53 protein-coding genes and 6 pseudogenes (1 of these 59 running past the window's edge) are annotated in these 57,671 nt (G+C 44.1%); 40 read left to right on the top strand and 19 right to left on the bottom strand.

Annotated elements, in window-relative coordinates; genetic code table 11:
• On the top strand, positions 1 to 805 hold the 3' portion of the coding sequence (locus AB4351_RS00735; protein WP_017059148.1) for an L-cystine transporter. It extends 569 nt beyond the left edge of the window; the window shows 805 of its 1,374 coding nt (coding positions 570–1,374); its start codon lies off the left edge, out of view; its stop codon occupies positions 803 to 805.
• Between the two features lie 112 nt (positions 806 to 917).
• On the opposite strand, the gene AB4351_RS00730 is transcribed toward AB4351_RS00735, so the two are convergent.
• Both AB4351_RS00730 and AB4351_RS00725 read right to left on the bottom strand, forming a co-directional pair.
• Positions 918 to 1,310 (bottom strand): heme-binding protein, encoded by a 393-nt coding sequence (locus tag AB4351_RS00730; protein ID WP_017066157.1) that lies wholly within the window; start codon positions 1,308 to 1,310, stop codon positions 918 to 920.
• A 9-nt stretch (positions 1,311 to 1,319) separates the two neighbouring features.
• On the bottom strand, positions 1,320 to 2,330 hold the full coding sequence (locus AB4351_RS00725) for an aldo/keto reductase family oxidoreductase (RefSeq protein ID WP_017059146.1): 1,011 nt from the start codon (positions 2,328 to 2,330) through the stop codon (positions 1,320 to 1,322).
• A 132-nt stretch (positions 2,331 to 2,462) separates the two neighbouring features.
• On the opposite strand from AB4351_RS00725, the gene AB4351_RS00720 reads away from it, so the two are divergent.
• The 4 genes from AB4351_RS00720 to AB4351_RS00705 all read left to right on the top strand — a co-directional run bounded on the left by AB4351_RS00720 (position 2,463) and on the right by AB4351_RS00705 (position 6,865).
• Positions 2,463 to 3,347 carry a LysR family transcriptional regulator gene (locus AB4351_RS00720; protein ID WP_136974859.1) on the top strand — a complete coding sequence of 295 codons (885 nt, stop codon included), beginning with the start codon at positions 2,463 to 2,465 and terminating at the stop codon, positions 3,345 to 3,347.
• Between the two features lie 366 nt (positions 3,348 to 3,713).
• Positions 3,714 to 4,475: a YdcF family protein gene (locus tag AB4351_RS00715; RefSeq protein WP_017065514.1), complete on the top strand. Its 762-nt coding sequence runs from the start codon at positions 3,714 to 3,716 to the stop codon at positions 4,473 to 4,475.
• Positions 4,476 to 4,952: 477 nt separating this feature from the next.
• Positions 4,953 to 6,425: an aerolysin family beta-barrel pore-forming toxin gene (locus tag AB4351_RS00710; RefSeq protein ID WP_017070919.1), complete on the top strand. Its 1,473-nt coding sequence runs from the start codon at positions 4,953 to 4,955 to the stop codon at positions 6,423 to 6,425.
• Positions 6,426 to 6,643: 218 nt separating this feature from the next.
• The gene (locus tag AB4351_RS00705; RefSeq protein WP_372124770.1) at positions 6,644 to 6,865 is read left to right on the top strand and encodes a hypothetical protein; all 222 of its coding nucleotides are present in this window, start codon (positions 6,644 to 6,646) and stop codon (positions 6,863 to 6,865) included.
• Positions 6,866 to 6,992: 127 nt separating this feature from the next.
• Here AB4351_RS00705 and AB4351_RS00700 read toward each other — a convergent pair whose 3' ends face one another.
• Positions 6,993 to 7,514 (bottom strand): DUF2058 domain-containing protein, encoded by a 522-nt coding sequence (locus AB4351_RS00700; RefSeq protein ID WP_010441213.1) that lies wholly within the window; start codon positions 7,512 to 7,514, stop codon positions 6,993 to 6,995.
• A gap of 415 nt (positions 7,515 to 7,929) precedes the next feature.
• Between AB4351_RS00700 and AB4351_RS00695 the strand changes: the two genes are divergently transcribed.
• Positions 7,930 to 9,264: a sphingomyelin phosphodiesterase gene (locus AB4351_RS00695; RefSeq protein ID WP_372124768.1), complete on the top strand. Its 1,335-nt coding sequence runs from the start codon at positions 7,930 to 7,932 to the stop codon at positions 9,262 to 9,264.
• A 39-nt stretch (positions 9,265 to 9,303) separates the two neighbouring features.
• Positions 9,304 to 10,254, top strand: coding sequence for a hypothetical protein (locus tag AB4351_RS00690; protein WP_017059140.1), 951 nt, complete (start codon positions 9,304 to 9,306; stop codon positions 10,252 to 10,254).
• A gap of 4 nt (positions 10,255 to 10,258) precedes the next feature.
• On the opposite strand, the gene AB4351_RS00685 is transcribed toward AB4351_RS00690, so the two are convergent.
• Entirely contained in the window at positions 10,259 to 11,293 is a 1,035-nt protein-coding gene (locus tag AB4351_RS00685; RefSeq protein WP_372124767.1) for an AraC family transcriptional regulator, read from the bottom strand.
• A gap of 170 nt (positions 11,294 to 11,463) precedes the next feature.
• On the opposite strand from AB4351_RS00685, the gene AB4351_RS00680 reads away from it, so the two are divergent.
• The 7 genes from AB4351_RS00680 to purT all read left to right on the top strand — a co-directional run bounded on the left by AB4351_RS00680 (position 11,464) and on the right by purT (position 18,638).
• The gene (locus AB4351_RS00680; RefSeq protein WP_372124765.1) at positions 11,464 to 12,477 is read left to right on the top strand and encodes a DUF2804 domain-containing protein; all 1,014 of its coding nucleotides are present in this window, start codon (positions 11,464 to 11,466) and stop codon (positions 12,475 to 12,477) included.
• Positions 12,478 to 12,564: 87 nt separating this feature from the next.
• Complete coding sequence (locus AB4351_RS00675; RefSeq protein WP_372124763.1) at positions 12,565 to 13,413, top strand: sterol desaturase family protein; 849 nt, start codon at positions 12,565 to 12,567, stop codon at positions 13,411 to 13,413.
• Between the two features lie 206 nt (positions 13,414 to 13,619).
• A complete protein-coding gene (gene sbcB / locus AB4351_RS00670) occupies positions 13,620 to 15,044 on the top strand; it encodes an exodeoxyribonuclease I (protein WP_017080644.1) in 1,425 nt (474 codons plus the stop codon).
• Positions 15,045 to 15,069: 25 nt separating this feature from the next.
• Positions 15,070 to 15,441, top strand: a complete 372-nt coding sequence (locus AB4351_RS00665) for a CidA/LrgA family protein (protein ID WP_004734867.1) — start codon at positions 15,070 to 15,072, stop codon at positions 15,439 to 15,441.
• Positions 15,442 to 15,443: 2 nt separating this feature from the next.
• Positions 15,444 to 16,121: an LrgB family protein gene (locus AB4351_RS00660; RefSeq protein ID WP_372124761.1), complete on the top strand. Its 678-nt coding sequence runs from the start codon at positions 15,444 to 15,446 to the stop codon at positions 16,119 to 16,121.
• Positions 16,122 to 16,407: 286 nt separating this feature from the next.
• Entirely contained in the window at positions 16,408 to 17,295 is an 888-nt protein-coding gene (gene cdd / locus AB4351_RS00655; protein ID WP_372124759.1) for a cytidine deaminase, read from the top strand.
• A 167-nt stretch (positions 17,296 to 17,462) separates the two neighbouring features.
• Positions 17,463 to 18,638 (top strand): formate-dependent phosphoribosylglycinamide formyltransferase, encoded by a 1,176-nt coding sequence (purT, locus tag AB4351_RS00650; protein ID WP_017069826.1) that lies wholly within the window; start codon positions 17,463 to 17,465, stop codon positions 18,636 to 18,638.
• Positions 18,639 to 18,746: 108 nt separating this feature from the next.
• On the opposite strand, the gene AB4351_RS00645 is transcribed toward purT, so the two are convergent.
• Positions 18,747 to 19,400, bottom strand: a complete 654-nt coding sequence (locus AB4351_RS00645) for a thiopurine S-methyltransferase (RefSeq protein ID WP_372124757.1) — start codon at positions 19,398 to 19,400, stop codon at positions 18,747 to 18,749.
• 324 nt (positions 19,401 to 19,724) lie between these two features.
• Between AB4351_RS00645 and AB4351_RS00640 the strand changes: the two genes are divergently transcribed.
• Both AB4351_RS00640 and AB4351_RS00635 read left to right on the top strand, forming a co-directional pair.
• Complete coding sequence (locus AB4351_RS00640) at positions 19,725 to 20,501, top strand: RelA/SpoT domain-containing protein (RefSeq protein ID WP_017059130.1); 777 nt, start codon at positions 19,725 to 19,727, stop codon at positions 20,499 to 20,501.
• A 193-nt stretch (positions 20,502 to 20,694) separates the two neighbouring features.
• A pseudogene (locus AB4351_RS00635) lies at positions 20,695 to 21,690 on the top strand (ABC transporter substrate-binding protein).
• 172 nt (positions 21,691 to 21,862) lie between these two features.
• Here AB4351_RS00635 and ihfA read toward each other — a convergent pair.
• Positions 21,863 to 22,159: an integration host factor subunit alpha gene (gene ihfA / locus AB4351_RS00630; protein ID WP_004734853.1), complete on the bottom strand. Its 297-nt coding sequence runs from the start codon at positions 22,157 to 22,159 to the stop codon at positions 21,863 to 21,865.
• A gap of 449 nt (positions 22,160 to 22,608) precedes the next feature.
• Between ihfA and AB4351_RS00625 the strand changes: the two are divergent.
• Positions 22,609 to 22,746: pseudogene (locus tag AB4351_RS00625) on the top strand (GTP-binding protein); the annotation flags it as partial.
• 117 nt (positions 22,747 to 22,863) lie between these two features.
• On the opposite strand, the pseudogene AB4351_RS00620 reads toward AB4351_RS00625, so the two are convergent.
• Positions 22,864 to 23,595: pseudogene (locus tag AB4351_RS00620) on the bottom strand (DMT family transporter); the annotation flags it as partial.
• Here AB4351_RS00620 and AB4351_RS00615 point away from each other — a divergent pair.
• A pseudogene (locus tag AB4351_RS00615) lies at positions 23,586 to 24,872 on the top strand (PLP-dependent aminotransferase family protein); the annotation flags it as partial. The pseudogenes AB4351_RS00620 and AB4351_RS00615 sit on opposite strands and share 10 nt — an antisense overlap.
• A gap of 289 nt (positions 24,873 to 25,161) precedes the next feature.
• Positions 25,162 to 26,343: an alpha-hydroxyketone-type quorum-sensing autoinducer synthase gene (gene cqsA / locus AB4351_RS00610; RefSeq protein WP_372124755.1), complete on the top strand. Its 1,182-nt coding sequence runs from the start codon at positions 25,162 to 25,164 to the stop codon at positions 26,341 to 26,343.
• A gap of 203 nt (positions 26,344 to 26,546) precedes the next feature.
• On the opposite strand, the gene AB4351_RS00605 is transcribed toward cqsA, so the two are convergent.
• The 3 genes from AB4351_RS00605 to AB4351_RS00595 form a co-directional block, all read right to left on the bottom strand.
• The gene (locus AB4351_RS00605; protein WP_372124753.1) at positions 26,547 to 28,595 is read right to left on the bottom strand and encodes a response regulator; all 2,049 of its coding nucleotides are present in this window, start codon (positions 28,593 to 28,595) and stop codon (positions 26,547 to 26,549) included.
• 256 nt (positions 28,596 to 28,851) lie between these two features.
• On the bottom strand, positions 28,852 to 29,667 hold the full coding sequence (locus tag AB4351_RS00600) for a TauD/TfdA dioxygenase family protein (RefSeq protein ID WP_372124751.1): 816 nt from the start codon (positions 29,665 to 29,667) through the stop codon (positions 28,852 to 28,854).
• A gap of 310 nt (positions 29,668 to 29,977) precedes the next feature.
• Positions 29,978 to 30,877 (bottom strand): Vmh family MBL fold metallo-hydrolase, encoded by a 900-nt coding sequence (locus AB4351_RS00595; RefSeq protein WP_017059122.1) that lies wholly within the window; start codon positions 30,875 to 30,877, stop codon positions 29,978 to 29,980.
• 160 nt (positions 30,878 to 31,037) lie between these two features.
• Between AB4351_RS00595 and AB4351_RS00590 the strand changes: the two genes are divergently transcribed.
• Both AB4351_RS00590 and AB4351_RS00585 read left to right on the top strand, forming a co-directional pair.
• Positions 31,038 to 31,931, top strand: a complete 894-nt coding sequence (locus tag AB4351_RS00590; RefSeq protein ID WP_017059121.1) for a LysR family transcriptional regulator — start codon at positions 31,038 to 31,040, stop codon at positions 31,929 to 31,931.
• Between the two features lie 145 nt (positions 31,932 to 32,076).
• On the top strand, positions 32,077 to 32,478 hold the full coding sequence (locus AB4351_RS00585; RefSeq protein ID WP_136978817.1) for an ACT domain-containing protein: 402 nt from the start codon (positions 32,077 to 32,079) through the stop codon (positions 32,476 to 32,478).
• A 106-nt stretch (positions 32,479 to 32,584) separates the two neighbouring features.
• Here AB4351_RS00585 and AB4351_RS00580 read toward each other — a convergent pair whose 3' ends face one another.
• Together AB4351_RS00580 and AB4351_RS00575 are read right to left on the bottom strand one after the other, a co-directional pair.
• A complete protein-coding gene (locus tag AB4351_RS00580) occupies positions 32,585 to 34,471 on the bottom strand; it encodes a methyl-accepting chemotaxis protein (RefSeq protein ID WP_081228642.1) in 1,887 nt (628 codons plus the stop codon).
• A 343-nt stretch (positions 34,472 to 34,814) separates the two neighbouring features.
• Complete coding sequence (locus AB4351_RS00575; protein ID WP_136982815.1) at positions 34,815 to 35,531, bottom strand: DUF1826 domain-containing protein; 717 nt, start codon at positions 35,529 to 35,531, stop codon at positions 34,815 to 34,817.
• A gap of 276 nt (positions 35,532 to 35,807) precedes the next feature.
• Here AB4351_RS00575 and AB4351_RS00570 point away from each other — a divergent pair, with 276 nt between their 5' ends.
• From AB4351_RS00570 to AB4351_RS00545, 6 genes are all read left to right on the top strand, one after another.
• A complete protein-coding gene (locus tag AB4351_RS00570; RefSeq protein WP_372074007.1) occupies positions 35,808 to 36,380 on the top strand; it encodes a YceI family protein in 573 nt (190 codons plus the stop codon).
• 321 nt (positions 36,381 to 36,701) lie between these two features.
• Positions 36,702 to 37,397, top strand: a complete 696-nt coding sequence (locus AB4351_RS00565) for a VC0807 family protein (RefSeq protein ID WP_017059114.1) — start codon at positions 36,702 to 36,704, stop codon at positions 37,395 to 37,397.
• Between the two features lie 356 nt (positions 37,398 to 37,753).
• Positions 37,754 to 38,029, top strand: coding sequence for an HU family DNA-binding protein (locus AB4351_RS00560; protein WP_017059113.1), 276 nt, complete (start codon positions 37,754 to 37,756; stop codon positions 38,027 to 38,029).
• A 34-nt stretch (positions 38,030 to 38,063) separates the two neighbouring features.
• Positions 38,064 to 38,207, top strand: coding sequence for a hypothetical protein (locus AB4351_RS00555; RefSeq protein ID WP_017059112.1), 144 nt, complete (start codon positions 38,064 to 38,066; stop codon positions 38,205 to 38,207).
• 320 nt (positions 38,208 to 38,527) lie between these two features.
• On the top strand, positions 38,528 to 39,430 hold the full coding sequence (locus AB4351_RS00550) for a VirK/YbjX family protein (protein WP_372074110.1): 903 nt from the start codon (positions 38,528 to 38,530) through the stop codon (positions 39,428 to 39,430).
• A 268-nt stretch (positions 39,431 to 39,698) separates the two neighbouring features.
• The gene (locus AB4351_RS00545; protein ID WP_017067877.1) at positions 39,699 to 41,402 is read left to right on the top strand and encodes an FAD-dependent oxidoreductase; all 1,704 of its coding nucleotides are present in this window, start codon (positions 39,699 to 39,701) and stop codon (positions 41,400 to 41,402) included.
• Between the two features lie 145 nt (positions 41,403 to 41,547).
• Here AB4351_RS00545 and AB4351_RS00540 read toward each other — a convergent pair whose 3' ends face one another.
• The 3 genes from AB4351_RS00540 to pnuC form a co-directional block, all read right to left on the bottom strand.
• The gene (locus AB4351_RS00540) at positions 41,548 to 42,228 is read right to left on the bottom strand and encodes a Crp/Fnr family transcriptional regulator (RefSeq protein ID WP_017072032.1); all 681 of its coding nucleotides are present in this window, start codon (positions 42,226 to 42,228) and stop codon (positions 41,548 to 41,550) included.
• Between the two features lie 125 nt (positions 42,229 to 42,353).
• Positions 42,354 to 43,082, bottom strand: coding sequence for a nucleoside phosphorylase (locus AB4351_RS00535; RefSeq protein WP_102320060.1), 729 nt, complete (start codon positions 43,080 to 43,082; stop codon positions 42,354 to 42,356).
• Between the two features lie 8 nt (positions 43,083 to 43,090).
• Entirely contained in the window at positions 43,091 to 43,825 is a 735-nt protein-coding gene (gene pnuC / locus AB4351_RS00530) for a nicotinamide riboside transporter PnuC (RefSeq protein ID WP_017069647.1), read from the bottom strand.
• 364 nt (positions 43,826 to 44,189) lie between these two features.
• Between pnuC and AB4351_RS00525 the strand changes: the two genes are divergently transcribed.
• Positions 44,190 to 44,393: a hypothetical protein gene (locus tag AB4351_RS00525; protein ID WP_017059106.1), complete on the top strand. Its 204-nt coding sequence runs from the start codon at positions 44,190 to 44,192 to the stop codon at positions 44,391 to 44,393.
• A 42-nt stretch (positions 44,394 to 44,435) separates the two neighbouring features.
• On the opposite strand, the pseudogene AB4351_RS00520 reads toward AB4351_RS00525, so the two are convergent.
• Both AB4351_RS00520 and AB4351_RS00515 read right to left on the bottom strand, forming a co-directional pair.
• Positions 44,436 to 44,564 (bottom strand): annotated as a pseudogene (locus tag AB4351_RS00520) (ABC transporter substrate-binding protein); the annotation flags it as partial.
• Between the two features lie 34 nt (positions 44,565 to 44,598).
• Positions 44,599 to 45,048: a PaaI family thioesterase gene (locus AB4351_RS00515; protein ID WP_017065470.1), complete on the bottom strand. Its 450-nt coding sequence runs from the start codon at positions 45,046 to 45,048 to the stop codon at positions 44,599 to 44,601.
• Between the two features lie 34 nt (positions 45,049 to 45,082).
• Here AB4351_RS00515 and AB4351_RS00510 point away from each other — a divergent pair, with 34 nt between their 5' ends.
• Positions 45,083 to 45,361 (top strand): DUF134 domain-containing protein, encoded by a 279-nt coding sequence (locus AB4351_RS00510; protein WP_029235478.1) that lies wholly within the window; start codon positions 45,083 to 45,085, stop codon positions 45,359 to 45,361.
• 63 nt (positions 45,362 to 45,424) lie between these two features.
• Here the strand turns inward: AB4351_RS00510 and nqrM are convergent, their stop codons facing one another.
• Both nqrM and AB4351_RS00500 read right to left on the bottom strand, forming a co-directional pair.
• On the bottom strand, positions 45,425 to 45,622 hold the full coding sequence (gene nqrM / locus AB4351_RS00505; protein ID WP_017059103.1) for a (Na+)-NQR maturation NqrM: 198 nt from the start codon (positions 45,620 to 45,622) through the stop codon (positions 45,425 to 45,427).
• Complete coding sequence (locus AB4351_RS00500; protein ID WP_017059102.1) at positions 45,619 to 46,065, bottom strand: NifB/NifX family molybdenum-iron cluster-binding protein; 447 nt, start codon at positions 46,063 to 46,065, stop codon at positions 45,619 to 45,621. The genes nqrM and AB4351_RS00500 overlap by 4 nt, the downstream gene beginning before the upstream one ends.
• A 475-nt stretch (positions 46,066 to 46,540) precedes the next feature.
• Here AB4351_RS00500 and AB4351_RS00495 point away from each other — a divergent pair, with 475 nt between their 5' ends.
• From AB4351_RS00495 to AB4351_RS00445, 11 genes and pseudogenes are all read left to right on the top strand, one after another.
• A complete protein-coding gene (locus AB4351_RS00495) occupies positions 46,541 to 47,263 on the top strand; it encodes a DUF1007 family protein (protein WP_372124749.1) in 723 nt (240 codons plus the stop codon).
• Positions 47,264 to 47,357: 94 nt separating this feature from the next.
• Positions 47,358 to 48,455, top strand: a complete 1,098-nt coding sequence (locus tag AB4351_RS00490) for a nickel/cobalt transporter (protein WP_372124747.1) — start codon at positions 47,358 to 47,360, stop codon at positions 48,453 to 48,455.
• Between the two features lie 594 nt (positions 48,456 to 49,049).
• Positions 49,050 to 49,523: a hypothetical protein gene (locus AB4351_RS00485; protein ID WP_372124745.1), complete on the top strand. Its 474-nt coding sequence runs from the start codon at positions 49,050 to 49,052 to the stop codon at positions 49,521 to 49,523.
• 30 nt (positions 49,524 to 49,553) lie between these two features.
• Positions 49,554 to 50,462 carry an esterase/lipase family protein gene (locus AB4351_RS00480; protein WP_372124743.1) on the top strand — a complete coding sequence of 303 codons (909 nt, stop codon included), beginning with the start codon at positions 49,554 to 49,556 and terminating at the stop codon, positions 50,460 to 50,462.
• 12 nt (positions 50,463 to 50,474) lie between these two features.
• Positions 50,475 to 52,469 (top strand): choice-of-anchor X domain-containing protein, encoded by a 1,995-nt coding sequence (locus tag AB4351_RS00475; protein WP_017059098.1) that lies wholly within the window; start codon positions 50,475 to 50,477, stop codon positions 52,467 to 52,469.
• Between the two features lie 467 nt (positions 52,470 to 52,936).
• Positions 52,937 to 53,431, top strand: coding sequence for a YcxB family protein (locus AB4351_RS00470; protein ID WP_017059097.1), 495 nt, complete (start codon positions 52,937 to 52,939; stop codon positions 53,429 to 53,431).
• A gap of 79 nt (positions 53,432 to 53,510) precedes the next feature.
• On the top strand, positions 53,511 to 54,236 hold the full coding sequence (locus AB4351_RS00465; RefSeq protein ID WP_029235480.1) for a metallophosphoesterase: 726 nt from the start codon (positions 53,511 to 53,513) through the stop codon (positions 54,234 to 54,236).
• Positions 54,237 to 54,299: 63 nt separating this feature from the next.
• Positions 54,300 to 54,479: a hypothetical protein gene (locus AB4351_RS00460; RefSeq protein WP_017059095.1), complete on the top strand. Its 180-nt coding sequence runs from the start codon at positions 54,300 to 54,302 to the stop codon at positions 54,477 to 54,479.
• A 200-nt stretch (positions 54,480 to 54,679) separates the two neighbouring features.
• On the top strand, positions 54,680 to 55,588 hold the full coding sequence (locus AB4351_RS00455; protein WP_102333226.1) for a LysR family transcriptional regulator: 909 nt from the start codon (positions 54,680 to 54,682) through the stop codon (positions 55,586 to 55,588).
• Positions 55,589 to 55,716: 128 nt separating this feature from the next.
• Positions 55,717 to 56,887, top strand: a pseudogene (locus AB4351_RS00450) (MFS transporter).
• 249 nt (positions 56,888 to 57,136) lie between these two features.
• Positions 57,137 to 57,514 carry a hypothetical protein gene (locus AB4351_RS00445; RefSeq protein WP_240798951.1) on the top strand — a complete coding sequence of 126 codons (378 nt, stop codon included), beginning with the start codon at positions 57,137 to 57,139 and terminating at the stop codon, positions 57,512 to 57,514.
• Positions 57,515 to 57,671: the final 157 nt, after the last annotated feature.

Below are 57,671 nucleotides of genomic sequence, written 5' to 3'. Positions count from 1 at the left end.
TATCTTTGGTGTGCTAACGGGCATCGCTGCTCGTAAAGTGATGGCAGAGAAAGAAGAACTAGAATCTCCAATCCGTACTTTCGTTGAAGCGTCACAATCTATCGTTATGCGCTTAGTTAAGATGATCATGGCACTAACGCCATACGGCATCGCAGCGTTAATGGCGAAGGTAGTTGCAACATCAAGTGCTTCTGACATCCTCAGCCTACTGGGTTTCATCGTTGCATCTTACGTTGCGATTCTACTGATGTTCGTCGTACACGGTGTGTTGGTTTCTTTTGTTGGTGTAAACCCGAAAGAGTACTTCCAAAAGATCTGGCCTGTACTGACGTTCGCTTTCACGTCTCGTAGTTCTGCAGCAACAATTCCACTGAACGTTGAAGCTCAAATCACTAAGCTAAACGTGCCACCAGCGATTGCTAACCTGTCTGCCTCTTTCGGTGCGACGATTGGTCAAAACGGTTGTGCGGGTATCTACCCTGCAATGCTAGCAGTCATGGTTGCGCCTACAGTTGGCATCGACCCAATGGACATCAACTTCATTCTGTCTCTGATTGCTATTATCACAGTGAGCTCATTCGGTATTGCTGGCGTAGGTGGCGGTGCAACGTTCGCGGCGCTTATCGTACTTCCTGCTATGGGCCTTCCGGTAACGATTGCAGCACTGCTTATCTCTATCGAGCCACTTATCGATATGGCACGTACGGCGCTTAACGTATCTGGTGCTATGACAGCCGGTACGATCACAAGCCGCCTATTAGGCAAGAAAGACAAGCAACAAGATCTGGAACAAGCGAACGCTTAATGGGTTCGATTGATTCAAGCACTTGAGTCTCGTTAAACAAAAAAACCGATGCACATGCATCGGTTTCTTATTATCTGTTACTTCTAACTTCCATTACTTCACGAGCAACAGCTTAGAACACAAGTTGAATGACTTTTTCGGCAAGTGCTTCATCGTCGTCTTCACTTAATCCGCTGACACCAATAGCGCCAATCACCTGCCCATTTAATTCAATGGGAACACCGCCTTTAAAGCCAGTGATCTTTGGGTCAGTCCAGTAACTTAAGTCTTTACCAGTTTCTCTCGCCCAAGCACCTAAGTTACCGCTTGGCTGTCTATCTCTTGCAGATGTATAAGCTTTGTTCTGTGCTAACAATCCGGCTTGAACACTCACATTATCCATGCGAATAAACGCCAGTAACTCACCGTGCGTATCACACACGCTCACCGCGATTGCTTGTTGATTACGCTCAGCAATGTCTAGAGCGTTAGACACCAGTTGTTGCGCGATCTTTTGATTCAACATATTCATTCCTTATGGCAGTGCTTGACCACGTGAGTACACGTATAGGTTGTACCACTCTTCACGAGACAGGTTTATCTGAGTCGCGACTGCCGAAGCTTTGATTCGCTCTAGATTTGTAGTGCCAATTACAGGTTGGATACGAGCAGGGTGACGAAGCAAAAATGCCAACACAATCGCTTCACTTTCTACGCCATATTGGTTCGCTAACTGAGCCACGTAGTGCGCTGTCTTTTTCACGTTTTCATGTTCTGAATACAAACCTTGCTCAGCAAATCGGCCTTGTGCCAAACAGCCCCAAGCTTGCAGTTGGATGTTATTCAATTGGCAATGTTCAAGAGTGCCTGCGGCGAAGTCTGATTGATGGTGCCCTTGCGAGTTAATCATCACCCCATCATTCAACCAATCCAATTTGGCTAAGCTCATCTCAACTTGATTCGCGACGATGGGTTGCCCAAGCGCAGATTGCAGGTACTGAATTTGATGGCTGTTCATGTTCGACACACCAAAATAATCGACCTTACCTTGCGCTTTTAAGTTCTCTAACGTTCTTGCTAGCTCATCGAGTTCCATCAAAGGATCAGGGCGGTGCAATAACAGCACATCAAGCTTTTCAGTATTCAATCGATTGAGAATACCGTCTACCGATTGGCCTACCCAATCAGCCGAGAAATCATAACGACCAACATTGCCCTCGCCTTCAAAACGAATCCCACACTTAGATTGAATGAACATCTGTTCACGCAGATCAGGCGCTTGTTGTAATGCTTGACCAAAGGCTTGCTCAGCTTTGCTGAAGGTATAGATATCCGCATGGTCGAATAAGTTAATGCCCGATTCTAGTGCGGTGCCGATTACGCTTCGTGTTTGAGCAACATCCGCACTCGTCACTGGATTATCATTCCAGCCACCACCTAACCCCATGCAGCCATAGGCAATTTGCCCAACATTCGGTAGATAATTTGATAATGGGATACGTTTTTTGTCATTCGTTTTGTTTGTAGATTCAGTGCTGTTCGTCATATCGATTCTCGCTTAGAAGATTTGCTGACCAGAAATATGCCTCTATCATATTGTTCTTTTTAAAAAACAGAATATGCTATTTACGAAATGATTGTTTGATATGACGAACAATAGATTGGTAGGAACGCGCGAATGAACGAACACAAAAGAATAGAACGACTGATCCTGTTTGTAGAACTTGCTCAGCAACTCAACTTTACCAAGGCAGCCGAAAAGCTCGGTATCTCTAAGAGCTACCTTTCTGAACAGATCAAACGTTTAGAGAACGATTTACAGTGCCCGCTTTTGGTCAGAACCACGCGCAGTGTTCGTTTAACCCAAGAAGGCGAACGCGCGTTACAACAAGGCTTAACGATTCGCTCGCAAGTCTTACAACTTGAACGCAGCGTTTCAGAGCAACACGACATCGTCAAAGGCCTATTACGCCTCACTGCGCCAAAGATGTTTACTGAGGTATATCTATTCGATATCTGCCAACAGTTTAGGCAGCAATACCCTGAGATTCGTTTCGAGATAAACAGTAGCTACACCAACTTTAATCTCAATCAAGATGATATCGATATCGCGTTTCGTGCCACCAATACGCCACCTGACAACATGGTGGCGAAACACTTGATTAGCTATCAACATGATTTAGTCGCGACTCCCGGTTATCTTAACCAATTTGGTCGCCCTACCAATGTGAGTGACTTAAGTGATCATCAATGCTTAGCAACTCTGCACCAAACCGAGTGGCCTTTAAAATCGGTAAATATTGATGTGTCCGGCTGGCTTTCAAGTAATGACAACCACCTGCTTAAGCAACAAGCCATGGCAGGCAGTGGCATCATCCGTATTGCAAGTTACTACGTTGCGAAAGAGATCGAGCTTGGAGAGTTAGAGCGAGTGCTGCCTGATGAATGTCTGCAACAAGGCAACAGTATTTATCTGTTCTATCCGCAAGTTATTTATCCGGCAAAGAAACACCAAGTGTTCGTTAAATTTGTTCAGCATTACTTTGAAAACTTGAGAGCTTGATAGTTTAAGATCTTGAAAACTGGAGAGCTCGATCATTTAAGAGCTTGAAGATTTGGTAGTTTAAGAATATGAAAGCTGAGTTAACGAGTTGAAGAAACGGAAACCGATGAACAGATAAATCAAATAACACGAAATAAGCTTTAAATAACCCTCTTGATTTATATACCTATATTTAAAATGGGATTATCGAACAATAATAAAGCGATTTTTCGAATGCTCTCATCGATGATTGTTCTTGATAGAAAGAAATCGTGCATTTGTTTAATAATACAATGAGTTACCTATGAATGATTAACATAACTGATATATGATGCACCGCTTCAGTATGTCACATCATCTTGGCACCAGTTCGATAACAGGATCCTCATGAGCTTTATTATATTATTACTTCTTCTGCTATTCGTAGGCTTTACACGTTTACTTCAGTGGCGAAAAACCTCTCTGTTTTTATCTCTTGTTCTTATATCGTCATTTGTGCTGATTGGTTCAGGTTTAATTCCTCGTTATTTACTGAACGATCTGCAAGCCGATTACGAAAATAAGCCTGATATCCAATGGTCTGACAATAACGCCATTGTTCTTCTGGGTGCGGGAACGCAGTTAATTAAAAGCACGCAAGAGTTCGAGCCAGCCTTTTTCTCTTTTGGCCGAATCAGTGAAACCGCCAGCCAATATAAAGATTGCGCCAAAACCCAAACCACATGCAAAGTGATCATCAGTGGTGGCGATGCACAAAATAACGGTGTTGCCGAAGCAGAAGTTTATCAGCAACAATTGCTGAGACTTGGCGTTCCGATGGGTGACATCATTCAAGAGCCAAATAGCGTCAACACTTGGAAGAACGCTCAGCTCACTAGTGACCTAATGAAGCATCATAAATTCGACAACATTGTGTTGGTTTCATCTGGCCTACATATTCGTCGTAGCGAGCTCTACTTCAACCACTTCGGCTTGAATGTTATTCCAGTGAGAGCCGACTATATGGCTGCTCAAATTTCATGGTTGCCATTGTGGTACAACTTTGCGGTCACAGATTTTGCTTTGCATGAACAGATTGGCTTTGCTCGTTACAACATTTACAACTTTATGGGTTGGAACAGCAAACGCGAAAAACCAGGTGATGCTTAATCTCTTCCAATTAAGTTAACTCGAACAATAAAAAATGCAGCAGCAATCGAACGGTTGTTGGCTGCATTTTTCGATCTTGCTTATCACAACATCCCTCCTTATTTGGCTTACTCAGTACTTCCCCCTCCTTTAAACAATAAACCTATCTAATCCATCTTGCTGGCCTAAATTTTCCAAGCCAACATACCAAATAACGAGGCTTCAAAAACAGAAACGTTCAACAATTAATCACCCATAGATTGGATTGTTGAAACTAATTGAAGTCATCAAGATAAGTCTTTATCAAACAACAAGTTGATCAGTACAACCTCCTGATATCTATAAGTATTTATTTTCAATTCATTTCAGTATTTTTGGCATTGTTTTATATGACAAAGTACACCCCGCTAGAGCCCCTCGGCTTTAAATAATATCAATAAAATCTAATAACTCGATTCTAATAAAAATAGCCAAATAATGGCATTTAGGAACTTATTCATGCTTAACGTCAGTAAAACCGTTCTATTTAGCTCTGCCCTCTGTTTCATCTCTTTTGCCACTCATGCCAAGATATATTCAGACCAAATCGTATTGGATAACCTCGGTGAAGATATCTGCCGTTCCGATTATCGTCCGCTCAGTAATACAGAAGCTCAAGAACACAAAACCGCCCTACTATCTCGCATGAATGTGTGGGACATTGCTGGCCTTAAAAATGACTGGGTGATCATGGGGTCTGGCTACCACGGGCTCATCAAACAAGGACAACCAAGTGACAATACTTGGTGCTACCCCAATACCCCAGACGCAGGCCTGCCTTACTACGAAGCGCAAGCTATCGAAACGAACAATAACCTTGATATTCAACGCGCCTTAGTCAGCGACAACACGAACTTTATCAGGCCACTGAGTTACTTGGCCCATAACCTCGGTTACGCTTGGGTTGGAGGCGATAGCGCGCGTTACGTCGGCCAAGACATGGCAATAAAACCGCTTAACAATGGTTGGGAGATTAAAGGCAATAACGATGGAAGCTGTGCCGGTGATCGCTGTGATGAGAAGACAAGCATCACTGTTGATAACTTCGCTTACACGCTCGATAACACATCGTTTTTACACGGTTCTATGACAGAGACCGACCAAGAACTGATTGAAACCGTCTCGGCTTATGCAATCAATGACGACGATCAGTCTAAACAAATCGTCGTTGACCTTCATTTTGAGCAATCCACACAATGGAGTAAAACCCAACGCTTCGACCTTGCTGATTCAGTCGTCATTGATGAAACCTTTCATTGGCCACAAGTTGGAAAGACAGAAGTAAGAGTAGCGCTAGAAGATGGCCAACGTTTCTCCGATACCAACAATGGTGCTCGTTTTGAACCAACAGAACTGGAAGCCATCATCACCGTGCCTGCTCACTCAGTACTTCCTTTTCAAGTAGAGTTCTTACGCTCTACCATCACTTACCCATACCGTATCAAAACCAGCATGAGTTACGACGTGAACTTCACAGGTTTCCTTCGTTATAGCGGCAATGCGCTAAGCTCACACCCAACAAACCGCCCGACGGTCTCTCACACCTTTACCATGGGAACCACCAGCGAAGATCAAGCCAATATCCGCTACCAATGGGATCACCGTTATATTCCTGGAGAGATGAAATGGTGGGATTGGAGCTGGGCAATCAACACCAATGGTTTAAGTAGCATGCAGTACGCCGCAGGTGCCAGTGTCCGTCCTTTCTACACCTATGTTTCAGGCCAGTTTAGTGCGGAGTCACAATATTCTGGAATGATCGATATTGGTACCGAGCACTCTATTGATTCATTTAACGCCATGACACCTTCAGGCGATTACACACCCTACTACGCTGGTGACATCAAGGTTCTGACTGACTTCGACCCTGCAGCCCTAGCGCAACTGGGTTATAACAGCGCTCAGCTAACGCTTACCCCAATGCAGCCATAAGCCCATAGAAAGTTTCAGCTGTTATTCCAAGCCCATTGCGTCTGCTCTGGGCTTGATTCGTCTTACATTCTCTCAGTCATACATCTGTATTAGCCGCTAAGTATTCACTTTCTGAATCGTTTTTCATTGACTTAAAAATGAAATCATAACGACACACTAATTTGCGTAACTTAGGGTGCAAATAGGCAATCAGATTACAGTGCCTATCAGGAGGATGTATGAAACCAAATCGATCTACGGTACTCACTGGACATGTAAAACACTGCCCATGCTGCTCTACCGAACTGGTCATCAAAGACCACATTCACGTTTGCCCGCGCAATGAAATTGGCGACTGTTACTTCGATAGTTATGACCAACACGAACAGCGCGCTAATACCGATTTTATCGATCATGCAAGTGCCAATGATAGCCTTGTTTACGGCATGTCAGAACACTAAGCGTTATTCAAGATTTGTTGAAGTCATTTCGCGCCAAAAAAATGCAGCGCCAATCGAGTGATTGTTCGCTGCATTCTTAGATCCTGTAAACTTAGCTAACCATTAAAATGGAGCTAGGCAAAACGGATTACCACATTAGATCATCTGGGATCACGAAGTCTTTGTACGGGTCATCTTCGTCTACTTCGTCTGTGCTACCTGCCTGCGTATCAACGATAGATTCTTCGTCGCGCATAGCAATCTTGTTCGCTACTGCTGTTGGAATAACAACGTAGCTCTCGCCTTGACGAGCAATACTTAGAATGCCTTTACTTAGTTGCTTTTGAGTCAGCTCTTCTACGTAAAGGTATTTAACTAGCGTACCGTCGGTGAAGTTGTATTTGATCTCACCGTTCTTCTGTTCGATCTTGTTCATCTCAATCAGTTGCTTCACTTGAGCTTTAATTTCTTTGCTCAACTGTTGTTCTTTCAACTGTTGGTTTAACTCTTTGTCTTTCGCTTGCTGCGCCAGTTTAGTTTCTTCTGCTGCCGCTTTTGCTTCACGAGACTGAACGCGAGACTTTTTAGAGCCTTTCTTCGCCTTCTTTAATTTTTTCTCATTTACCAAGCCAGCTTTAAGCATCTGCTCTTGGAGTGTTAACTTTGCCATGACTTTCCCAGTTCAGGATTAAAAACGGCACTATCATACCTGTTTTTAAGGTTTCTGTTTACTGAACAAGAGTAAATTACAGAACAATCGCAAAATTTGTGCTGATAGATCTAAGCTGTCGCCACAATCCCTTCTAGTTGCTCACAATCTCTACTCTCCCCGAACATACAGTTTTGATTTAAGCATGCCAACATTGGCTGCCCCACCGACTCAAAACCATTATCTGACTCTATTATTCGCGCGCGTACCATTTATCATTCCAACAAGACAATATGTTAATTTTCAATGGTTAATCAATTTTATAAAACCTTGGCATATATCTCATATTTGAATAAATGCCATAGAGTTATAACTCCAATGTCATAACTCTTGACTACGTTATTCTAGACATCAATCAATAAGGATAACGTAAACGATGAAAACTCAATGGACTTGGTTAGCTGCACTTGTGGCATCCACATCAATCGCTTCGACCTCTGCGATCGCAGACACCGACGTGTATCTCACCAATAACACCAATCAAGTGATGACCATTCAAGCCAACCACACTGGTACCGACCCGCTTCAACTCGGTGATGAGTGGCAACAGCATGTTGAACAGATTGGTCCTTGGGAGACGAAGAAGCTGATAAGTTTCAACCGCTGGACTGGTGTGAAATCTGGGAAGACCTATGAGTTTGACACTGTGTTATCAAACGCTGTGGGCGAAAGTGTCACGCTCAACCAAACCATGAAGGGACATTGGTATAACTCGACACTGCAACATGGTTTGAGTGCCGCAGACGTCAACCTAACATTGCATGACGATCGTAATATTCATCGCAGCACAACCGATGCGTTCGGGGTCAATGCAGAGCTAGCCCTCAAAGCCGATTCTACGGCGCGCTATGATGATATTTATTACACCATCACCCCACCAAAAGTGGATGAGCAACCAGAGCCGGATGCCAATACACTCAAGGTCATGACTTACAACATCTGGGCGCTGCCTGCCATCGCTTCACATATTGGTGACCGCTATGACCTACTCCCTCAATATGTAAAGGGCTATGACGTGTTGGCGCTTCAAGAGGTGTTTGCTAACGGCAGAGATGAGTTCTTGCGTGAGCTTGCGAAAGAGTATCCTTATCAAACTAAAATGCTCGATAAAGATGGGATTAACATATACGACGGTGGTGTGATCATTGTCAGCCGCTATCCTATCGTTAATGAAGCGCAGTATGTTTTCCCTGATTGCACGGGCACAGATTGCTTTGCTGATAAAGGTGTTAACTACGCGGAAGTGATCAAGAATGGTCAGGCTTACCATGTTTTCGGTACCCACACGGCATCATTCGATACGGACACCGCTCGTGATTACCGACAACGTCAATTCAAGCAGATGCGTGCACTGGCGCAGTCTCTGAATATCCCGGCATCAGAAACTGTGGTTTACAGCGGTGACTTCAACGTGAACAAGCTCAAGTTCCCAGACGACTACCAACAGATGTTCGCTAACCTGCAGGCTGATGAACCAACATACTCAGGTTACACCGCTTCTACCTTTGACCCACGCATCAACAACTTTGCGGGTGAACCTATGTCGGGTGGTGAAAACGTTGAGTATCTCGATTATGTGGTAGTGAGCTCGGAATATGCCGCCAAAGCTCATAACGACAATCGTGTGGATGTCCCAAGATCAACAAGCAGTGAGTTATGGAAGCACTACAACCTTTCAGACCACTTCCCTGTTAGCGCCGTGATCAAGTAACTCGGTGAACCAATAATGCATCGAGTTATATTAATCCTAATGCTCGTCTTAACGGCTAGCATTATTGGCTATTCGTGGTCATCAAAAACGAACGAAACAGCGCTATCTTCTGCTCAACACACAGAACCTAAGCCGCGTGTTTCTACGACAACTAATGACGATAATTCCACGCCTACTGCAACCGCTAGTTCGGAAAACTCCGCATCGCACAGCAATCAAGCCCAAGCCGGAGCACTGGACGGTAAAATTCTTGCTGAAAACTTGAGTGAGCTTGAAGGCAAGGCTTTGTTCGATGAACTCGATGGGTTCTGGAAGCTTTGCCAACAACGCGATGACTGCGCAGAGCAACTCGCACGATTGAAATCAGAATTGCCGGGCATATGGTTTGAGTTACTGAGCGACTATCCGCAGCTATCGGCTGACTGGCAATTAACACAAAGCACTATCCCACTTGAATCCATAGAGACTCTTGAAGATCGTGTTGCCTTATTCAAGCAATCTGCACAACAAGTATGGGGAGAGTTGGCCCACCAGCTATTCGCTGACCAGTTTGCTCATCTGGATTTTACGCTTGACGCTAACACCCTTGAAAAGAACGAAGCGAGCCAGTTTTTGGCCAACTATCAAGATTTGCTTAGTGAATGGCAAAACAATACGGGCACGTTAAACGCCGAAACACAGCTTCAAAAATATGAACTGGCAGTATCTTTGATACCCAGCAGGTATAGCCCTGCTGAAGTAGCATCAGTCAAAGCCGACCTTCAAGATGCCTACTTAGATGAAGCGCAGGCCAGCAACATTGCCGCGCGAGAACAACAAGTCGCACAACAGCAACAAACCGTGATGAGTTATCACGAGCAACTGGATCAGCTCAAAGCAACCTTAGACTCTCAGCGCTCATCAAGTTATGCCACTTGGACTCAACAAGATTGGGACAGTTATTATCAACAGCAAGTCACCGATTTCAGGGAGCAGTTCTTTAGCAAGTAACGCCTTAACTTAAACCATCACGAAACTGAGCGGGCGTTTTATTGAGCCAACCTTTAAACGCCCTTCTGAAATTTGCAGGGTCGCTATAACCGAGCCTTTCACCGATGTCATCAATGCTCATGGTTGTGCCGAGTAATAGCTCTTTGGCCAGCTCCACTCGAACTTCGGTAAGCAATATTTGGTAACTGGATTCATGGGTCACTAGCTCTCGCCTGAGTGTACGAGAGCTACAACCAAACTCATCCGCGAGTTGTTCAATATTCGGGAAACTACCTGCGGTTTGATAAAAGATCGTTTTGATCTGATTAGTCAGCAGATGCTCAGAGTCCAACGTTTCGACTATCGACTGGCAAGACGCAAGATAGCGCTTCAGTGTCGCGGCATCATGAGTCAATAAGGTCTGTGATAAAACCGAGGCATCAAAACGCAATTCACAATGGCTCTGCTCAAAAACTACAGGGCACTGGAAACGGTCGTCATAGAGCTTAGCGTAATTGGGACGAGCATAAGGCAAAGCCAAAGTGTGAATATCCAGCTCATGACCAGTCAGTTCTTTGAATAAAGAGACGATTGAACTCAAGAAATATTCACTGCAGAAAGGAAGCAGATCGCCCACTTCCAATGTGTTCTCAATCTGAATCACTGCTTGCTCGGAATCTAGAAACAATTTAACCGAGAAGATAGGACCGTTCAGGCGCAAATACTTGAAGCCCGACTTGATGGCCTCCCCGACATTTTGACTGGTTGATAGCGCATAACCCAACACACCAAAGTGGCTCAAGCTAGCGTGCTCTCCCAACCAAAGCCCCAAACCATCGTGAGGAAAACTCTGATTAGCCGCGCTAAACAACGAAAGCTTGTCAGCGTAAGTCAGTTTTCCATTCGGACCTCGCCAATCCATGTTCGGCAAACCCACATCATTGAGTAGCCTTTCAATATCGATACCTCGTTGCTCTAGCGTATTCAACAGCAGCGCGATATCTAATGTACCCAACTGGTGCCTATGTCCGGTTGGCTTATACTCCGCGATAATCTCCAATCGTCTCTCCTTATATCGAGCCCATTCCCATCAACATGACTACTCAGCCTTAACAACACATGCTGACAAAATCGTGATTGGTAACGCGCTCTTGTCCGAATATGACCTCCCAATTCTACGCTACTCATCGCACAATGGCTTTAGTTGTTAAAATAATGTGAACCATCGCAATGATAAAAACCAACCCAGCCCCACACAGTTTGATTAATTCTAATGGTCAGCCGATCATTGGGCATTTCGATGGCATCCTTAAACACCTAAACATCGAGAACTTTGACTACCGAAACTCGATGGATTCAAAAGCAAACCCTTGGCAGAAGCACTTCCACTATAAGCAATTCCAGTTTGTCAGCATCGTCACCGACACACACATTATCGGCGTCGCTATCGCGGATATTCGCTACTTAGGCTCGGCATTTTGTTATCTGTACGACATAGAAAACAACCATCTGCAAGAGTCATCTTGGTTGAGGCCATTAGGGTTTGATAAGCATGTAGCGCCTTCACCATTTGAAGGAAAGACAAGCATTGCAGATCAAAGCATTGCTTTCTATATCGAGGGCGGACAATGGCGAGTTCGCTTGAATACGAAATTCATCAAGGCCGATATTTCTTTAGAGCCTGAAACCGACAGCTTGCCCATGGCGATGTGCAGCCCAACGGGTTATTCAGGTTGGACTTACACCCAAAAGCACAATGCTTTGCGCATCAGCGGTGAAATCCAAATCAAGGGAGAATCACTCGTTCTCGAACAAGCTCGTGCCGGTTATGACTTTTCAGCAGGTTACATGAGACGTGAAACCAGTTGGCGCTGGGCAAGCATCAACACGCAATCCAATGGGACAGATATTGGCTTGAACCTCGCAGCAGGCGTCAATGAAACCGGAGGCTGCGAGAACGTTTTATGGATCAATGGAACTCGGCAATTACTTAACCCGGTACAGTTTGCGTTTAGTCGCCAAGACACCAATTTACCTTGGCAGATAACATCACAAGATGGACGTATAAACCTGACCTTTACGCCCTTAAATAATCGCAGCGAAAAGCTCAATTTATGGCTGTTAAAAAGTAACTTTCGTCAGTTCATTGGTCACTTTTCTGGCTCGATTGAAGACAACAATGGAGTGACACATCAACTCGATGGTGTTCTTGGCCTAACAGAAGATCACTTTGCTCGCTGGTAGCGAAATTTTGCTAACTGAATTTCAGGCGAGCAAGTCTAAGTAAACTTGATACTAAGAACGCGTATGGCGTCTCAACAAGGATAAAACATGAATATCGACGCATTAATCAATTACCCAGAATGGCTACTGCTGGTATTAGCGCCCTTGTTCGTGGTGTGCATGTTGGCTGAGTATTTTATCGGTCAGAAGCAAGGTCGACTGCCTGATAACTCCAGCTATAAGCTTTCAGAAGTGATGTGTAATTTCACGCTGGCGGGAATGCATCAACTCTCCGATTTGCTCACCGGGTTATTGGTCGTGCAGCTGTATCTCTGGATGTTTGGTTGGCGCTTAATGGACATTGAAATGGGCGTGCTGAATTTTGTTGTATTGATGGTGTTGCAAGACTTTTGCTATTACTGGTTCCACAGAGCAAGCCATCGTGTTCGCTGGATGTGGGCAGCACACGTGGCACACCACAGTTCAGAAAGCATGAACTTCAGTACGGCTTTCCGTCAAAGCTTAATGTATCCACTTGCTGGGATGTGGCTTTTCTGGATACCGTTGGTCATCATAGGTTTTGCCCCTAAGTGGGTCATCTTTGTGGTGCTTCTCAATCTAGGTTTGCAGTTCTTCGTCCATACACAATGGATACGAAGCTTGGGGCCACTTGAATACATCTTTAATACCCCTTCGCATCATCGAGTACATCACGGCAAAAACCCGCAATACATTGATAAGAACTACGCCGGCGTTCTTATTATCTGGGATAAGTTATTTGGTACATTCGAACCTGAAGTTGAAACTGTACGTTATGGCGTCACCAAACCCGTGAACAGTTTTAATCCGATAGTGGTCACCTTTCAAGAATGGAAGGCCATATTCAAAGATTTGAAGAACCGAGAGTTAACCATGAAGCAGAAAGTCCAGTTGATACTCTCTCCTCCATCGGATTAAACGGACGATAGACAGATTGTATTAACTAAGAAACCGCCACAATTGGTTTCAAAACCTTCCCCACTGACTCGATTGAATAGTAAAGCACCGTTTTCCAGCAATTTATTTGTGATCTGGGTTGCACGCGTACCGCATACTATCAGATACTGAACAAAACTAACCTTCAGCCACAGTAAACGTTCCGCGCTTGCTGTTCAGGAAATTCAATGAGTTCAGATAATCAGCCGACCTACTTCTTTTTCGATTACGAAACTTGGGGCGTGAGCCCAGCAAAAGACCGTCCGAGTCAGTTTGCAGGTGTTCGTACCGACCAAGATTTCAATGTTATTGGAGAGCCTCTGGTTATCTATTGCCAACCTCCTGCTGATTACCTCCCTGCGCCTGAAGCTGCACTGATCACCCGTATCACACCACAAAAAGCGGCTTCACAAGGTCTTCCTGAACCAGAGTTTATCGCTAAGATCCATGCTGAGTTAGCCAAACCAAACACCACAAGCCTTGGCTACAACAGTATTCGATTCGATGACGAGGTAACGCGTTACACCTGCTACCGAAACTTCATCGACCCATATGCGTGGAGCTGGCAGAATGGCAACTCTCGTTGGGATTTATTAGATGTAATGCGCGCTGTTCACGCACTGCGTCCTGAAGGCATTGTTTGGCCAGAGAACGAAGAAGGTTACCCAAGCTTCAAACTGGAACACCTATCTGTGGCAAACGGCATTGAACACGAGAACGCGCACGATGCGATGGCCGATGTTATTGCGACCATCGAGTTAGCGAAGAAACTGAAAGCTGCGCAACCTAAGATGTTCGATTACCTTTACAACATGCGTCATAAGCGTAAGCTGAATGATCTGGTTGATATCGTAAACATGACACCATTGATGCACGTTTCGGGCATGTTTGGCCGTGACTGCAACTACACAAGTTGGATTGTGCCTATGGCTTGGCACCCAACCAATCAAAATGCGGTTATCGTGGTTGATTTAGCCAAAGATCCAAGCCCACTGTTAGAACTGGACGCTGATGAACTCAGAGACAGACTCTACACCAAACGCAGTGAACTGGGTGAAGACGAGCTACCAGTACCAATCAAATTGGTTCAACTGAACAAGTGCCCTATTCTTGCTCCAGCCAAAACGCTGACGGCTGAAAATGCCGAAACCATCGGTATTGATCGCCAACAATGCTTGAAGAACTTGGCACTGCTGCGCGAACACCCAGAGATCCGCGAAAAACTGATCGGCCTGTACTCACAAGAGCGAGAGTACGAAAAGAGTGATGATGTTGATACACACCTTTATGACGGTTTCTTCTCACCTGCTGATAAAACAGCGATGAACATCATTCGCGAAACTGACCCAAATAACTTGGCAGCTTTAGATATCACCTTCGGTGATGAACGTATTAAACCGTTACTGTTCCGTTACCGTGCGCGTAACTTCCCATGGACGCTCGACGAAGCTGAGCAATTGAAATGGGCGAACCATTGTCGTGAGTTTTACGAAAGCCGTTTAGAAGAGTACATGCTAAACCTTGAAAACCTCGCGCATGAACATGAAAGCGACGAGAAGAAAATGGCTATCTTGAAGGCGGTTTATCAATACGTAGAAAAGTTAGCTAGCTAATTCCATTATCAAGAGACGTAACACTTTGAAAGAAAGATTGATCCAACTGGTTTACTGCTTAATCTCCTTCACCTTAATCATAGGTGCACTTACAGCAGGTAACGCGTTACAGCACTTTTTGGATACCTCAATCCCTGGCAGTATTTTTGGCATGTTGATTCTGTTTGCCGCCATGGTGATTGGTATTGTTCCTTCGCACTGGGTACAACCCGGCGCAAGCTTGATTATCCGCCTAATGATCTTACTGTTTGTTCCGATCAGTGTTGGGTTGATGGATCACTTCGACATGCTCATCGCGAACGCATTGCCAATTATGGCGAGCGCCGTTGGTGGCACATTATTGGTGTTAGTATCCTTATCATGGTTCTTAGACCGCTTGCTTTCGAGAGGTAACTGATCATGTGGATTCTACTCACCATCGTGGTATTCCTATTTGCTCGCTGGGTAAGTCAAAAAGTAAACTCGCCGCTGTGTAACCCCCTGCTTATCAGCATTGGTATCATCATTCCGATTCTCACGTTCTTTAGAGTACCGTTTGAGACTTACTATGCTGACAACACTTGGATTACCTACATGCTGCAGCCTGCGGTTGTTGCACTTGCTTACCCACTTTATGAGCAGCTACCTCAAATCAGAGCCAACTGGCGCATCATTACCTTTGCGTGCACGCTAGGCAGTGTGATGTCGATGACAACAACGGCAGTGATCGCAGTAGCATTTAAAGCGGACTTAACTTTGATTGCGAGCTTGTTAGGCAAATCAGTCACCACGCCAATTGCAATGGAAGTATCGAGCCATTTAGGTGGTGAAGCAGCGATTGCGGCAATACTGGTATTGATTGTTGGTCTATTTGGGGCAATTTTTGCTTACCCAATCTACAATCTCATTGGTATTAAGAGCCCGATCGCGCGTGGTTTAACCATGGGTACCGTGTCTCACGCTTTAGGCACTGCAACCTGTGCTGAAAAGAATCAGGAAGATGCAGCATTCAGTTCTTTGGCTCTTGTGCTTTGTGGCGTCATTACCTCAATCATCGCACCGATTATATTTTCGCTCGTGGTTTGGTTCTATTCTTAACCTAAACGATCACTACGCGATTCAGCCCAACCAGAATGCTGTTTATTACAGTGTCTGTTTGGGCTTTTTATTCGCAATTATTTAGCAATAGCAGTCAAGTCACGGTCTTTTACGAGCAATAAGTGCGATATCAGCTGTATAAATGGCGCTTGTAATCGATTTCAAGTGTGACCTCACTCTAATTATGCAAACCAATGTAACAACAACAATTCAATAGTGATATTTATCACAGAAAATTCTTGAGCATTGCATAAACTTAAAGCCTAAGGTCAATTAAGGATTCAACATGAACAGTCGTATTACCCTGGCGCTGGAAAGTGCTCCATCATCAATGAAAGCGCTTTTGAGTGACATCGTATTAGCAGACAACTTTGACGCGACATTGTCTCCAGAACAATTTGCTAGCCTACTGCAAGCAAGTGGTCTAGCGGATGACGAACTACGTATTGCGCTACTTCCTTTTGCCGCAGCTTATTCTTACGCTCCGTTATCTGACTTTTATGTTGGTGCAATCGTGCGTGGTTTATCTGGCACTCTGTATTTTGGTGCAAACCTTGAAATTGCTGGTGCTCAACTTGGCCAAACAGTACACGCTGAGCAATCTGCAATCAGCCACGCTTGGATGAAAGGCGAGCAAGGTATCTCTGATATCACAATCAATTTCAGCCCTTGTGGTCACTGTCGTCAATTCATGAACGAACTGACCACAGCAAAAGAACTTAAAGTTCAGCTTCCACAACGTGATGAAATGTCTCTGCAAGAGTACCTACCAGACTCATTCGGCCCTGCTGACTTAGGTGTGACGACTGGCCTAATGACTAAGCTTGATCATAAACACACGACTGAAGAAACAACGCCTATTGTTGTAGAAGCGCTAGCAGCACTAAACCGCAGCCATGCGCCTTACACCAAAAACCTAAGTGGTGTTTCACTGCAATTGACGTCAGGCGAGGTTTTCACCGGTGCTTACGCTGAAAACGCAGCGTTCAACCCGAGCTTACCTCCTCTACAAGTGGCGTTGATTCAACTTAAACTGGCTGGCTTCGATTTTGAACAGATTGAAAGTGCAGCGTTGGTTGAAATTGCCGAAGGTAGCATCAGTCACCTAGCGGATACGCAATCTACATTAGAAGCGATTAATCCCGACATTCCAGTGACTTACTTAGCAATCTAATTACATCTAATTAACAAAATTTTAAATGAGCAGCCCTATTTAACGGGGCTGCTTTTTTTATACCTGTAATTAACGCAACAACTTGCGCAAACGTTTGCTTTTATCATTGAAATAAGTATGATCACCCCGTTTTCAATCAATCGTTCAAAAGATCGGAAGGAATTTCTATGTTTGGTACTGCTACTCGTGAAAATGCTACTCGTGTACTTCTATTAGGTTCAGGTGAACTCGGCAAAGAAGTTGCTATCGAGTGCCAACGTTTAGGTTTGGAAGTTATTGCTTGTGACCGTTATGCAGACGCACCAGCGATGCAAGTTGCGCATCGTAGCCATGTATTAGACATGTTAGACGGCGATGCACTTCAAGCGATCATTGAACTAGAAAAGCCAGATTATGTGGTTCCTGAAATTGAAGCTATTGCCACCAGCAAACTGGTAGAACTAGAAGCGCAAGGCTTAAATGTCGTTCCAACTGCGAATGCGACTAAGCTAACGATGAACCGCGAAGGTATCCGTCGCCTAGCTGCAGAAGAGCTAAAACTGAGCACTTCTCCTTACCGCTTTGCAGATACCTTTGAAGATTTCTCAGCAGCCGTTGAATTTGTTGGTATGCCTTGCGTTGTTAAGCCAGTAATGAGCTCTTCAGGTAAAGGCCAAAGCGTGATCAAAACAGAAGAAGACATTCAGAAGTCTTGGGACTACGCACAAGAAGGCGGTCGTACTGGCGCGGGTCGTGTAATCGTTGAAGGCTTCATCGACTTTGATTACGAAATTACGTTACTTACCGTTCGCGCTGTTGATGGTGTGCATTTCTGTGCGCCTATCGGTCACCGCCAAGAAGACGGTGATTACCGCGAGTCATGGCAGCCACAGGTCATGTCTGACAACGCACTTAAAGCGGCGCAATACACGGCAGAGCAAGTGGTTAACGCATTAGGCGGTCACGGCATCTTTGGTGTTGAACTGTTCGTTAAAGGCGACCACGTGATCTTCAATGAAGTCTCCCCTCGCCCACATGATACTGGCTTGGTTACTCTGATGTCTCAAGACTCATCGGAATTTGCACTACACGTACGCGCATTTACAGGTATGCCGATCAAATCAATTACTCAGTATGGCCCTTGTGCCTCTGCCGTAATCCTTGGTCAAGGCACATCAACGAATATCCGCTTTGAAGGCCTTGCAGAAGCGCTAGACGCACCACAAACGCAAGTTCGCTTGTTTGGTAAGCCTGATATCGATGGTCGCCGTCGTCTTGGTGTGGCGCTTACTCGTCGCAACAGCACTGAGACAGCGATTGAAGATGCAATTGAGAGCGCGTCAAAAGTAAAAGTGATTTACTAACCTGCTATTCAATTCTGAACAATCACGAGTTCAAATCTGAACAATAAAAAAGACGGGCTATCGAGCCCGTCTTTTTGTTAGTGTTATCTTTTCGTAAGCAAACTGAGCTTAGACTTCCGACTCAATCAAGTACACTTCCTCATTGAATCGAGACAAACCTTTCTTAGCAATCTTAGGGTGCTCTTGGTCTGCAATGTCTTGGTTCAATAACGTAATCTTGTAACCCGCAAACAACTGATCGATCTCTAGTTTAGGCACGCTAAACGGAGGCCCCGCCATCTCGCTTTGGTCATAATCTAGAGTCACCAGAAGGATCTTACCACCCGGTTTCAGCAGTTGTTTTAAACGCTCTGCATACTGCACTCGCATCTCTTCAGGCAATGCGACTAAAGACGCGCGATCATAAATGGTATCGACAGGTTGGATTGGCGCTGAAAAGTAATCGCCCGTGTAGATGTTCAGTTCATCGAATTGGTAGAGCTCGTGCTGACCGCTAATTTGAGTCACAGTCGGGGTATAAAGGTGCTCTGCAAAAAATGCGCGAACCGCAATCTGGCTTAACTCGACACCTTGAACATCTTCATGCTTTGAAGCTAGCCAAATCAGATCTTCACTTTTGCCACAAAGTGGAACAAACACACTCTTCTCGTAGCTAGGCTCAGTATTTTCCCAAAATTTAATCAGAAGTGGGTTTACATCTTCGAGGTGGAAACCAATTTGGTTGGCTGCCCATTTATTGTGCCAAAATTCAGGATTATTCATCTTTCGTTCATGTTAAACAGTCATAATGCAAGGGTACAGTATAGAGAGGTAAGAGCAACCTTAGCTTGGTTTAAAGTACTAAATTGATTTCGATAAAATCAGAAACTGGCTAAGTTCAAAGTTCTGATAATTGCGGAACTAACGGTTGGGTTATTTGGCTATATCTTCACATTTTAAAGCAATATTAAACGTTAGAATTGGTTTCTGTCTTAGCTAGCCTCATTTAATATGTAGTGAAATTAGTTAAGCTGTTTTTACTCTTGTGCGTTACTGGTTACCCCTTTTGACTACCCGTTTTTTGTAACCTTGTATTTTGGAGTTTGAATGAGTGTATTTCTCCGTACGACGGCCCTAATGCTTTTGGTATTGAGCCGAGCGCCTGCATTCGCAGCAGCACCTGTTTCAACAAGTTCAACAGATCAAACGCGCACTCCTGCGCAAAACCAAGTATCTTCAAACGTATTCCGTCATAGTTTGAGCGGCCTTTACGGCATCAAAGCCTTCGACTCACGCCCGACTCAGCCTTACACCGACTTCGATATTTTGTACAGCAAAGCGCATCAAGGCCAAGCTGAACTAGAAACTATCTGTAAAAGTACTGCCCTACTCACCAATTCTGAAGCGCTATTTGCTGGCGTTAAATCTCAAGCTCGCGCAGAAGAAAAAATCGCCCTTGAGCTTGATGGTGATGTGACAAAAATTACCGACTTAGCCCGTGCAACTATCATCGCGAACGATGTAGAGAGCTTGGTTGAAGTTTACGAAGCGCTAAGCCGTGAAGCAGACGTTGTTAAGCTGAAAAATAAGTTTAAATCGCCGGCTGACTCTGGTTACCGTGACCTTAACTTGTTGGTTCGTTTGCCTAAAACCAACATCATTGCAGAGGTTCAACTTCACTTAAAAGCGATTGCTGATGTGAAAAGTGGTCCTGAGCACGAGCTGTACGAAATTATCCAAGGTATTGAGCGTCACGCAATTGCAGAACATCGCCCAATCAACGATATCGAAGCGGCACAAATCAATAGCCTACGACGCCAATCTTTAGAGCTTTACCAACAAGCATGGCAACCGTACATTACAACGCACATTAAAGCGGCTTAACACATAGATAGGCTATTCCAATAAACATCACAAGGGCTGCACTCGCAGCCCTTTTTAGTACTTGTTGAGTAGCCTCTCCACTTCCTATCCCAAATAATCAGATCGTTTAAATTTAGATCTCAGTCTCTTTTCTCCGTCGAACATTTCTGTTTCTATAGCGAATAAGCTTCTGACAAGAAAAGGAATTACGTCAATGCAGAATAACAAATCCATGCTTTCCATCGCGCTACTTGCTGCGTTTTCTGTACACGCTAGTGCTGACGAATGCGGAAAGATCACCATTGCAGACATGAACTGGAACTCGGCGAGCCTATTGCTCATGTCGACCAATTCATTTTGAATAACGGCTACGGCTGTGAAGCGGACTTAATCCCCCGGTGATAGCGTCCCTACGGGCACGTCAATGATTGAAAAAGGTCAACCTGATGTTGCGCCAGAGCTTTGGACTAATGGCATCAAAGAAGCGTTGGATAAGGGTGTTGCGGATAAGCGTCTACGTTACGCGGGCAAGTCTTTGGTCAACGGCGGTGAAGAAGGTTTCTGGGTACCAAACTACCTTGTTGAACAGTACCCAGAGCTTACAACCATTGAAGGTGTGATTAAAAACGCAAAGCTGTTTGAACACCCAGAAGATGATGAGAAGTTTGCGTTTTATAGCTGCCCTGCGGGTTGGACTTGTCAGATTACCTCCGGTCACCTGTTCGATGCGCTTAAGTTAGAAGATCACAATTTTGAAATGGTTGATCCCGGCTCAGGCGCCGCTTTAGCAGGTACGATAGCGAAAGCTTACGAACGCAAAAAAGCATGGTTTGGATATTACTGGTCGCCTACGCCTGTGCTAGGTAAGTATGAAATGGTGAAGGTTGATTTCGGAAGTGGTACTGACATTGAGGAATTCCGTAACTGTACGACACAACCTGATTGTGAATCTCCTAAAGTGACCATGTATCCACCAGCACCGGTTCACACAATCACCACAGAAGCCTTTGCTAATAACGAACCTCTTGCCTACCAATACTTTGAAAAGCGTGGTTTTACCAATAAACAAATGAGTGAGTTGCTGGCCTGGATGGAAGACAACCAAGCCGACGCCGAAGAAGCCATGTATTACTTTCTAGAAAGCTCACCACAGGTATGGAAGCCTTGGGTGTCTGAAGACATCGCAAGTAAGGTTCAACAAGCCCTTTAGAGTGAAGATTCAAAGTCAGAGGCCTAGCCTCTGTTTTCGCATCTAAAGCAAGTTCTTACCGGACAGTAAATAGATGGAGTTTGAGAAAGGTTACTAAAAATTAAAGAAATGCGTTTAGCTTAAACTCTATGCAGATACAAAAAGACCACGCTAGGCGTGGTCTATTGCTTGGCTACTTCTCGATTTTAATATTTTCGACACGGGCCTTTAGTTTTTGTCCCGGTCTAAAAGTAACAACACGTCGAGCAGAAATTGGAATGTCTTCACCAGTTTTCGGGTTACGACCAGGTCGCTCGTTTTTCTCGCGAAGATCAAAATTACCAAAACCAGACAGTTTTACCTGTTCGCCATTTTCGAGCGCTTTACGAACTTCTTCGAAAAACACTTCCACCGTTTCCTTGGCATCCCGCTTGCTGTATCCGAGTGTCTCAAACAGGTTCTCAGCCAAATCGGCCTTCGTGAGTGCCATAAAACTTTCCTCAAAGCTATGTTAAACATTGCTACCATCGCCAGTAGCGCCAAAGCATTTACCCTATTCAATCAATGAGATAAGGTCATTTACTAGGAAAGTGTATGCCAAGCTTCTGATTTTCGCCAACTTTTTTATCTTAACTATTTAATTATTCTTTCAAATCAGAAAGATAAGTCGCTTCAAATTTCACATATATAGCTAAAAACCATCTACTCAACAGTAACGAAATGGCGTTATATTCCATACAAATAACCATTAATAGAATTTAAAACTTTAGCGAACTAAATAATAATTTTTGAGACTTTTCTCCGATACCCAATAAAATCAGCCACTTGATTTGATATGGGACTCAACAGAGGTTACTAAATAAGCGTTATTAAATATAAGATTTGTATCATTTCAGAATTTAATTCGAATTCACTTATAAAAGCCTATGTTCTTTTGAGGTTTTCGGTTACAACTTAACAGAGGATGGCTTGACGGAATCAGAACTCGATGAGTGTATCGAAATCAGAATAGAAATGATCGGTCTAGAAATAGACGATGATCTTGAGAGCCAGTTACTTGCGTGTATGGTTAGTTGATTGCTTAGTAAGTTGGTTATTTAAATAACTTCACTTCTTCGACATAGAATAAGACCTCACAAGTGCGAGGTCTTATTTGTCATTCAAAGCTGCTCATGCAATATCAGCTTTCTTCAATCATTTTTGTTCAGCAAGTGTTTGTGTCGCTTTGGTATTCGTTACATTCGCAGGTTTCACAATCAAACCAATTCCGACAAGAAACAGTATTGATGCAACAACCTGAGCCACAGACAGCACCTCATCATACATAAAGTAACCGCTAATCAATGCGAAGATAGGCACTAACAAGGTTAACGGCGCGGTCGTGCTTAAAGGGTATTGGATTAGCAGCTTATTCCATACCCAATAACCAAATAGCGTGGTTGGGTAAGCCTGAAACAGCACCGCAATCGTCGTGTTCCAATCCCATTGTTCGATGCCCTGCCAGATAATTTGGTCACCATGTAACATCACGGCAAATAACACTAATGGCACTGGAGCAAACAGCATCCCCCAGACATTGAACGCAAAAGCTTGAGTGGTTTTCGATGCCTTAACAATCACGCCCATCAAGGTCCAACTGCACGCCGCAATCATAATCAAGATCACGCCATTAACGGTGACATTACCCGTAGCTGCAGATACCAATACCGCCAATGCACACATAGCTAGCATCGCACCCAATAATTTACGAATAGAAGCACTCTCCTTGAACAACCACACGCCAACCGCCATGCCGATTAATACGTTGGTTGAAAGCAAGACCGATGAAAGCCCAGACGATAAACCAGCAGTGATCGACCATGAAGCCATACCCCAGATACCCACACCGAACACAAAGCCTTAACTGACTAAGTAGCGCCAAGCAACAGGCGATCAGCATGTCGACCGTGGTGAGCTGCTACCAAAAACTGGAATCACAAGGTTGGATTCATTCTCGACCGCAAGCGGGATATTTTGTTTCTCCTCATAAACCTGCTCACTCAACCCCAGAGTGGGCACAGTTTGAGAGTAAGGTGTCCAGCGTTAGGCAAACCTCATCGACTCACAACTCAATCAATGGGCCTTTAGGGGTTTCGAGCACCACTAATGATGAGCAGTCGATCGTTGAACTGGAACGAAGTTTTCGTCGCGCTATTAGGCGTATGAGCAACAGGCTTAACCATTACCCAGATACACAAGGTGAGCCGATTTTACGACAGGCATTATCCACTCATTTTGCCAAGCTCGATGTGCACTTTTCACCTGAAGAGATGGTGATTACGGCTGGCTGTATGTCTGCGATTAAGGCCGCACTTGAATCTTGCACTAAAGAAGGCGACACCATCGCTATTAGCTCGCCATGTTTCAACGGTATTCTGGAATTGCTCGGACAAATGTCGCGAAAAATCATCGAGATCCCGTCTCTAGATGATGGTGTCGACTTGCAACAACTGGAAGCGCATTTGAAAAATAAACAAGTCGATGCCGCGATCTTTTGTACCTCTCATATGAACCCTCAAGGGATCAACATGTCAGCCACTCAAAAGCAGAAACTGGCTGAATTAGCGAATCACTATCGAGTGCCGATCATTGAAGATGATGTGTATCTGGAACTGTCCTACTCCTCACACACGCCGCTCCCCGCGAAATACTACGACAAAGGCGGTTTTGTCTTATGGTGTGGATCAGTATCGAAAAGTTTGTCACCGAGTTACCGTTTGGGATGGTGCTTGCCGGGCAGGTTTATCAACGAATACAAGGCTCAGTTCTCAGCTGCGAGCTACGGCGTTGCCCTGCCCACTCAGCTTGCGGTTGCTGACTTTATTGGATCTGGCCAATACGCTAAGCACGTGAGGAGAAGATGCACTCAGATCTTGTCTTTGCGCCAACAATACCTAAGTTATTTGGCTCAGCACCTTCCTCAAGATGTGAAGATAAGTAATCCACAAGGTGGCATGGTGCTTTGGCTGCAAATCCCAAGCTTGAACCAGTCAGCCTTTGCTCAGGGCATTACCGAGAAGAACATTGATATTAGGCTTGGACACCTGTTCAGCACTCTCGACCTTTACAGCAATTGCTTACGCATCAATATTGGGTATTCGTTAGAGGGTGGAGCCAAGCAGCAATTGGATGCCTTAATCGAGCTTATCCATATTCACAGCTAACAGCACGTAGCACGTAGCACGTAGCACGTAGCCTTTCAAAATCCGCTTTTTTAAATGCCTTCGAATGCCGAATTCTAATAGCCTTTTGTCATAAAAAAGAAGGCTATTATTCCTATCTTAATTCGGGTAAAGCCCCGAACCGTAAGGAAACCCACTCGCCTCAAAACCCTTAAATGCTGAGTTTGCAAGCACCCACAAAATTATGCAACTTGGCTAATGACACATCACTTTTTATCGTCAATATACAGCCGTCAGCGCTGGCGTTTTCCTGTATTTGAAGAGAACTATTATGAGTGATAAAACAAAAAACAAACCACTACCTTCCTTTATCGAAGAACGCTTGAACTTCTATATTCAAGACCTGATTACCCAGAACCAAAGCCAGAAGCATTTAGTATTGGGTAAACGCCCCCAGCGTAATTCCGTTGTGATGCAGAGCAATGATTACTTAGCGCTGTCACACAACAAACAGATCCAACAAGCCCATCAAGCGGCGATTGTCGAACAAGATGACAACGTAGTGATGTCTGCAATTTTCTTACAAGATGAGCAGTCTAAACCTGCGTTTGAAACTGAGCTCGCGAACTATGTCGGAATGGAGAGCTGTTTGCTTTCTCAGTCTGGCTGGGCTGCTAATATTGGGCTATTGCAAACCATCTGCCCACCGGGCACACCTGTGTACATTGACTTCTTTGCACACATGTCGCTATGGGAAGGCATTCGCGCTGCAGGCGCCCTCGCCCACCCGTTTATGCATAACAATATGAATCACCTGCGCAAACAGCTAGAGCGCCACGGCTCCGGCGTTATTGTGGTCGATTCGATTTACAGCACAATCGGCACCATCGCCCCACTACGCGACATCTACGAAATGGCGCAGGAGTTTGATTGTGCCGTTGTCGTTGATGAATCGCATTCACTGGGTACGCATGGGGAAAATGGTGCTGGCTTAGTTCACGCATTGGGTATCACTAACCAAGTCGACTTCATTACCGTTAGCTTGGCTAAAACCTTTGCTTATCGTGCAGGCGCTATTCTTGGGCCGAAGCAGCTTTCAGAAACCTTACCTTTTGTCGCGTATCCAGCTATTTTCAGCTCGACCGTGTTACCACAAGAGGTGGTTCGTTTAGAGAAAACATTAGAGGTAATAAAAGGCGCAGAAGACAAACGAGAAGCCTTATTCAAAAGCGCTAAATCGCTTACTACCGGTCTCAAACGGATTGGCTTTAACATCCGCAGCGAGTCTCAAATTGTGGCACTAGAGTGTGGTAGTGAAAGAAACACCGAACGTGTTCGTGATTTCCTCGAAGAACGAGATGTATTCGGTGCGGTTTTCTGCCGCCCCGCGACGGGCAAGAACAAAAACATCATCCGCTTTTCGGTCAATGCCGACATGACACCAAGAGATATTGACCATGTGCTCACCGTTTGTCATGAAGCGTACAATCATCCGGAATTAGAGTTCGTGTGATTGTAAGGGCAATTCACACAACAGGATTCTTTGAAAGATAAGATCCCTTCCGATAATCAATATAAACGGCAGGACTGAATGGACGCTATCATGTCGCGATACAAAAAGAGCCCAGCGAATTGCTGAGCTCTTTTCTTGTGTTCATCTGTTTATCTGTTTATCTGTTTATCTAGTTCAGCTGGATAACCGGACGGTGCAACAAATCAAATCCAGTGAGCAATTTTGTCGAACAGTCGGTTTTTGTCTGCCGGTTTGACGATAAAGTCTGACATGCCTGACGATTCCATTTTCTCTAAAGTGACTGGCGAGCTGTCACCCGTGTGAGCAATAATTGGCACTGAAGAGTATGCTTTGTTAGCGCTTCGAATTCGACGAGAAGCTTCAACACCGTCCATGATTGGCATCTCGATATCCATCAGAATTAAATCAATATCATCGCTATCCAACGCGTCTAAGGCTTGTTGCCCATCTTCTTTCTGTACGACATCAAAACCCTGCTTTTCCAATAACATTGCCGTAAATCGGCGCAGAGATTCGTTGTCATCGACCACCATGATCGTGCGCTTATTGGTAGCCTCTAACGGTTTTACAGAAACTGATGGCATCACATAGTTGGAGTCGAAAAGTAAGCGTTCGATGGTCGCCTTGGTATTCAGTAGCCAAACTTGTGTCTCCACCCAAATAGGCTCGAAAGAAATGTTACGTACACGCTTGATAGGATGACGCTCATACAAGTAAATGATTCGCGCCTCAGTGAACGAAAGTAACGATTCAATCTTATCGAGGCAATTGGCTCTTAAATCCAAGCTCTCCATATCAACGAAAATCAAGTCGAATTCGAACTGGTATTCCTTATTTTTAAGCGCTGATGCTACATCCAACACCGTGAGCTCAAACCCCATAAAACGGGCTACCTCAGTCATTTTATTGGTGAGAACTTTCTGGTCACTCACCATTAGCACAGTCTTAAGTTTAGTCAGTTCATTCTTGATTTCTTTCACCGAATGGGAAGACAAAGACGGAAAAGTCATCGTGAACTGTGTCCATTGATCCACTTCAGACTGACATTTAATTTCACCACCAAACGAGCGCATTACCTTCTGACAAAATGGCAAACCTAAGCCGTAATTACCCGATTGGCCAGTAGTATAAAAGTCCTGAAAAATGCGTCGAATCACATCATTTGAGATGCCTGATCCGTTATCGGTAACCATTATTTGATTGGCCACTTCATCACTAGACATGGTGACATGAATATAAAAATCTTCAGGGCTGCGATGGTGGAATGCGTTCTTGAACAAGTTATACATCACGTACTTCAACAAAGTGTCGCTACCCAAGAAATCAAAGTTACTCTGTACGTCTAAAGAGATTGCTGATTTATCAGCAGAGCGCTTGTAATTGAAACTGTCTATCGCATCCTCAACCACCGCTTGCGCTGAATGCTTCTTAAACGTAGATCGAGAGACTCGGTTTTCATCAATTGAAGTCAGTAACAGATCTATCGTTTCGTTACCGGAATGAATGATCTCCATCGCTTCATCGCCCACTTCACGCAACTGAATCACTTCTTCATTGCTTAACGCATATTGCCCTTTTTGATCGCCACTTTTAGGGTTCGGCAATATGGACTGCATGACATCAATAGAGGTAAGTAATCCGCTTAGAGGGTTTCGCATCTCATGGGCAATACCCGCACCAAAAGACTTCGCCAATGACACCTTGTTTTCATGTTCCACCTGATTGCGGAAGTAGAACAAGTTGCCGAATAAGTAGATAAACAAAAAGATTGGCACATGCGTCCAATCCATTGTGAGTTCGAGGTAGAAGCCTTGTGCAATCCAAGCGCACAAGGTAGCAATCCCAATACCGGCAAAGGTTTGTGCAAACATCACTCTCGTCACGTGCACCAATAAAATATGGAGGAAAATAGCCGACATGAATGACATAACCCAAACGTTGGACCAATTATTCATTAGCAGCATGTAGAAGAAGAAACCTGGCAAACAGATAGTTACGGCAACTTGATAATAAGCCGGAAGGTATTTTCGCCATTCAAATGGGACGCGATTGCGAAATATAATGCCAAAGAACAATACCGAGCAAAACAGGCGAAGCGCTAAGTTTTCGTAGGGTTGCGGGAACAAAAACTCCCACACAATGTAGTAAATTGGGAAGCCGACAAAGCCCATCCAACCCACGAGGGTTAAATTCGGTTCTGCGTACTGGTAAACTTTACGAATCGCGTTCATACGAAATACTTTGCTCTCTAAGCCCTGACGTTTATTAATTCTATGATTTGGTTTTTATACTTATATTTTGGCGCCGATTATATTACACATCACGTCCGAGCAGTGAGGTTTCAATCAAATATGTACCAACGCATTTGTTTTTATTATTAAGCGTAGATGAATGATGCACCCTGCTGACGCTTAAATTTAAGTACGAGTGCTTGGTTCAGGGATGGGCATGCGCGGTGTTCTTTTGATAACTGTGTTCAGCTTACCGCTATGTCACTGTTACTCGATGCATTTTTCTTGGAGTATCCCCGTAATCTATCACTGCGTAATGTTGCGTTACCCTGTTATCCCAGATCGCCATTGAGCCGTTGTCCCATTTGAAACGAACTTGAAACTCAGGGCGTCTCGCAATTTCAAACAGTTGGCTGAGTAAAACATCACTCTCTTTGCGGTCGAGTTCGTTGATATAACGAGTAAACTGTTCATTGATACAGAGCGTTTCTTTATCCGTTTCAGGATGAACTTGAACAACAGAGTGAACCACTGGCGGATTCTCCTGTGCTGTTTTAATCAAGGATTTGTGCCAATCGAGATCAATGTCTTCTGATTCTATACCTTCAAAGGCCACAAGCGAATGAGTCGCCGACAACCCTCTCAACTTAGCTTTCATATCTTCATGTAGAGATTCAAAAACCGCAGTCATAGAACACCAGATAGTGTCACCACCAATGCTTGGAATGTGTTGAGCATGCAACAGGGAAGCTTTCGACGGCAAGCTGCGCCACGTTGAGTCGGTATGCCAATAACTTTCCTTTGGCGCATTGCCACGGGTTGTTTCAATCACACTCACCTGTGGCGCACTTTCCACGTGAGGGAAGAAAGGATGTGCAGGTTCTAACGTTCCAAAGCGCTGTGCAATCATCAAGTGTTGTTCTGGAGACAAAGTCTGCCCGTCGAGAAAGATCACTTGATGGGCAATAAGTGCCTGATACACCTTATCGAGTTCATCAGCACTGCATGTAGAAAGCTCTAGTTCGTGAATACGAGCGCCGATGTGAGGAGTAATGGGTTCTATTTTCAACATACTTTCGCTTATTGGTGATATTGAGTTGCAGGGCGGATCTGGCTACTAGGCTAATCTGACTACTAACAGTAAACCGGGTAAATGCTGATTTTCTTTCTCACTTGAAATAGAAAGTCGTCTCTCCGAAACAAAAAAAGAGCTCCTAAGCTGGAGCTCTTTTCGTTTTTTGATACTTCCTGTATCCATAGACAAGTCCAATCTGTAGTACTTTCACTGAAAGCCAGATCATCGATATCTCCAGTTGTGTATCACCAATAAATCTAGCATACAATCTTCAGACTGTTCTGGGACACAACCGAGATAATCAACTCTAGTGCCAAGCCATCTCGCCGCTTAGCACTTTCGCGCCAAGTTCTAAATCGCCTTCCGTAGCCTCAAATTTCGGGTAGGCTTTCTTCATGTAATCACTGATCTCGACCGATGTTGGATTACTTTTGCTCGCCAACGCTTTTTCAATATCAGCCACATAATCCTTCGTGAAGTGAACTGCATTTATTCCTGTTGGCATTTCACCTAAATAGTGACCCGGAATTACAACCTCTGGCTCTAGTGCTTTCATACGCTCCAACGATTGTGACCACTGGCTACGAATCTCTTTCGATGCAGTATCTGCCATCCATACATGCACACCGCTATACACCGACACGCCACCAAACACCGTTTTTTCAGACGGAACCCATAGGTAAGCTTGGTGTGTATTTATCTCTTTCACTTCGATGGTTTCACCTTCGATGCTTAATGTTGTGTCGTTCATCACCATTGGAACAATCACCTTAGAGGGCGCGTTGCCTTCTAATATAGGCCCCCAGTATTCAAGCTTTGCATCTTTGGTGCGTTTGATATGCGCGACAACGGCTTCACTGGCAACGACTTTAACGTTAGGAAATGCCGAAACTATCGGTTCCAAACCAAAGTAGTAATCTGGGTCGCCGCTGCTGATGTAAACCATCGATAATTTTTTGCCTGTGGCTTTGATTTGCTCCACCAAATTTTGTCCGTCTGCGACACTGAATTGTGCGTCAAATAGAATCACTTCTTTCTCACCCGAAACCAATACCGAGCTTGCAGGGAATATCGCGTTCTCACCGGGGTTATAGTGAGTGATGTTCAGATCCACAGCTAAAGCAACACTTGATGCCAGCACGGTTCCTAGGCTTATGGTTCCTAAAAGCATGCTTTTTGATAACAGGTTTTTCGATAACGTATTCATGGCTTTATTCCGATACTTGGAGTTGAACACCTGCCAACTCGTTGAATGTCCAAATATCTTATTTGATTGTTTTTAGATGAAATAGATATCAAATTGACTTTAACTATTGCAGTTTTCGGACATATACTGAGGTCGGTTTAATTCTCTAGGCAATAAAACAATGGATAAACTCGAGGCAATGAATGTCTTTGTCACCATAGTGGAACGTGGCAGTTTGAGCGCAGCGGCAGAGCACCTTGATCTCTCACGAACCAAGGTCACTCGTTATTTGGGTGAGTTAGAAACATGGATGGACACACGCTTGCTTCACAGAACAACACGAAGCTTGAGTTTAACCAGCGCAGGTAAAGAAACACTTGAGGTCGCCAGAGAACTTTTGGCACTGGAAACATCCCTAGCTGGGATCAGAAACCAAAACCGAGAGCATTTAAAAGGTCAGCTGCGTATTACTGCGAGCTACTCGATTGTCGATAGCTTCTTGATGGAATCAATTAGTCGCTTCATCGCCAAATGGCCAGAGGTTTCTATCGACATTATCTCGACTGATCAGACCGTCAACCTGGTTGAGTCACGCATCGATTTGGCCATTCGCATAACCAACGAACTGACGCCCAATATTGTCGCGAAGCAGATCGGTGAATGCCGCTCCGTGATTTGCGCATCGCCTCAATATCTAAAAGAGAAAGGCACACCCACAGAAGCCCAAGATCTAGCGCACCACAACTGTTTATCGTTCAGTTACTTTGGCAAAACCGCTTGGACGTTCAATGGCCCCAATGGGCTCGAATCGGTTCCGATTAAAGGGAATATCAGTGCAAACACCTCAGAGGTTCTGCTTTCTGCCACACTCAAAGGCAACGGTATCTGTTTACTGCCCTTCCCTTCAGTGGAAACCTTGATGCGTGATGGTCTATTAGTGCCACTGCTTTCTGAATGGCAACCTAAAACGCTCGGTGTTCATGCTATTTATGGAACGCGTAAGCAAGTCACACCGCTGTTAAGAGCCTTTATCGACCATTTATCTGACGAGATGGAACAATCGACAAGTTGGTAGAAGTACGATGCCATCACTAAGGAGGAAAACTTGCCATTAGTAAAACTGATGCAGAATTAAAATCATTAATTTTACTTAACTGTCAGTTGCTTCTATCGTGACTGCATACATCATCAATTAGCTTATTCACGCAGGGAAACTGACTATGGCTGCCATTACCGACCTAGACCTTCTACTGAAATCCATGTCACCAGAATTAATCGACGGGAGCTATGTTTTTTGTACTGTAGGCGGGGGATTGGCAGACTATGTTCAGCTCAATCCAATCTCGACTTTTCGTGAGAAAGAAGGTTTAACACTGGTTCTGAAAGAAGAAGTTGCGACCAAAGCTCAGCTAAACTTCGACGGTGTATTTAGCCTTATCACTTTATCGGTACATTCGAGCCTTGAAGCGGTTGGATTAACGGCGGCGTTTGCGACAAAGCTTGGCTCTTACGGCATTAGCGCTAACGTGGTTGCGGGCTACTATCACGACCACATCTTCGTTCAAAAAGACAAAGCAGAAGCTGCAATGAGTGCGCTGAAAGAGTTTTCAGAAGTAGATTAGTAAAGAATTCGATTACTCACAAATACAAAAAAAGCGACGTAATCTACGTCGCTTTGGCTTATTGCTTAACGTACACTCACTGATCAGGCATCAGTGAGCGAACCAGTTAAGCAAGCTTAAAAGTCGCCACTTTGTCACTTAAGCCAGCGGCTTGGCTCTTAAGTTCGTTCGACTCAGTTAAGCTGTCCTGTGCGCCCACAACTAAGTGGTCGGTAACATCTTTAATGGTCGTCACGTTCTGGGTAATTTCACCCGTCACATGTGTTTGCTCTTCAGCAGCCGTCGCGATTTGAGTCGCCATATCGCTGATCAAAGCAACTGCAGTATTGATCTCTTCAAGCGCATGCGAAGCTCGATCGGCATCTTCTACTGAATGTATTGCCAACTTAGAACTGCTCTCCATCAGCTCAACCGCTTGCGCCGTTGTACGCTGCAGGATATCAATTGTTGATTTGATCTCTTCCGTTGAAGAGTGAGTGCGCTGCGAAAGCACACGTACTTCATCAGCAACCACAGCAAAGCCACGACCTTGTTCGCCAGCACGAGCCGCTTCAATCGCAGCATTCAAAGCAAGTAAGTTGGTTTGCTCTGCAATGCCTTGAATCGTTGCGAGTACAGTCGAGATCTCTTGAGCATGCTTGTTAAGTTCGCTAATCACACTACCCGCTTCATTAACTTCATTGGCTAGGTTATTGATTGAACCTTTGGTATCCACAACCAGAGCGTGACCACTGTTAGTGCTTGTCGCTGAATCTTGCGCCGCTTTTGCTGTTTGCTCGGCATGCGATGCTATCTCTTGCGTGGCGCTCGCCATTTCAGTTACGGCCGTCGCGACCATAGTGATTTCTTGCTGCTGATGATTAAGCTCATCCACCGAACGGTTCGCACGCTGAGCACTTTGCTCTGACTGGCTGTTTAGCTGTTCTGACTGCCCACGGATATGGCCAATCAACTGCTGTAAGCTTCCAACAAAGGTATTGAAGTTATGAGCCAACTCGCCCACTTCATCTTGGTTTTCAACATGAATGCGTTGAGTTAAATCACCACTACCATTCGCGATTTGCGCCAGTGCTTGAGAAACGTGGTTCAACGGGCGGAATAGAATCGTACACAACAGGTTAAACAGTATGGTACATACGATCACCACAAGTAGCGTCACCAACACTTGACCAATCACTGCATCAAATAGTGGCGCAACCAGAGAGTCATGGTTAACAACGCTCACAGTAATCAGGCTCGTTCCATCAATCGCACGTGCGTACAGAACATAGTCGCTGCCATTCAACTCGATAGAAGTGTCTTTACCGCTAGTCAGCGCCTTTTGTACGTCCGCAAAATCTAACCCAAGTGAGCTGATATTTTTGTTCAGTAACTTGGTGTCAGGGTGCGTATAAACCGTGCCTTTATTGGTCGCGATGAACATGTAACCTTCACCCGGAAGAATCACTTGCTCTAGGCTATTAAGAATGTCGGTAATTTCAACATCCGCGCCTAACACAACCTGTTGACCATGTAATTGCATGGCAGTACCCAGCGACACAACATTCGCCCCAGTTGCAGCTGCAACCGTTGGATTATCCATGAACACCTTACTAGGGTTTGCTACCGCGTTGGTGTACCAACCCCATAGACGTGGGTCATCATTGCCGGGCGGCAATACCACTCCGTTTGCGTTCTTTTGCGAACCGTCTGGAAACGCCAAGAAGACATTATCAAAAGAGGCTGAATCACGAACCTGTTTTAGGTGAGTCACCAAGCTTTCTTGTTTGGATTCTTTCGAAAGAGAAGTAAGCGCACGCTCTTTGGATAAGATCCAATCCGATACATATTGATTGTAAGAAGCCGATGCGCCTTCTAAACGCTGTTCAACTTCTGTATCCAACCTTTGCAATGAAGCACGAAAAGACAATGCCTCGACCAAGATCCCCCCCAGGATAATGGCCATACTGGCTGAAATCGCCAGTTTATTTTTAAGCGAGAGTTTCTTGAACATAGGAAACCTATAATGTGGAAGTAAAAAACCGTGGCGAACAAATTGGTTGCCAAAGAGGTTTGCAAGCGGGATATATTTTACGCTTTAAAATAAATTAAGAAACCGATGAGGAACTGAAATATTGATATATGTGAGTAAGTGCACGCATCGTAACCCATTGATTTAGAGAATGGTAAACTCTAAATTTTGAATTAATGTGCTAAACATGGTCAGCTGATGAGTGTCTCTGTTTGAGAATAATAACGGCACAGATCGCGCCATGCCGTTAGCTCATTAGGAAGGTATTTAAATGAGTTGAACGTCTGAATAGAAACAGGTTGCGAACTAAATAGTCAAAAGTTGATCAACCAAAGTCCAACGTTAACAGCAATCGTGTTTCGTCAGATGAAGTGACTGGTGAACGGTGAACAAGGCCTCTATTCTCATTGCCACTCCAACGCTCCCCTTTTAATAACGCAACATCACCACTGGCCATTTTCTGGATGTCAGATTCGTCGTTGTACAGGCCTGAAACAGAATCAGGCTTTCCGTTAGCCCCTAGCCCTAGCTTAGAACGGTCGACTAAGTCGTTTGGCAACCATTGAGTCGCAACACCATGATAAGTTGTCACCAAGCGGCAAGGCACTTGATCAAAATGGAAACGTGGGCACATCGCTTTATTCAGAACGGCTAAACGCAACCCGACTTCTTCAAGCTCAAACAAACAACAGAACATATCCACCAGCTCTGCCATGTTTTCTAATAGCGCTTTAGAGGCGGTGCCATCGGTAGCAAATTCCAACTTATCGAAAGCATTATCAGGTGACACGCTAACAGACTTACTAAAGTTTGGATTCAAGGCGATAAATTCACTAATTGCCGTCGTTAAGCCTTCATCAAACTGTCGCTGCCATACCGCTATATTAATATCACTTTGGTAGATATCCGCTAATACCGTTGGCTGCTCAGAAGCACTCAAGCTTGGCTTGTGATTTGCCTTATCCTGAATACTCACAGCTGAACTAATGTTGAGTGGCTGGCTGCTATTGGTAGCCAAAGGCTTGGTTAACACGGCATTCATTACGTCGTCTCCTTGATACATGCTCATCGCTTCCCTTTTACCAACAGAATAATTATTCTTGGCAAGAGTGATTTTGGTTATGTTATAACATAACCAAAAATAAACAAGTCACTTCGTCGATCATGATTCCAGTAATACAGCGACGCTCTTCTTTTCCTGCGGTAATTTTTCGAATGCTGAACTAAGCTTCTCTCAATCACTCTTTCCAAAAAGTCATTTTAAAAACGTACGACTCAAGAACGTAAACCTGTGAATTCATCAATCTGGTGACAACTTATGAAAAAACTAATCTCTACATTCGGCCTCCTATGCACCGTTATCTCCGCTCAATCTTTCGCGGAGTCGGGCTACACATTAGATCCGAAGTTATCGAACATCACATTCGCGACCATTAAAAAGCAGTTTGTTGTCGAGCCCGCATCCATCAAACCTATGTCTGGAGGGCTTACCGAAGAGGGTCAGTTTTCAATAGTATTGGACTTGAAAAGCGTGAGCACCGGAGTCGCTATTCGTGACCAGAGACTGAATGAACTCTACTTTGAATCGATGACTTTTCCTGAAGTGAAGATCTCTGGGAAGGTTGAACCGTCGATGCTATCTGGTGATCCAAAAAGAACAACAGTAGCAGCGGAAGTTACTTTACACGGCGTAACCAAAACGATCGACTTCCCAGTTGTGGTGGTTCCATCCTCAGGGTTTGTCATGGTTAGCTCAGCTTCGACAATCATCGTCAACGGCGCTGATTTTGGGATATCGACAGAGAATCTAAACAAACTTTCAGCGACCGTGGGTGAATTAGCGATTTCCGACCAAATCCCTTTAAGCTTTAACCTACTTTTCGACCAATAATGGACTTATAACTATTCCTTTCTATTCTCCCTCATTTCACATTCATCAATCGTTTGAGAGCGGTGAATGTGAGTAAGAGTACGCGACAACGCAATAAACTGAATTAGGTTTGAATAAACTAAACCAAAATTTCCACTCGATTTCCCCAAGTCGGCCAGATAAACATCCCTCACAAAGTATTAAATTGAGCGTTATATAGGCTCAGAGATGTCGTTGATGTCACATGTCGTTACACAGCATGACGCCTTAAGGCTTTACATCTTGGACGAGGTAAACAACAATCCCTGAGAACAAATCCATAACATAATGTATTTAGAAATTATGAGTAACACAGAAAACAAAAAATCGAGTCCTCTTTTCGAAGTCGTGTTTAACGTCTTTCTTCCTTCATTCATTTTAATGAAGTTCAGTGGAGATGAGCATCTCGGAACAGGCTTAGCTTTGCTTGTTGCCCTTGCCTTCCCTATTGCTTATGGTGGCATGGAGTTAATCCGCAATAAGAAGTTCAACTTCATCGCTGCGCTCGGCTTTGTAAGCGTGCTATTGACGGGCGGTATTGGTTTCTTTGAGCTAGACACTCGTTGGTTAGCACTAAAAGAAGCATTAATCCCTGGTCTAATTGGTTTGGCGGTTCTTGGCTCAACCTTCACCCGCTACCCGTTTATCCAGAAAGTTATCTTCACACCGGCCCTGTTAAATATCTCTCTTATTGAAGAGCGCCTAAAGCAGTTCGGTAACCAAGCAAAGTTTGATCGTTGTCTAATGACATCCAACTACCTATTCGCGAGTACTTTCGCATTTTCTTCAGCTATGAACTACTTCCTAGCGACTTGGATTGTGACTAGCCCTGCTGGCACCGCTGCCTTTAATGAAGAACTTGGCAAGCTGACACTTTACAGCTACCCAGCAATCGCCATCCCAAGCATGCTGATGATGTTAGGTATTTTCTACTACATTTGGCGTCAAGTTCGCACGATGACATCACTAGAAACAGAACAAATTTTTATTACTAAATAGTTCTGAATTAACAAATCGCTCTGACAGCACAACATGAAGCCCAGCAATTAAGCTGGGCTTCTTTGTTTTTACTCTTTCGTTATCAACGTGATAGATGACAGCTTCGATTTGGATTATGAATCGAACGGGCAACCCTAATGCTCTTTTCTCAAGTAAATTTGGGCAACATGTCTATAAACCAATAATAATCAATGAATTGCATTGATTGAACCGACAGATGCTTTTATAGTCAATTCTGTTGGTTACTTTACAAAGCTCTACCCGCTCACTGACATTATTTCAATTGCTGTTGATAAGATCGCATAAGCTAGGTGCTAAAGGTAGACGCCAGCCGTACTCAATAAGGAATATAGATTATGAACAAATCTCAATTAGTTGAACACATCGCGACTTCTGCAGACATCTCAAAAGACCAAGCAGGCACAGCACTAAATGCGCTAGTTGAAGGTATCTCTACTTCGCTTGCGAACGGTGATGACGTATCGATCCTTGGATTTGGTAGCTTTAAAGTTAACTCTCGAGCTGCTCGCACTGGTCGTAACCCGCGAACCGGAGAAGAGATTCAGATTGCCGCATCAAAGACGCCAGCATTTAAAGCGGGCAAGGCACTAAAAGAGACGTGCAACCTGTAACACAAAAAACACAAAAAACACAAGGAAGATTACGATGACGACTAAGGAAAAAGCGAAAACGAGCCGAAGCAAAAAAGCAGGCAAGTCGACTAAAGCGCAAGCCGAAACGCCTAAGACTCGTCAACGCATTGAAGAGCTTCTCGAAGAGCGTGAACTGGCTAAACTGTTAGAACTTTAGTTTATATAAGAACTAAAGTTTAGGTTTAAGCAAGGTGATAGTTTGTTATCGTTCTAATGCCACTGCAGATTTGTAGTGGCATTTTTGATTTAGGAGCAAGCGCCTCTAATAAATAACATTGATACCCCTCCCCACTAAAGCGACAAACACATCTGTCCAAAATCTGAACGCTAAGTAACTGATTGAGTTACATAGCTATACATATCCATACTTACCCAAATCACCTTTTTCACTATCATCATTTTCTTGTTATTGGTGAGATTATTGGAAGGGTTCATGACACGACTATGTTCGAGCAATCCTTCTTCTTTGAGGTGATTATGAATGTCGTTCGCATGGGGATTGAAGCAAATACCCATAAAAATAAGGGTAAGTACAAAGCGATAGTTAAGTTTACTATTCGAGCCCTGTTTTATTATTCAGCTACTCGAAAAATGAGTAATAGTTTCAACTCTGAAGAGAGAAAGTTATTATTTATCAAGCAACCCAACTTCCTTTCTAAATTTGTGACTCCCTACTTATGTACTGGCTTTAGCAATAAAGAAAAGATCGATATCTTATCCAAACACTACGACTGGTTTGAAAACACCTTCGCAACAGAAGCTAGACACCAAATCTATAACGAAAGGCTCAATCTTTTAAAACTTGAGATAGATGACAACGTTTATCTGGTTAATCTCAGCTTCGAAAGAAACGCGAGAAAAGAAGGTGAACTGACAATTTCATTGACCAACTCTCAACTCGAAAAAATGTATACCATTTCGTTTACTGTTTTCGACAACAACATCTACATCGGCGGTATACAGGGTGGCGCCAATGACAATGGATTTAGCCGCACATTCACCAAAGCTTTTTACGGTTTAAGACCTAAATCCTTCATGGTAGAAACACTACGACTGCTCGCTATTAACTTGGGTATCGACAATATCTATGCGGTAAAAGAGTCTGGTCATGTCTCGAACTCATTACGCTACGGTAAGAAAAACAAAGACATCAGCCTTAAATACGACAGTCTGTGGGAAGAGCACGATGGACAGGTGCATGATAACTATTTCTATCGTCTCCCGACAAACCCGAACAGGAAAGATCTTGAAGCTCTAAAACGTCAAAAGCGTAAGTTGTATCGCGAGCGTTATGCCTGGCTAGATCTGTATGAACAAGATCTGAAGAACGTAATCAGTCAGCACATCCGTGATCCTGTTCATTATGCTCATGACAGTTAATTTGGCTAACCTGTACTCGACTCGCTAACGCGTATTACCTTTACTAGCGTGCTTTAGTCTAATCACAGCCCTTGGACCAAACGCTCAATCCCGAGGTGATAGCTTCAAAATAAATATTAGACAATGCTAATTTACATCTTTATAGTATCTAGGTATTTCGAAAACTACTCAATCGCCGGCGACCAGCCAGTACTGATCATTAAGAAGATACAAGCTCTATGCTCGGCAATTTGTATAGTTAAACTTAGAGACAGTAATAGGTAAACGTATGACTAAAATTGTAATCATCGGTGGCGTAGCTGGAGGTGCTTCAGCTGCTGCACGCGCTCGTCGTCTTAGTGAAGAAGCCGAAATCATAATGTTTGAACGAGGACCATTCGTCTCTTTTGCCAACTGTGGATTGCCATACCACATAGGTGGCGATATCGAGGATAGAAGCAAGCTTCTGTTACAAACACCTGAAAGCTTCTTAGCTCGCTTCAACGTTGACGCACGAGTGATGAACGAAGTTACCTCTATTGATCGCACCAATAAAACCGTTACAGTCAAAAATCTTGTTGATGGTAATCACTACAGCGAGAGTTACGACTTCTTATTACTCAGCCCTGGAGCCGGTGCCGTCGTTCCTCCCATCTCAGGAATCGATAACCCCCTCACCCATTCACTACGCAATATTCCAGATATGGATCGCATCATCGAAACAATCCAAATGAATAAACCTGAGCACGCGACAGTTGTTGGCGGTGGCTTTATCGGCTTGGAAATGATGGAAGCGTTTCATCAGCTTGGGATCAAGACTTCGTTGATTGAGATGGCTGACCAAGTAATGACGCCAGTAGACCGGGAAATGGCCGGCTTTGCCCATGCGGAGATTCGTGACAAAGGCATCGACCTAAAACTCGGCGTCGCGCTTGAGTCTGTGAAATATATACCTAACGAACACATCGCAAGTTTTGATTCAGGCGAGAGCGAGAAGCACCAACACATAGAGGGTGAATTAGAATTAACACTTAATAATGGCGAGTCATTAACTACTGATATCTTAATCATGGCTATCGGTGTGCGTCCTGAGACTAAGTTAGCAAAAGAAGCAGGACTTCAAATTGGCGAACTAGGTGGTATCTACACCAATGAAATGATGCAGACTAGCGATCCTAGCATCTACGCTGTGGGTGATGTGGTCGAAGAAAAAGACTTTGTCACAGGTGCACAAACTCTAGTTCCGCTTGCTGGCCCTGCTAACCGTCAAGGTCGTATGGCTGCCGACAACATGCTCGGACGCAATGAAATCTATCAAGGTACACAGGGCACAGCTATCTGTAAGATTTTTGACCTAGCCGTTGCCTCAACAGGGAAAAACGAAAAACAGTTGAAGCGTGAAGGCGTCGACTATGAAAAAGTCTATGTGCATACCGCAAGCCACGCTAGCTACTATCCTGGCGCTGAGATTGTCTCGTTCAAGATGTTATTCGCCCCTAAGACAGGGAAAATACTAGGTGCGCAAGCCGTCGGTAAAGATGGCGTAGATAAACGCATTGATGTTATGGCAGTAGCTCAACGTGCAGGTATGACCGTTGATCAGCTTCAACACCTTGAATTAACCTATGCACCACCTTACGGGAGTGCCAAGGACGTGATTAACCAAGCCGCATTTGTTGCCAACAATATTATTAAAGGTGACGCGACACCTATTCATTTCGATGAGATTGCAACATTAAGCGACAACCAACTCCTACTCGATGTTCGTAACCCTAGCGAACTAGAAAATGGTGGCTTTATTGAAGGCGCAATCAACATTCCTGTCGACCAACTGCGTGATCGAATGAGTGAGCTCCCAGCAGACAAAGAGATTGTAATCTACTGCCAAGTCGGGTTACGTGGTAACGTGGCTTATCGCCAACTCGTCAACAACGGCTTTAAAGCACGCAACTTAATCGGTGGTTATAGAACACTCATGTATGCAAAAGCTTAAGGATTAATACTTAGTCGCCGGTAATGGTGCGCGGACACTTACGGGCTAGTTGCTGAGAGAAAGTCGCTCATAAATAGATGCGAGTAGTTAATAGTAAACATTGAAAAACCGAGCTTGGCATTTAAGTAAGTGCCAAGCTCTTTTATTATTCGTAGGAGTCAATAAAAGCTTGCAGTGCTCGCTGATCGACAATTTCTAACCCTTGATCTCCTTTTCTGATGAAACCCTTGTCTAATAGGTCTTTAACCGCTCTTCGATACACTCTGCTCGATGTGCCAAAACGTTCCGCTTCTTGATTCACTTTATCGAAACCGCCTAACACAGTATTTGTCTGACTTTGAACCAATAAGTCGTAGGCAATGTTGTAGGTAATTGAGTGTAAAAGACGATTAGTGTAAATGCCCATAGAGTCTTGATAATCTTCCGCTAATGCAGAGGCGAAAAAGAACATCATCTCCGGATTTTCATGTAGCGCTTCTGATAGTTTCTGGATACAAATAACATCAACTTGCATGTGTTCATCAGCCACTACGTTCCACTGACAAGGGGTCTGCGTGAAAAACTCCATCTCACCGAAGATATGATAATCACAATTCACTTCGCCCAATTGAAAGCGTCGCCCATTAGCCGCCGAAATACTCATAGAGACTCTTCCAGCGGGCACTACATAAAGATACTGAAGCTGCTCACCTTGACGTAGGATTTCATCATTTTGATTGAAGTAACGAGAGTTAACTTGGTGTTGGTAGATGAGATCTCTAAATTCAGAGCTTTTTTGTTCTAAGTAGTTTTTAAAGCGTCCGCTTGAGTATGGTGCAATCTTCATACTTACTCTCTCATTGCATTACTGCTGTCTATATTCAAACGATTGTAACCACTTAAACCACAGGAGAGAACCCAATAAAAAAGCGACGGTCTCCCATCGCTTTCGTCTTGCATTTATTCAGGCTCTTATTGAGTAATTAATGCTTCCAGTGCCGCTAATGACGCTAGCCGCTCTCCTTGCATCATTACCTCTGCCTCATCGACATATTGCCCAACGCCCTCCTTTACATCTTGTTCGTACAAGACAACATTGTTCAAGATAGAAGCGACATTAAGCCCTCTCAAGCGTCCCACGGTAAACAGCGCGGATGTTTCCATGTCTGCACCTAAAATGCCTTTGCCATTCCAGTACTGACAAAGCGCCTTCTCGTCATCGGTATAAAAACTGTCGTGTGAGCGTACCGTGCCCAAATAGTAAGGTGTTGTTTGCTGCTGCAAGAACTTGTCTAGCTCTTTAAGCAGAGAGAAGCTTGCATAGGCGGGATACGACGGCTTAACGTAAGCGGTAGAACCACCCTCATCGCGAACCGCGCCCTCTGCAATAATTAGCTCACCAAGCCCGATATGTGACTGCATCGCACCTGCAGACCCTACTCTGATGATATGAGTCACACCACAAAACTTAAGCTCTTCTACCGCAATGATCATTGAAGGTGCACCAATGCCCGTGCTGCAAACCGATATCGCTTTACCTTGATATTGACCAGTGAAGATTCGATATTCACGGTTTTCAGAGACCAGTTCAGCATGTTCAAGCAAGTTAGCGATTCGATTCGCTCTATCTGGCTCACCACAAACAATAACTAACGGAGCAATTTGCGTTTCATCAACGCAGATATGAGGTTGCTTTGCCATCTTCACTCCTAAGAAGCCGTTGCTTGAGTTAACGATTTATCACTGTTTCGTTTAGCTGTGCGTGCCCACTCACGAGTACCGTTTGCCGCAATAAACATTAAGATTGCGTATTGAACAGACATTGCGTACACACCCTGCGTCGCATAAATACCAACGCTGATAATGTTAATCACAATCCACAGTATCCAGTTTTCAACATACTTACGTGTCATAAGAACTTGAGCAACAATAGATAGAATGGTCATCGTGGCATCCCAGAATGGGAACGCATCCGGTTCAAGCACTGGCTCCGCTAAATCCGCACCAAATAGATTCAGGCTATCTACCGCGATGTTTGCTAGCGCAAAAAAGAATGGGTCGATGTACATAGTTAACAAAGCAATAGAAATCGCACACGCTACGGCCGTTGCTACTAGTTTATTTTGGCTCAACCAACGAACTTCTAGCGTTTCACCTTGCTCATTAGGACGTGTCCATGCGTACCAACCGTAAATGTTGGCGCAAAAGAAAAAGAGTTGTAGAAGTAACAGTCCGTATAACTGAATTTGGAAAAAGATAACCGCGAATAAGGTGACATTCAGCAATCCGAACAGGTAGTTAATGGTTTTTTCTTGGCTTGCAAACCAAATACACAACAAACCAAACACGGTGCCGAATGCTTCAATCCAGCTCATTGCGTAGCCATCCCCTATTGGGATATTGACTAAAGTATTGTTGATATCAAGTAGAGCGAATAGGTCCATAGATGTGTCCTTTATTATTTGTTTTAGTGGCACCTATTTTATTGCGCCTCTCCAAATAAAAAGGAGGACATTTGTCCCCCCTAGAATGCATGCGATCATAAATCAGAATATTAAATCCGGAAAATCAATTTCACGGGAAGATGTCATAGCCCTCCCACAGTCTCGAACTCGAAACTCCAGCACCAGAACAGCCTCCTTCCAAAAACGGAATTTTAACTTACTGGCTAAACGCCGATATCGCGTTGACGGTTACGTTTGAGAAGCGCATGATTTTATTTCGAGCAGAATCGTTGTCTGGCGTGTTAACCGTGTAATCGCCCCAAAACTCGTTCTGTGCAACGTACTCAATTGAATGGCAGGTCACATGAATAAAGTAATTATGTTAGTAATGGGGCTGCTTTTTACCAGTCGATTGTTTGCCAGTATTGTTCCTCATGTTGGTCAACTTGAGCATGATGCGCCTATTCTCCTTCGCTCGGCATTGATTGTAGGGGTTGCGGCTTACGCGGTTTGGAGTGCATTTAAATACTTCAAAAAGATCAAGGCCTCAGATTCAGATCAACTGTAACGGCGAAAGTCCAAAAGCTTTTGAATAAGCCTCTAATTTCGATTACTGATCTGCGAAATAATCGACCAAGATTTTACGCCACTTTCGTGACTCACGAATCTTCGACAGAGCGCGGTTAATCTCTTCTTCGTACACGTTATTTTCAGTGATTATGAAACCGTAGTTGGACTTTTATAACTGATAAAACAACACCGCTATACCAAGCTTAAGTTTGATAGCTAGAAACTGACATAAACTGACTTTGTGCCGACGAACATAACTTTCCGCACTGAGTAATTTGGCTTTCTAGGAAGTAGATATTACGTCTACTTTTCACCCACTGGGCACGAACTTCCAGTTCTTGACCAATCAAAATCGGATGATGAAAACGAGAGGTTAAACTCACCGTCATCGCCTTGATATCATTCTGAAATAGACAATGCAACATCGCGCTGTCATGCAGTGTAGTGACAATGCCACCTTGCATGATGCCATCGTAGCCCTCAGCTTTATCTGTTGGTACAATCTTGGCTCTGGTTTTATATTTAGCTACTGCCTCATGCTTAGTTAAAGTGTCATGCTCGCCAATAGCTTCAAAACAAATGGCGCTGTCGTTGAAAAAACCTTGGCTGCACACTTGGCAACGCCGATGATTGTGTGGAATGAAAACCTTCATACTTACCTTTACCCATAGATTGCTAGAGATTGATATGGCTCGACCAAAAAAACATCGCCAGTTGTGTACCCGTACGGCTTACTCTTGTTTTAAGCCCAATGGTGTTCCTATGGACGAGCTTCATAAAGAAGAATTGCTATTGGAAGAGCTCGAAGCCTTGCGCTTGGCTGATCAAGAAGGCCTGAGCCAGCTTGAAGCCGCTGAACAAATGCAGGTGTCTCGCCAAACGTTCGGCAACATTATCAAGCGTGCACGAGCTAAAGTCGCCAAGTGCATCGTCAATGGTCACGCGTTGGTGATTCAAAGTAGTTAATTAACGTGTTAACCAGAAGTTATTTAACTCAGTGAGCGAGAACTCTGATGCTTACTTCGATACTTAGCTTGATGGCTCAGTAATCTGATACAGCTTTTTGCTTTGCCCTTCACACACATCCTTGCAATTGCATTCACGCTCAATATCTAACTGCGCCAATCCTCCACAGCTGCCTTTGATTGGCTTGCGCGAAAAAATCACGCCTATCGCCATCAATGTAACGACTCCGACAAACCCCAATAGCGTCAACAAAAAGGTCATTGTCGGAACCCTCGAATAGCACCTAGCTGATTAGGCTGTACCATTAGAATCGAAGCTTGTTTTTTGTGCCCGTTTTCGCCGCACGTTTTATTGCCACACCCACTATTTCTCGGCTCGCGACCATAATCGAGATCGGTCACTTCCCGTAGATTGTCGAAATCCAAAGCCCCGATTTCTGCCTTACCTGTCGATGCCAAGACTCGAATATCGTTATTGAACAAGTGCGCTAGCATCTTCTTACCAATATAACGAACCACCACAGATTTCACATCGTAAGAACGGAGAACCGAAATCCATTGCTTCTTTTTATTGCAAGAGGTGTCGGAGTCAATCAAAGGAACAATCTGTTTTATCTGTCGTTGTTCATCGACAATCGCGATCTGTGGGGAACGAGCAAAGTGGTTGCCAACATGAAGGTCGCGACAAGGTACTGCGTATAACATAGTAACTTCCTGTTATTGATGATCAAGAGTTCAGCATACGTCCCATTATCGGCATATGCCAATAACTATCATGTGAAAAATAAGATTTACTGGATCGATAACTAAGATCACAAGCACCCAAACTTACCGTCATCTTCAGCCTATCTCAGTTACCTTTCAAATAACCATATATACTAGGGGGTAGTATTTTTACTGGGGGTATTTTTTGCGTTGTTAATGCCTGTTATCAAGAGCCAAGCTCAAACCCATTACAAAAAGGCCTCGCACAACCGAGAGCTTAATCGACTATTCAACGTCACACACTAGTCTGAATAATGTCGAATTAGGGACCAATCAAAGATGTTTATAGGAAAAATAGGTTGGATTGAAAATCAAGAATTGCAGTCGGCTTCAATGTAAACAAGCTTATAATTTGAAGTGAACAACGCATCGAGTTGTTATAATATAACATCACACTAAATTACCATCATTTCTCATGAAACAGCCATTTATTCTAATCGATGTCATCAATCGCCTCTTCACACGCTATGTAAGCCGTTTCTCGACATGCTTTCGCTCTCTCAAGGGCTTGACTGTTGGCCTAGCATTATTGTGTTTTGCGCCAAATCTATATGCCCACCCTCACTCTTGGATAGAGATGAAAACTCATATTGAGGGAGAGAATGGCATGATCACCGGTCTCTCTATGGAGTGGTCTTTTGATGCAATGACCTCGATGTACATGTTGGATGGAGAAGACGTCTCTGCCGATACAGAAACTGAAACATTCAAAAAGCTCGCTGCGTCTGTAATCGAAAACATGATGTACGAGCACTACTTCACGTACTTTTATGATGGTGAAGAGCCCATCAAATATCAGGTGGTTGAGAACGCAAAGTTTGAGCGTGATAAAGCCAAGATGGTTCTAACATTTGACCTACCACTTTCTAAACCTAAGCCTGTGACACGAAACTCGCTTCGCGTATTGATTTTTGACCCTAGTTACTTTGTCGACATGTCGTGGCTATCCAACAGCGACGTGACATTGTCACATGAACTAGCAAGACAATGCCATTTAGAATTAATCGAGCCTAACCCGACGCCAGAGCAAATGAGTTATGCAATGTCTTTACCTGTCGATGCAGATCCAGATAACACGCTAGGCCAACTGTTTACACAATCGGTTGAGCTTCATTGTGCGGCGGTTCCCGCTTCTTAGTCGCAGTGATTCGTTTCAGCCTTTAAGTCAGCGTCTAGCTGATTAAGCATGGCAACTAATTAACAGAAAGATTTCAGATATAGGTTCTTGTTAAATGAAGAAAAATCAATCCAAAATCAATCACTACCTCATTGGTGCCGGCGCGTTCGTGCTTATTGCTATTGGTGCGTATCAACTGTGGTCCATGTGGCCATCGTTAGTTATCTCTAGCATTCAATGGCAAAGAGAAGTCAATTCAGAACTTGCAGACCTGCTCTATGAAGCTAAATCCAACCCTTGGGGCGCAGGCAGTTACCTTATCGGGTTCAGCTTTATCTATGGCATGCTTCATTCTTTGGGGCCTGGGCACGGCAAAGTTATCGTGTCGACTTACTTAGCGACTCACCCAACCAAAGCCAAGGCGAGTTTAGTGCTTACGGTCGTCTCCGCTTTTTTACAAGCATTGGTCGCAATCTTACTAGTAAGCGTGTTGCTGTGGGGCTTTAGTGCTTCCATGCGAGTAGTGAATGACAAAGCGAATATGTTTGTTTCATTAAGCTTTGCCTTAGTCGCGGTCGTCGGCGCACTTATATGTTGGAAGGCTTTGAAAAACATCTACACCGCTATGCGTAAGCCTAAGCTGAAAGTGAAAGCCATCACTACACTCGCAACAGACACAGCTGCGACAATTTCAGCGCGTTCGCCAATGGCACTTCGTTCATCAATATCAGCCCCTTCTCCGATAATCGACGCTACTAGCACAATGCAAGCCGCAGCTAACACTCATGCAGATCATTCTCATGCCGACTGTGGGTGCGGCCACCAGCATGTAGCTGATGCAGACGCAATCAACAAAGCCTCAACGCTCCGAGAATATGCTGGAATTATAGTGACGATTGGCGTAAGACCGTGCACCGGAGCCATCATGGTACTGCTTTTCGCAAACATGGTTGGCCTATATTGGATGGGTGTTGTCAGTGCTTTTTCCATGGCGATTGGTACTGCTTTCACAACCTCGACGATTGCTATAATGACACTAACAGGCAAGAACTTGGTAAAACGCTATTTGGCTGCAGGTAGCAAGAGTAACAGTGCGACACTGAAAGCCGCAGGTCATTATTTACAACTCTTTGGTGGGGTTTTGCTTGTCTTAATTGGCTTGTTGCTAATGAGTGGACAAGACAGCGGTATGTCGCCTGTTTTCACTATGTAGCGAACGATGTAATAACAAACCTCAGTTTATTGCGACCTTTACCATTTTTACTAAAAAACACTAGCCCTTATCTCTCAAATCTGAATTAACAGCCACATAATTTCTACTAACCTAACTTTGCACAGCCAGTTAGGTTAGTAGTCAGCCATTCAGAACAGCGCGCTCTATGTAGTTCTGTAACAAATCTACATCCAACTTTGATTTTCCTATTCTTAGCTACTCTTTCATAAACTAACTTAGATTGTTCTAACAATATTAGAGCACTATCCCCCTCCTTTTGAAAATAAGGACATAACTTCCGCAATCCAGAAACTACGATCGCACTCTTCCTATTTTGAAAAAAAATAGAGCAGCAGTTTTATCAATTGAGTAACAAGCCGAAATTATACCCAATAAATTTCACATCAAACTCCAAGCCTTTACCTTACAACTACAGATAGAGCTTTCTTCAACCAAATTCTTGGATAACCTATACTCAAAGGTAAACAAATGAAACTATACATTCCGAGCGCCACGCTCAGTGTTTTGTTACTTTCTCCGAGTTTCGCGAGTGCCGAAGATATACCTGATTCACACGAATTGCGTAATTTTTCGATGCGCTCACAAAGCTCTGGGATAGCCCCACCGCAAGAAGAACTCGGCGTTTATGTTGTGAATTCGGGTCCTGGTCTGGATACCGGTTGTACCTATGCTTCTGGCGGACCTCTACTTATCTCTTTACCTGTTCCTATGGTTGTCAGCCCCAACGTTTTACAAAGTGACGGGAGAATTGCCCCAAGTAAACTGGGCGATATGCAGCAAAAAGGCGTTCTCGGTTCTAACGCAAGGATTAGCATGCCGGTCTTCGACATAGACTCCAATGCCAACGTCAGTAATATTGCTCCAGAAATAGATGTCGTATCTTTTAACGGAAAGTCTTTAGGTACGCTGCAAGGCTCTGATAACCGCTGGACGGATACTAACCTTCAAGTCGATATCAGTGATATCAAGTTCGGCCAAAACAATGAGATTCGCGTCGATATTGATACTGGCAATACGGGAGACAACTGGTGTATGTCTGTCGATTGAGTCTCAATCGAGTTTGATGTTGCCATTCCTGTGATTCTTGCTCATGGCATTGCGGCACAATCAGACACTTGGGATGATGATACGGCTCCAGGCGTGCTTTCTACACTTGATGACTATGGCATTCGTTATACTCGTTTCTCTGCTGACAAAAATGGAACCACAGCGACTAACGCTAATATCTTGAACAACAAAATTCAGGGTTTTCTCGATGAGTTGAAATCCGACAAAGTTCACGTCATTGCACACAGTAAAGGCGGGCTAGATACCCAAAACCTCAAAGCACTTAGCCCTTCCTTTGAGATAACCTCCCTTTCTACTTTCTCCACACCTCACCTTGGTAGCGTCGCAGCAGATTTGTCGGTGATAAAAATGGACCACTACGCCGATATCTACAGTAACGTCAGTACCGATCCAAATAATTACGCTGGCAAGTACATGCAACTCCCAAATATTCCGTTTGCGGGTCCTAAAATGCCTGGTATCCGTGATCTAACAACGGATACAGCATCAAACGCGATCCAAATGCGTACTCGCGGCAATATTGCAAATACATTTTCTATTGGGGCAAATGCCGATCTCAACCAAGACGGTGTTATTGAGAAAGATCCTGATATCGTTGGCCTATTCCCGTGGGGATCGCGTTGGGCAGGCGTTACCGCTTGGCAGGCGCTAAGAAGCTTTAGTTCTGCGGCCTACCTCGATACTCAAACTCAATCGGTCACAATGCCAAGTGTGCATGGACCACAAGCTCATCCAATCACCATAGTCAGTTACCAAGCCATTCAAACAGTACCGCAAGAAAATGATGTTGTTGTGACCTTGGCAAGCGCTAACCCAAGTTATACCAATGCATTGGGTAACGTATTGGCTAACCACTCAACAATGAAAACGGGACAAAACGTTGAACGTTTTCTACAACAAATTATTTCAATGCGCTAAGGAGTGGCCACAATGAAATTCATCAAGCAATTAGTGATGGTGTTCAGTCTTTTCTGTACCTTCATCACACCGGCTATCGCCAGTAATGCAATACCCGTTGGGATGAGTACAAGCACGACACTATCTCAACCAGTGACTAGTAACGATAACGAAGTCACAATGCTATTTACCATCGACAAAGCGGAAGCCCTAAAAGCAGAAATCATCGTGCCGTTGGATGATGCAACCGTATATTTAGTCAAGCCTAACGGGCAAGTCGCAACATCATCCAATGATGTGCAAGCGAACATACTTTCAGGTGACACACAAAGTCCGCCGCTACCGGGCAGCTATCTATTTTTGCCTGAAGTAACTAACCCTGAACCTGGCGAATGGAAGATCGTCGTTGATTTTCCAAACCCAAGTTACAACACAGTAATTATTGCTCAGGTTGCGATCCAATCCCCTATTGCGTTTGGCATGGCGATAGCTGCAAACCAATTTGTGGTCGGTGAACCAGTTCCCGTTTCTGCATTACTGACAAACAAAGGGAATCCAATCACAGGTGCCCAAACCAGCGCAGTGATCATTGATGAAGCTGGAATAAAAACACGCCTGACGCTTAAAGATGAGGGTGTCAATTTCGATGCTATTGCTAAAGATGGTGTCTACAGCAATATTTTCGTTCCACCCGCTGAAGGGGATTATCTAATTGAAGGCATAACGTCTTTTGAAGAATATGGAACAACTATCACTCGCCAGACAAGTAAAAAAATCCACGTACTACCCTCTGACATTGAATTTGTCAGCCTCTCACTCGCTCCACTGTTTTCCTCTGAAGGCTGTGTTATTGCCTTAGAGCAGCGCTTGGAACTTGATGTTAAATCCGCGGGGGATTTTGCCATTCATGGTTACCTCACCGATGGAATTGACGAGCTGAACACAAGCAAACGTCTGCAACTCAAACCTGCGAAGCAAATCGTCACTCTACAGTACTCAACTGAAGATATTTTTGGCGCGTTTGATTCAGCGTCTACTTTGACCTCCAACCCGACGATCATCTACGCAATCACTCAAGATGACATACGAATTTCAGCCCCTCGAATTCAGTTTGAAGAATTTATTGATTTAGCATCTTTTGAGCGTTGCCGCGAACCGATTGAAGTCACGGGGAGTTTAGTCACCACACCGACTATGTCGCAAGATGGAACCTACATTGATTCGCTGAGTTTTGAGTTTCCTATCCATGTTACGCGCAGTGGAACTTACACAGGTTCGGTAAATATCGTTGGTGCAGCCGGAGAGTATTTAGAGCTAGTGAGTTTCCAAGAACCGCTTGAGGCTGGCGAAAACACCATCAAGTTTACCGTTCCTGGTGACACGTTTAAGCAAGCCGATGGTCCTTATGAACTGAACGCACTGCTAATCTACAGTGGCGTTGACTCCTATCGACAAGGCGTTCTCGGTCAAACTCCACCATACCAAGCCTCTGATTTCAGTCCGCCAGTGAATGTGACCCTCCCCTCTAACCTATTCGGTTTGGAAAGAGAAAACTGGCAAGCAACCCCGGCAACACATGTCACGCAACATCGTGTCGGTGGTTACTTAAGAGCGGGGGCTTCAATCCCATACGACTACGAAACACTAGCGAGTTTTGACTTAAGTGAGGTTCGAGGGAAAATTAAACAGGCAACGCTTATTGTTGATTTCGGAGATTCAACTCTTCAATTTCCATTCAACAATGTAACTGCGCATATCGTTAATCAAACTTGGTCTCCAAACACACTGGATTACGACACGTTCTGTGAGTCTTTTACAATATGTGCAGCATGGAGTAATCCACTCACTACATTCAACAACGTAGAAGCCGGTCAAACGCTTAGGTTTACCAACTCTAAACTATTAGAAGCATTAAATGAGAAGAGAGTGTCTGGGTTGAACAAACTAGATATTGCTCTTACCTCTTCTCCCTATGAAAGAAGTTTCTTCATTAACGTTAAGCAGGTGTCATTATTCATCGAGTACTGATCCTAAAACTGAAATAGAATAAGGCCATGCCCAAGGTATCGCTTTGGGCATGGCCTCTCAGAATGAACAGTGATGAACTTTGCAAGCTTCATATGTTTATTCTGTTAGAGCAGACTATGCCAGCCCCTCAACAGTAGTGATAAAGCACGCTAATCACTATAGACTCCATCAACCAACAAAATGAGATCGAAGTTTTATCCAAAAAGGCCAGTAGTCCCAACAACCGGGTGACTCCACAGATCTATCCATCCCATCACCAAATTTTTAGGTGACTTTAAAGATGCCCCTACACTAGTCTGATAGCTAAAGTTAGAATAGACCCGTTAAGTATCATCGATTTACAAAACAGAGCCAAAATATCTAAATAAAAACAGTGAGAAGCGATACAATAATCAAGTTGCAAAATTGCAGCGTGGGACACCTGCCCACTGACAGCCCATTCACAGAGAACCATAAAGTAGCCTCACATGTCTAAAGAACCCGGTTTCACTACAGAATACAAACTCGACAAGACGTTTTTCGCGGAGTGTTATGATCAAACTAGCCTTCCGACTCAATTTCCAAAAGCCTACTTAAAAGGAATACTGTTTCTTATTTTTGGTGTGGTTCTACTGGAATTTGAACTATTACCTAACGGCTATGTTGGCTGGTTCTTTATTGTTTTGAGTGTGATTGAAGCATTCAGTGTGTACTGCAAAAGAACCTGGTGGTTATGGCGACAAAAAATCAGCTCAGGCGCAGGCAGCAAAATTGTCTTTCAAGGTGACGCTAACGGAGTAAGTTACAAAAACCACAAAGCGACCAACACCATCGCGTGGAGTGACATCGACCAACTTGAGCAGACCGATCTTGGTTTTATCCTGCATATCGGTAAACAGCGCCAATATGTGAGTAAATCTTGTTTAAACGATGAAGCTATTGCCTTCATGATTGAACACCACGCCGCATCAAAAGCGAAATAACACCAATAAATGCCTGCTGATTTAGCAGGCATTTTTCTATCACTTTTAATTCTACGTATCGAATTACCGGACAATAACAATGAATACCGTGTACCAAATCAGTGATTGCCACCTTTCCGATGAATCCAGCTATGAGAACCTGCGCAGAGCACTGGAATACGTCAACAAAGACACGGCATGCAAGACCATCTTTCTGACTGGTGATATTTGTTGTAACCCAAAGTCTGGCGACTACGTTCGATTAGAGGCATTCATTAGGCAACACATTAGCGACCAATCCATTTACGTGATTGCGGGTAATCATGATGACTCTCGCTTAATGCGCACAGAGCTAAAAGGCTCGACGATTTATGTCACCGACAAAGCCACCATCGGTGAACGAGAGTTTGTGTTCCTAGACTCAAGCTTCAAGCCGCTAGACAGCCGCCACCCACTTGGTTCAGGGCGTATTGATAACCGCGGCATGGCTCAGCTAAAACAACAATTGAGAAAGGCCAATGATCCTATCGTGGTTGTTCACCACCCTGTCATTCCAGTCGGTGCAGATTGGATGAAAGCGATCCGCCTAGAGAACGATACTGATGTGATGAAAGTGCTTCGAAAATATCGCGTTCGTGACGTGTTCTGCGGTCATGGCCATGATGAAATAACAGCGACACAGCAAGGCATAACTCAATATATGGCCCCGTCGACAGCCTATGGCTTTGACCACTCGATCAATGAATACAATCGCAGCGAGAAGATAGGATTAAGTCGAATCTCGTTCTGTACTGATTCCATCAACTACCAAGCTGTCTATTTTTGAACCCTATCTTACTGTCTTAAACCTCATAGATTAGCTTTCAAATAAACCAAACTATATAGAGCTATGCCAATAGAAGAGGCTTGCGGCGATTCAATTTATCAATCTGTGATTGAAGCCCACAACCCAACTTCCACAACGGGTCAACGTTCAGTAGAAGAAATTACCTGGTTAGCACTGATGACTGTAAAACAAATGCACGATTTAGTTCGGCGCAATCTCGAAAACGAAGAGCTCGAAAACTAAAAGTTTGAAAAAGAATTATCTAGAAAACAGAAAGCTTGAAAGCTGAATACGTAGGATTATCGCCCCACTCTCACAAGTGACCAGAGCCTTGCAAACGTTATTACCCTAAGGTTTGCTAGCAAGGTCTTTGTGATTGATAATAAAAGCAATATAGGCGCAAGTTAGCGCTTTTTTATCACCTAGGTTTATATTGAGGCTATATGGAAATCAAAGTACTAAAAAGCTTTGTGGCTGTCGCGACACATTGCAGTTTTTCAAAAGCTGCAAAAGAGTTAAATACCGTTCAACCTGCCATTAGCCGCCATATCACAAGCCTTGAACACGAACTTGGAGTGAGCCTATTTTTCCGTACATCTCGCGAAGTCGTCATTAGCGCCGCAGGGCAGCACTTACTTAAAGATGCGATTAGACTCATCGAACAAACGGAACAAGCAAAACAGTCCGCGATTCGAGCTTCTTCTGGTTGTATTGGTACTTTAACTATTGGTTATCTTGGAGGCGCAACTCTGAGCTTTTTGCCTCGTTTAGTTCGACAGTATATTGCTGAAAACCCCAATATTGATGTTGATCTTGTTGAGATGACGGCTTCTGAACAGATCGAAGCTCTGGACAAACGAGAGATCGATATTAGCTTCTCTCGCCCACTGCCGAACCTGCTTGTTGATGATTACACCTCGGTGACGATTTATACAGATAAGCTTGTTGCTGTTTTGCCCGTCACCCACGAGTTGGCTAAATACTCCACCATTCAAATGAAACAACTGCAGCAAGACCCTTTCATCTTATTTGAACGTGAACAAGCGGTAGGATTATTTGACTCCATCATTACTCAATGTGACCTATCTGGATTCTCTCCAAATATAAAAAAACAACCCAACAACATGCAAACCGTGTTAACCCAAGTCTCTTCTGGCTTAGGTGTATCTATCGCACCGCATGCAATTCGTGATTTACGCAGTGAGGGATGTGTATTTGTTAATCTTGAATCTGTGGACGTACAAATGCCATTAGTGATGACACACCATTCGCATACTCTATCCCCTACAGCCAGTGTCTTTGTTGCTGTCGTACAGAGTGAAATTGAGGCGATTCAACAAAACATGGCTTAGAAAGTTATCTATACCATATTCGTATAGAATTTAAATCAAATGGTTATTTTTGTTATTCAATCGCTAACCTTAGACTTAGCTCATCGAAATCATTCATTAAAACGATGAACCAAAGTTAAGGTGTCACCATGTCAAAATTGACTACAGAAGTGTTGAGCACAGGACGTTTATTACTGATGTCGAGCGCAGTCTCGGCAACTGCTGCAAACCTTTATTATAACCAACCCATCTTACCTAAGATCGGCGCAGAGCTAGGGTTAACAAGCGAACAGCTAGGCGCAGTGCCAGCTGCCGGTCAGATTGGTTATGCCGTGGCATTGCTATTCTTATCGCCCTTAGGAGACACGTTACCCCGCAGACGCCTAATAGCGATCTTGTCTGTCATGTTGGTGTTGTCATCTTTTGTCGCGTTTACTGCATCTAGCTTAGTGGCTCTGGTTGTTGCGTGTTTTGCGATTGGTTTGAGTGCCAACATCACTCAGCAGCTGATTCCATTTGCAGCGTCACTAAGTACTCCAGAAACGAAAGGAAAAGTCATTGGCACATTAATGACAGGCCTAACTGTGGGCATCTTGCTTTCGCGTACACTCAGTGGGTTCATCGGTGAGCAGTTTGGGTGGCGCGCGGTATTTATGATGTCAGCAATTATTGCGATGGTCTTTGGTGTGTTGCTGTATGCCTTTTTACCGACGAACACGCCGACAACGAAAATACCTTACCTTAAACTGGTTGCGAGCATGGCCACGTTAATCAAGCAGCATGCGACACTGCGTACTTCCGCTTTAACTGGCGCGCTTTGGTTTGCTTCGTTCAATGCGCTGTGGGCGACGTTAGCTCTGCATGTCAGTGAATCTCCGTTTAACTACAATGCACAACAGGCAGGAATGTTTGGTGTTATTGCTCTTGCTGGAGTCATTGGAGCAAAAGTTTCAGGGTCACTGGTGAGCAAGTTTGGCTCTCGAAACATGATCAGTATGGCGTTAGTTATTATTACTGCTGGTTTTATTATATCGGGGGCTTTTCGCTGACACATTGGCTGGATTGATCGTCGGTATCATTCTCATCGACCTTGGGGTATTTAGCGCTCAAGTATCGAACCAAGTACGCGTATTCTCAATTGACCCACAAGCTCAAAGTCGTATCAACGGAATCTATATGCTTGGCTACTATCTCGGTGGTGCGTTTGGTTCATTTGTGGGAATTCAGGTATTTGAACGTGCGGGTTGGATTGGTGTTGTGGGCTTTAGTATTGCAGTCGTGATATTGAGTTTTATCGTTAACCGTTCAAATAAGCAATAAGTCACCTCGTCTTAATTCTTGAACTTACCAATATGCACAACGGATATTCACTCTGTAATTGATAGCAAATTACCACCCAGTGATTTGCTATCGTTCTAGATCTAATAAGGCAGTAGTAACTCTACTCTCTCAAGTTTTGAATATCATGATTCTCAAACAAGCTTTCCCGCCTAGAGCGCTGTTATGCCTTTGCGAGATGATCTTGGTCTATTCTTATCATTTAGACGACTGAGTTCCGAGGCTTTGAGTATGAATAAACTGTTTTTAATCTTATTGGTTTTTCTTTTGTCCGGATGCGGAACAAGTGATAGTGCTTTGATTGAGAGTGGTCACAACACCTCTTACATACAAGGTTTTCATGACGGTAGGCATAGCGGCATGCAAGAAAGCGGCAATAGCTTCGAAAACTACATAAAAGATGGAAAGCGTTTTGAATCAGACAGTGACTACAAGCAAGGCTGGATCGCGGGTGAGTCTGAGGGGAAAAAGCTACAAGCAGAAGCAACAGCGATCGGTAAAGGTGCCGCTGCTAGTTATCCTCAAAAATCGACAACGACGGATTTAGATGAAGTAGCAAAAGACACCTTAAAAGGCGTCGATACATCGGGCTTAGAGAATTTAAAATAAAGGTATAACAAAGCTAAGGTTAGGCTCCTGAATAGCTCGCACCTTGCCCTACGCTTACAAATGCACCTGAGCAAAAATTGATCTGCATCAGTATGTAGTTTAATAATGATTAACTACTAAACATTCATAATACAAATGGCTTTGTTGCGTAATTCAA

This window comes from Vibrio sp. 10N.261.51.F11 (assembly GCF_041471665.1).
Classification (GTDB): domain Bacteria; phylum Pseudomonadota; class Gammaproteobacteria; order Enterobacterales; family Vibrionaceae; genus Vibrio; species Vibrio crassostreae_C.
Note: the sequence above shows the minus strand (reverse complement) of the source record. Positions and strands in the feature narration are given on the sequence as shown.

Bases quoted from the DNA above. Each gene is read 5' to 3' on its own strand.
- AB4351_RS00730 (WP_017066157.1), bottom strand. From the start codon at position 1,310: ATGTTGAATCAAAAGATCGCGCAACAACTGGTGTCTAACGCTCTAGAC.
- AB4351_RS00725 (WP_017059146.1), bottom strand. From the start codon at position 2,330: ATGACGAACAGCACTGAATCTACAAACAAAACGAATGACAAAAAACGT.
- AB4351_RS00720 (WP_136974859.1), top strand. From the start codon at position 2,463: ATGAACGAACACAAAAGAATAGAACGACTGATCCTGTTTGTAGAACTT.
- AB4351_RS00715 (WP_017065514.1), top strand. From the start codon at position 3,714: ATGAGCTTTATTATATTATTACTTCTTCTGCTATTCGTAGGCTTTACA.
- AB4351_RS00710 (WP_017070919.1), top strand. From the start codon at position 4,953: ATGCTTAACGTCAGTAAAACCGTTCTATTTAGCTCTGCCCTCTGTTTC.
- AB4351_RS00705 (WP_372124770.1), top strand. From the start codon at position 6,644: ATGAAACCAAATCGATCTACGGTACTCACTGGACATGTAAAACACTGC.
- AB4351_RS00700 (WP_010441213.1), bottom strand. From the start codon at position 7,514: ATGGCAAAGTTAACACTCCAAGAGCAGATGCTTAAAGCTGGCTTGGTA.
- AB4351_RS00695 (WP_372124768.1), top strand. From the start codon at position 7,930: ATGAAAACTCAATGGACTTGGTTAGCTGCACTTGTGGCATCCACATCA.
- AB4351_RS00690 (WP_017059140.1), top strand. From the start codon at position 9,304: ATGCTCGTCTTAACGGCTAGCATTATTGGCTATTCGTGGTCATCAAAA.
- AB4351_RS00680 (WP_372124765.1), top strand. From the start codon at position 11,464: ATGATAAAAACCAACCCAGCCCCACACAGTTTGATTAATTCTAATGGT.
- AB4351_RS00675 (WP_372124763.1), top strand. From the start codon at position 12,565: ATGAATATCGACGCATTAATCAATTACCCAGAATGGCTACTGCTGGTA.
- sbcB (WP_017080644.1), top strand. From the start codon at position 13,620: ATGAGTTCAGATAATCAGCCGACCTACTTCTTTTTCGATTACGAAACT.
- AB4351_RS00660 (WP_372124761.1), top strand. From the start codon at position 15,444: ATGTGGATTCTACTCACCATCGTGGTATTCCTATTTGCTCGCTGGGTA.
- cdd (WP_372124759.1), top strand. From the start codon at position 16,408: ATGAACAGTCGTATTACCCTGGCGCTGGAAAGTGCTCCATCATCAATG.
- purT (WP_017069826.1), top strand. From the start codon at position 17,463: ATGTTTGGTACTGCTACTCGTGAAAATGCTACTCGTGTACTTCTATTA.
- AB4351_RS00645 (WP_372124757.1), bottom strand. From the start codon at position 19,400: ATGAATAATCCTGAATTTTGGCACAATAAATGGGCAGCCAACCAAATT.
- AB4351_RS00640 (WP_017059130.1), top strand. From the start codon at position 19,725: ATGAGTGTATTTCTCCGTACGACGGCCCTAATGCTTTTGGTATTGAGC.
- ihfA (WP_004734853.1), bottom strand. From the start codon at position 22,159: ATGGCACTCACGAAGGCCGATTTGGCTGAGAACCTGTTTGAGACACTC.
- cqsA (WP_372124755.1), top strand. From the start codon at position 25,162: ATGAGTGATAAAACAAAAAACAAACCACTACCTTCCTTTATCGAAGAA.
- AB4351_RS00605 (WP_372124753.1), bottom strand. From the start codon at position 28,595: ATGAACGCGATTCGTAAAGTTTACCAGTACGCAGAACCGAATTTAACC.
- AB4351_RS00600 (WP_372124751.1), bottom strand. From the start codon at position 29,667: ATGTTGAAAATAGAACCCATTACTCCTCACATCGGCGCTCGTATTCAC.
- AB4351_RS00595 (WP_017059122.1), bottom strand. From the start codon at position 30,877: ATGAATACGTTATCGAAAAACCTGTTATCAAAAAGCATGCTTTTAGGA.
- AB4351_RS00590 (WP_017059121.1), top strand. From the start codon at position 31,038: ATGGATAAACTCGAGGCAATGAATGTCTTTGTCACCATAGTGGAACGT.
- AB4351_RS00585 (WP_136978817.1), top strand. From the start codon at position 32,077: ATGGCTGCCATTACCGACCTAGACCTTCTACTGAAATCCATGTCACCA.
- AB4351_RS00580 (WP_081228642.1), bottom strand. From the start codon at position 34,471: ATGTTCAAGAAACTCTCGCTTAAAAATAAACTGGCGATTTCAGCCAGT.
- AB4351_RS00575 (WP_136982815.1), bottom strand. From the start codon at position 35,531: ATGAATGCCGTGTTAACCAAGCCTTTGGCTACCAATAGCAGCCAGCCA.
- AB4351_RS00570 (WP_372074007.1), top strand. From the start codon at position 35,808: ATGAAAAAACTAATCTCTACATTCGGCCTCCTATGCACCGTTATCTCC.
- AB4351_RS00565 (WP_017059114.1), top strand. From the start codon at position 36,702: ATGAGTAACACAGAAAACAAAAAATCGAGTCCTCTTTTCGAAGTCGTG.
- AB4351_RS00560 (WP_017059113.1), top strand. From the start codon at position 37,754: ATGAACAAATCTCAATTAGTTGAACACATCGCGACTTCTGCAGACATC.
- AB4351_RS00555 (WP_017059112.1), top strand. From the start codon at position 38,064: ATGACGACTAAGGAAAAAGCGAAAACGAGCCGAAGCAAAAAAGCAGGC.
- AB4351_RS00550 (WP_372074110.1), top strand. From the start codon at position 38,528: ATGAATGTCGTTCGCATGGGGATTGAAGCAAATACCCATAAAAATAAG.
- AB4351_RS00545 (WP_017067877.1), top strand. From the start codon at position 39,699: ATGACTAAAATTGTAATCATCGGTGGCGTAGCTGGAGGTGCTTCAGCT.
- AB4351_RS00540 (WP_017072032.1), bottom strand. From the start codon at position 42,228: ATGAAGATTGCACCATACTCAAGCGGACGCTTTAAAAACTACTTAGAA.
- AB4351_RS00535 (WP_102320060.1), bottom strand. From the start codon at position 43,082: ATGGCAAAGCAACCTCATATCTGCGTTGATGAAACGCAAATTGCTCCG.
- pnuC (WP_017069647.1), bottom strand. From the start codon at position 43,825: ATGGACCTATTCGCTCTACTTGATATCAACAATACTTTAGTCAATATC.
- AB4351_RS00525 (WP_017059106.1), top strand. From the start codon at position 44,190: ATGAATAAAGTAATTATGTTAGTAATGGGGCTGCTTTTTACCAGTCGA.
- AB4351_RS00515 (WP_017065470.1), bottom strand. From the start codon at position 45,048: ATGAAGGTTTTCATTCCACACAATCATCGGCGTTGCCAAGTGTGCAGC.
- AB4351_RS00510 (WP_029235478.1), top strand. From the start codon at position 45,083: ATGGCTCGACCAAAAAAACATCGCCAGTTGTGTACCCGTACGGCTTAC.
- nqrM (WP_017059103.1), bottom strand. From the start codon at position 45,622: ATGACCTTTTTGTTGACGCTATTGGGGTTTGTCGGAGTCGTTACATTG.
- AB4351_RS00500 (WP_017059102.1), bottom strand. From the start codon at position 46,065: ATGTTATACGCAGTACCTTGTCGCGACCTTCATGTTGGCAACCACTTT.
- AB4351_RS00495 (WP_372124749.1), top strand. From the start codon at position 46,541: ATGAAACAGCCATTTATTCTAATCGATGTCATCAATCGCCTCTTCACA.
- AB4351_RS00490 (WP_372124747.1), top strand. From the start codon at position 47,358: ATGAAGAAAAATCAATCCAAAATCAATCACTACCTCATTGGTGCCGGC.
- AB4351_RS00485 (WP_372124745.1), top strand. From the start codon at position 49,050: ATGCGCTCACAAAGCTCTGGGATAGCCCCACCGCAAGAAGAACTCGGC.
- AB4351_RS00475 (WP_017059098.1), top strand. From the start codon at position 50,475: ATGAAATTCATCAAGCAATTAGTGATGGTGTTCAGTCTTTTCTGTACC.
- AB4351_RS00470 (WP_017059097.1), top strand. From the start codon at position 52,937: ATGTCTAAAGAACCCGGTTTCACTACAGAATACAAACTCGACAAGACG.
- AB4351_RS00465 (WP_029235480.1), top strand. From the start codon at position 53,511: ATGAATACCGTGTACCAAATCAGTGATTGCCACCTTTCCGATGAATCC.
- AB4351_RS00460 (WP_017059095.1), top strand. From the start codon at position 54,300: ATGCCAATAGAAGAGGCTTGCGGCGATTCAATTTATCAATCTGTGATT.
- AB4351_RS00455 (WP_102333226.1), top strand. From the start codon at position 54,680: ATGGAAATCAAAGTACTAAAAAGCTTTGTGGCTGTCGCGACACATTGC.
- AB4351_RS00445 (WP_240798951.1), top strand. From the start codon at position 57,137: ATGAATAAACTGTTTTTAATCTTATTGGTTTTTCTTTTGTCCGGATGC.